Source organism: Sphingobium sp. TomTYG72 (genome assembly GCF_055394715.1).
The window spans coordinates 1397545-1453079 of sequence record NZ_AP027336.1 but is presented as its reverse complement, the minus strand read 5'-3'; the positions used below and the strand labels follow the sequence as shown (position 1 = coordinate 1453079).

Sequence of the window (55535 nt, the reverse complement as noted above, 5' to 3'; positions counted from 1 at the left end):
TCTGGGGGCGCAGGCTCTTGCCGCCACGGCCAACGCGAACATCACCATGTTCCTGATGTTTTCCATCGTGTTCGGATTTGGCATGGCATCGACCGTGGTGATCGCCCAGGCGGCGGGGCGGGGCGATATGGATGCCGCTCGCCGGTCCTTCGGGTCAGCGACGGGCTTTTGCACGATATTGGGCACCGTCGTCGCTGCGGCCGGATGGGCGGCTTCGCCCGCAATGTTGCACCTGCTGGGAACGCCTGCCGAAGCATTTGACATGGCGCTGATCTATCTGCGCGTGATTTTCATTGCGATGCCCGCAACGTTGATCAGCGTCATGATGATGATGGGATTGCGGGGAGCCGGGGATGCGCGCACTCCGTTGATCTTCATGTTCGTCAGCGTCGCGATCGATCTGGTGCTGAACCCGGTATTCATCCTGGGGCTCGGGCCGATTCCCGCGATGGGCATCGGCGGATCAGCTGCGGCTACGGCAGTCGCCGGTATTGCCAGCCTGCTCGGCCTGATTCTCTATATGTATGCTAAGGATCTGCCGCTGCGGTTGCGGGGGCGGGAACTGCGCTATCTGATCCCGGCTCCGGACCAGCTTCGCATCCTTCTGGGTAAGGGGTTGGCCATGGGTCTTCAGATGATCGTTATGTCAGCCGTCGGTCTGATGATCATCGGTCTGGTCAACCGCGAAGGCGTTATTGTCACGGCGGCTTATGGAGCGGCCCAGCAAATCTGGACCTATTTGCAGATGCCTGCGATGGCCATGGGGGCGGCGGTCAGCGCTATGGCCGCCCAAAATATCGGCGCGGGCCGATGGGACAGGATTGGCCGGATTACTGCCTATGGGTTGGGCTATCTGCTGCTGATCACGGGCGCGATGATTGGCGTGATCCTGTTGTTTCACGCGCCGCTGCTCTCGCTCTTCCTTGGCGACAACAGGGCTGCGATCGATGCCGCCTGGAAAATGCAATTGCTCGCGACATGGAGCTATATGCTGTTCGGCGCAACGATGATCCTGTTCGGCGTGATGCGGGCGAATGGCGTCGTGGTAAGGCCGCTGTTGATCCTGACCGTCACGTTGTTCGGCGTTCGCCTCGCCTTTTATTATTTCGGCTATCCGTATCTGGGTGCCGATGCCTTGTGGTTGAGCTTCCCTGTTAGTTCGGGATCAGCCCTTCTGGTTGCTGGACTCGCTTATTTGCAGGGCGGCTGGCGCAAAGCGACGCTACTCGTCCCGGTCCATGAGGAAGAGTGCCGGGAAAGCATCAGCGCGGAGAGTGAGCCCGCAGGCCGTTTCGCGCCTGTGGGCTGAAGGTCACCGCCCCTGGCTGCGCCAACGGGTGATGGTGCGGTCGAGAATGTCTGCTTCCCCGCCGGACTGGCGCCAAAGGTCCGTGAAGCTTGGATCGCCGGACGCGGGCCGACGATGCGCCTCCAGATTGTCCAGTGCGACGCGGATGGGCACTGCGACACCTTCACCGCAGATGATCGCCTCGCGATTGCGGAGCGCCGGAATGGAATCGAGGAAGCCGCGCGCGCCTTCCGGCATGGCCGCCTTCACGAATGCCTGGTCGCGATCATTGTTGAGGCGCATGGAAATGATGGTGCCGCATTGCGACAGCACGCCTTCGGCAAGGTCTGACGGCCGCTGCGTTATGAGGCCGAGCGATACGCCATATTTGCGGCCTTCCTTGGCGATGCGCTCCAGGATGCGGCGGACTGCCTGGCCGGTGCCGGTGGTCGTGCTGGGGATATAGCGGTGCGCCTCTTCGCAGACGAGCAGGATCGGGCGCTGAGCCTCGTCCCGCGCCCAGATCGCATAGTCGAAGACCAGGCGGGACAGTACCGATACCACGACGGAGGTGATGTCCGACGGCATGGCCGACACGTCGATGATCGAAATCGGCTTCCCGCCCGATGGCAGGCGGAAGATCTTCGCCAGAAATTCCTGCATCGTGTCCGCGACGAGCATGCCTGAGAACATGAAGCTGTAACGCGGGTCCGCCTTGATCTCATCGATCTTGGTCTTGAGCCGCATATAGGGGAGCGCGCCCGTGCCCTTGTCGAGCTTCCCCATTTCATTTTGCAGGATGTTGGTGAGATCCGACAGCAGGTAGGGGATCGGCGAATCGACGGTCAGCCTGCCGATGCTTTCCGCCAGCCGGTTCTTCTGCCGCGCGGCGAGCAGGCATTTTGCCAGAATGTCGCAGTCGACCGTGCGATCTGAGCCTTCGGAGGTGACGAATACCTCGCAATGCTCCTCGAAATTCATCAGCCAATAGGGCAGGGCGAGGTTGCCTACGTCGAAGACCGCGCCATTCTGGGCAAAGGCCGCACCATATTCGCCATGGGGATCGACCATCACGATATGGCCTTCGGGCGACAGGTCGCAAATGCGGTGAAGAATGAGAGCGGCGCTGGTGGATTTGCCCGTACCGGTCGAACCCAGCAGGGCGAAATGTTTGCCCAGCATCGAATCGACATAGAGCGCGGCACGTGTGTCTGTCGTGGGATAGACGGTGCCGATCTGCACATGGGGGCGGTCATCGGCGGCGTAAATCTGTTGCATATCCGCGCTGGATACGGGGAAAATTTCCGTGCCCGGCGCAGGATAGCGCGTGACGCCGCGGCGGAAGTGATGAATGCGGCCGGTAAGCGGTTCTTCGTCACCTTCGCCCAGAAAATCCACGTCAGCGATGATTAGGCCGCTGTCCTGCCGATCCATCGCCATGGATCGCACGCTGGCGATGAGCCATGCACTGCCGACACGCATTTTCACCTGGCTGCCGACCTGGCCCGCCATTGCCGTGCAGGGGTCGCCGTGATGTGCCAGCGTCGCGATGGAGGCCGCGTCGATCAGCACCTTGGAACTGGAACCGGCTATCTGAAAAACCGCGCCCATGGCGTTGGCTGCGGCAGGCTTTGTTTGGCCGTGCGTGAATTCGGCAGCTCCCGGCATGTGGCTCATACACCCCCCTTGAATCTGATTTCCGGCGCGCGCTGCCGGAATTCGGCCTGCCTGTGTAGCCGTACATAGGTAAAGAAATGGCTTATCGCCGACGTTTTGCGCCTGCGATCGCGCGACCCTGTTAACCCCGCTATCGCCACATTCCGCCGCGCGTTCGGGCACCTGCTCTGGCGCGAATCGTTCGCTATGCGTATCGGCCGCTGACTGCCGTAAGATCAGGATATGCATTTGACCCAGTTGATGACGGCCGATGCGGCGCGCCGATCCGATGCGATTTCGATAGCTCGCGTGATCTGCATATTGGGTGTGGTTTATGTGCATGCCTGGACCGGGTTGAACGGTCATGACCTGGAAATCGCGCGCGGCACACCGCAGGAAAATCTGCGCTGGCTGCTCATGGAAATATTCGGACGCAGCGCGGTGCCGCTGCTGGGTGTCATTTCAGGATGGCTGGTGGCGGGATCGTCCCGCGCGCAGAACTGGTTCCGTCATGTGCTGCAAAAGGCGCGGACGATCCTGTTGCCGATGATCCTGTGGAATGGGCTTGGCATCCTGCTGGTATCCGGCGCGGCGTGGTCCCTTGGGTTGTCTGCGCCCGTTCCAGTGTCGTTTGACTGGTTGTTTCAGGAACTGTTCGTTGTCAGCCGGAACCCGGACATCAACGTGCAGATGCCGTTTCTGCGCGACTTGTTCCTGTGCATGGTCATTGCGCCGCTGCTGCTTCGCCTGCCCAATCGCGTGCTGATTGGTGTTGCTGCTGTCGCAGCGGTCGCCCAACTGGCGGGCTGGGGGCCGCCGGTGTTGATGCGGCCGGCAATCCTGTTCTTCTTTGTCATAGGGATGATGGCCCGGCGGGCCGGGCTGGCGGAGCGAGTCGCTGCACTGGGTTGGACGGCCGCAGCAGCGCCCTTCCTGTTGCTCATGTCCGTGCAACTTCATTTTTCCCTGCAGGCGGTGCAGGGAGCGGGGATCGGCGTCGGTTTGCTTGACCTTGCAGTGCGTGTTGCGGCGGCCACCTGCTTCTGGCGGCTATCCTGGGCGCTGGCGGAAAGCCCCGTGCGGGGATTGTTGTTGAGGATTGAGCCCTTCGCCTTTCTGCTATTCTGCTCGCATCTCATTCTGATCTGGCTGGGCGGGCCGTTGCTGGGCGTGTTGTTCGGAAAGCTCGGTTCGCCTTTCTATCCCGCTTATCTGCTGATCCAGCCGTTGCTGGTCCTGATCGCGGTCCTGCTGCTGGGATCGCTTCTCAGCCGTGCCTGGCCGGATTTGGCCAAGGTGCTGAGTGGCGGACGCTTGCAGGGAGCTTCGGCGCTCAGCTAATTGTCTTGGCGGCGGCCATGGCGATTTCCAGGCTGCGCTTGCGGGCACTGAAATTATGGATTTGCCCGCCGATGATCAACTCGTCGACACCAGTCCGCTCTATGAAAGCGGCAAGATCCTCCTCGACCTTATCCTGTGTACCGATCGACGTGGCACTCAGGACATCCGCAAGCATCGCCTGCGCGCCCGGAGGTAAGCTTTCGAAATAGCCGGGAATGGGTGGCTGCAACTTGCCCGGCTGCCCCGTGCGCAGACGAACGAAGGCCTGTTGCATGGAGGTGGCGAGCAGTCTCGCTTCTTCCATGCTGTCGGCCGCGAATATATTATAGCCTGCCATCACATAGGGGCGATCAAGCTGGGCCGATGGTTTGAAGTCGCGACGGTACACCGCGATCGCGTCCTCCAGCGCGCCAGGGGCGAAATGGGAGGCGAAGGCATAGGGCAGGCCCAGCGCGGCGGCGAGTTGGGCGCCATAGAGGCTGGACCCGAGGATCCAGAGCGGCACATTTTCACCCGCGCCGGGCGTCGCCTGAAAGCCGAGCCTTCCATCACCCGCAAAATAGGCCTGCAATTCCAGCACGTCGCGCGGAAATTCATCCGGCCCACCGGAAAGCGTGCGGCGCATGGCCTGAGCCACCCGCTGGTCCGATCCGGGCGCGCGGCCTAGCCCAAGGTCTACTCGACCGGGGAAAAGCGCTGCGAGCGTACCGAACTGTTCGGCTATCAGCAGGGGGGCATGGTTGGGGAGCATGATGCCGCCCGAACCTATGCGGATGGTCGATGTCGCATGTCCGATATGCGCCAGCACCACCGAAGTTGCGGCCGATGCGATGCCCGGCATGCCGTGATGTTCGGCAACCCAATAGCGATGGAAGCCGAGTTGTTCGGCATGAACGGCGAAGGCGGCGGCGTTGACGAGGGCCTCGCCAACGGTGCTTCCTTCGATGACGGGGACAAGGTCCAGAACGGAAAAACGGATCATCGCCCGGATATGGGGCGATGATCCGTTTTATTTCAATACCTAGATATCGTCTCAGATCAGCCTACGCGTCCGAACCCCTGCGACGGTGGTTCGGATCGGCGGCCGAATGTGGCGGGACGACGCGCGACCAACGGATTGGAGTCGCGATCGAGGAGGGACATTGTTTCGGTAAAGCAGGGCCGCAGGCTGACGACAACCTCGATCAATTCGTCAGGACCCTCGCGTGTTTCGACGCAGCGGCGTGCGACCATCTCAATGCGTTCGGCCATGCTGCTCAGGCGGTGGGCACCAAATTGAGCCGATTCGCCCTTCAATGTGTGAGCGGGCGTGACCAGCGCGATGGCGTCGCGTTCGCGGATCGCCTGCTCGATCGCGCTTATGGCCTTGTCGCCATCCTCACGAAAATAGCTGAGAATCCGGAGAAATGCGCTGCCCAGTTCCGACCGGGACTTTGCCAGATCGGCCTGATTGACCAGTTCTGCCTCTCGATACGACACCCTGTCACACTCCCTGTTGCAGCTTCAGAATAGAAGCCGTGCGTAAACAGCAGGTTAAGCGGTGGTGTCAGAAGAAGGGTGGCGTCAGGATTTACGCGACAATTCAAAGCGATCGCCAGCAGCGGCGGAGAAATTCCAGCCATGCTGCCGGGTAAGCGCCTCCAATTCGCGGGCGGCGTTGGGATCGTCTGCTTCAACCGTTACCGCGTCGGCCGACCTCATCGCCCGAGCAGCGCGCAGGGCGGGCCAAGGGCATTTCATTCCCCTGGCATTCACATAGGCGGTATCATTTGCTGGCATAGGGATTGCGCGCGCTGCGTAACGTAAGGCGCACGGGCACGGCGCCGAAGCCCAGTTCCTTGCGGATGCCATTGACGAGATAGCGCCGGTAGCTTTCCGGCAGTTCGTCCAGACGCGTGCCGAACAGTACGAAGGTAGGCGGACGGGTCTTGTTCTGAGTGATATAGCGCAGCTTGATCCGCTTGCCGCCGGGGGCGGGGGGCGGATTGGCCTCCAGCGCGCGTTCGAACCAGCGGTTGAGTATGCCGGTGGAAACGCGCTGCGACCAGGCGGTGCGCGTTTCGAAGGCGACACGGATGAGGTCGTCCAGCCCCTTCCCGGTCGCGCCTGACACGGTCATGATCGGAACGCCGCGTATCTGCGCGAGGCCGTCGGAAAGCGCCTGCTTGATGCCCTGATACAGGGCAGAGCCATGTTCCACCGTGTCCCATTTGTTGAGCGCGACGACGAGGGCGCGGCCTTCCTCCAGCACCTTGTCGGCGATGCGAAGGTCCTGCGCCTCAAGGCCGCGCGTGGAATCGAGCAGAAGCACGACGACTTCGGCGAAGTTCACAGCGTTCAGGCCGTCCGAAACGGCGAGCTTTTCGAGCTTGTCCTGCACTTTGGCGCGCTTGCGCATGCCGGCCGTGTCGATCAGGCGGACGGGGCGGGGGTCGGCTTCCTCATCGCGCGGGTCGGTCCATTCCCAGTCGACCGCGATCGAGTCACGGGTGATGCCCGCTTCCGGGCCGGTCAGCAGGCGGTTTTCGCCCAGCAGCCGGTTGATGAGTGTCGATTTGCCCGCATTGGGACGGCCGACGATGGCGAGCTTAAGCGGAGCGGCCTCTAGATCGGCCTCGCTCGGTTCGGCTTCCTCTTCTTCCTCATCCTCCCGGTCGATATAGGGGAGGAGTGCCTGGAACAGGTCGGCAAGTCCCTGACCATGTTCGGCGGAAAAGGGGATGGGGTCGCCCAGGCCCAGGCTGAATGCCTCCATCACGCCGTCGTCACCGGCTTTGCCCTCGGCCTTGTTGGCCATCAGCACGACGGGCGCGTCGCCTTCGCGCAGCCAGCGGGCGATTTCCTCGTCCAACGGGGTGATGCCAGCGCGTGCATCGACGACGAACAGGGCGACATCGGCATTTTCGACCGCCGCCTGTGTTTGCATCCGCATGCGGCCGGGCAGGGTCTGGGGGTCTTCGTCCTCATAACCAGCGGTGTCGATGATGGTGAATTCGACGCCAAGCAGGTTCGCTTGCCCTTCCCGCCGATCGCGCGTGACGCCGGGCTGGTCATCGACCAGCGCCAGCTTCTTGCCGACGAGCCGGTTGAAGAGGGTGGACTTGCCCACATTGGGCCGCCCTACAATGGCAACTGTGGGCAGCATGATAGCCCGTTTCCTTTAAAACACTGGTGCTCCTGCAATGGCAGGAACCCAGTCCAAGACGTGGAACTGGGCTCCTGCCCTTGCAGGAGCACGATTATCTAACATTATCGTGGGCGTTAACGAAGCGCCGTCAGCTTGCCGTTGTCAGCAAGGATATAAAGCATGTTGTTGGCGACAACGGGGGAAAGCGACATGGACTTGTCCATATCAACAGCCGATTGAACGGCGCCCGTTGCCGGATCGACATAGTTGAGATCGCCATGGGTGGATACCAGGATCAGGCGACCGCCTGCCAGAACGGGACCCGTCCAACGGATGGCGTTCGCCTTCTTCTTTTCCTTTTCCCAGCGGCGAAGCTGGCTGATCCAGCGAATCTTGCCGGTCGCGCGGGCGACGCAAAGCAGCTTCGCGTCGCTGGTCACGACGAATACCCATTCGCCCGCAACCCACGGCGTCGAGATGCCCGCGATGTTGATTTCCCACAGGCGCTGGCCGCTCACCAGCTCATAGGAGGCCATGCGGCCACCCTGACCGATGGCGAAGACGCGGCCACGGTCGATAACCGGATTGGCGTCGATGTCGGTAAGCGATGCCACCGCCGTCGAAATGCTGGTGCGCGAAAGGGCGTCGCCCCATAGCGTGCGGCCATTTTCATAGCGGTACGCGGTGAGTTCGCCCGAGCTATAGCCCGCGATCACCGTGCCCTGCGCAGCGGCGGGGGCGGCGACGCCGAACACGCCGGTCACCTGCAACGTGCCGCTGTCGGTCCATTGGACTTCGCCATCGCTCTGGTTGAGCGCGAAAATCTGGTTGTCCTGCCCCATGACATAGACATGGCCATTGGCGAGCGTCGGTGCGCCACGCAGAGGGCCGCCGGGGCGCTTCTTCCACAGGATGGAGCCGTTCGCGGCGCTGAGCGCGGCTACGTCGCCCACGCCGGTGCTCGCATATACCTTGTCATCGACGATGCTGACGCCGCCGCCGAACAAGGCGCGACCGCTGCCTTCGGCGGGCAGGGCAGTTTGCCAGAGTTTCGCGCCAGTCCCCGCATCGAAGGCGATGACATGGGCGCCCGCGTCGATGACGTAGAGCTTGCCGTTGGCGATGACCGGGGAGGAGGCGAGGCGGGCGCGCGGCGTGCTCCCCTCGATCGAACTGGTCCAGGCGGTGGCGGGGGAAGCGCTTAGCGCTAGATGGCCCATCGCCTTGGAGGGGCCGCCGCCCGGCTGAGACCATTGATCATTGGCATAGGCTTCCGGAAGCGTGACCGAAACATCGGCCAGCGTCGGATCGACCTCCACCCCTTGCTCGTTGGTCAGGATCGATACGCGGTTGCCGACCACGGGGGTCTTGGGTCCACCCTTCTTGCCCCCGACGATACCGCAGCCCGCCAATAGCGCGACCATCGCGGCGACGGTCAGGACCCGGCGCGTGCCCGCAAATTTCGTCATGCTGTGCATCCCCATGCGCTTATCTTCATCCCTGTCCCGGTACGGTCGGCGTTTCGACTGCATCTATGCCCAATAAGCCCGCCATCTGTCGCGCGCGTGAACGGATCGACTGAGGCACGGTGGCATCCTTTGCCATCGCCGCGAACAGCGGGCCAGCAAGATCGGGCTTGCGCATCTTCATATAGGATATGGCGACCAGTTCGCCTGCGCTGCCGAACCATGGCGCGCCCTCAACGGCGAGGGGCTTAAGGCGATCGACCACCTGTTGCGGCTGAAGCGTCTCGAACTCCAGCGTGGTCTGACGGATCAAGGCGAGGTCGCGATAGGGCTGATCAAGCGAGCTGTCCGCTGCCATAGCCTTGTAAGCGGCGATCGCACCCTTGCTGTCGCCCTTGCGAGCGGCGACGCCAGCCTTCACGAGCAGGGCTGACGCGCGGAAGCCGGGCTGGCTGGCGTCGGTCAGTGCGTCGAGCTGCTTGGCATCAGGCGTCCCGCCGCCCGCAGCGGCCGAGATGACCTTGTCCATTTCCTCGGACACGGCTTGCGATTGAGTGGCGCTGTAATGCTGCCAATAGAGCCATGCCGCAAAGGCGACGAGGCCGATGACGACGGCCGCGACGATCCAACGGCCAAAGCGCTGCCAGAAGGTCAGCAATTGGTCCTGACGCACGGCCTCATCGACCTCGCGCATGAATGCTTCGCTATTTTGCGGCGTCAGGGCCACGTGGGTCTCCAGATATGCGTCAGAAAAAGCTCGCGGAAGGCGCGATCAATAGCGGCGGTGGCGCTTAGCGCAAATCACTTTTTGGGGCGATAGACCTGATCGGCCGTTGGGAAGCTGCGATTGCGCACTTCGGCGGCATAGCGTTCGGCCGCGCCACTGATGGTGTCGGCTATATTTTCGTATCGTTTCACGAAGCGCGGCACGCGTTCGAACATGCCGAGCATGTCCTCCGCGACCAGCACCTGGCCGTCGCAATGGGCCGACGCGCCGATGCCGATGACGGGGATGTCGAGGCTGTCGGTGATGGCGACGGCGAGGTCCTCCATGACGCCTTCGAGAACGACGGCGAAGGCTCCGGCGGCAGCGACGGCGCGGGCGTCGTCCATGATTTTGGCATGTTCTTCCTGGCTTTTGCCGCGCGCGCCATAGCCGCCGAGGGCGTTCACCGCCTGAGGCGTGAGGCCGACATGCGCCATCACGGGGATGCCGCGCTGGGTAAGGAAGGCGATGGTTTCCGCCATTGCTTGACCGCCTTCCAGCTTGACGGCGGCGCAACCGGTTTCGGCCATGACGCGGCTGGCGCTGGCGAAGGCATGGGCGGGGGAGGCTTCGTAGCTGCCGAAGGGCATATCGACGAGCACGAGGCTGTGATAGCTGCCCCGGACGACGGCGGCCCCGTGGGCGATCATCATGTCGAGCGTGACGGCAAGGGTCGAGGGCAGGCCGTAGATCACCTGACCGAGCGAATCGCCGACGAGCAGCATGTCGCAATGGGGATCAAGAAGCTGTGCCTGTCGGGCGGTGTAGGCGGTCAGCATCACCAGCGGCTCGTCCGTTTTGCCTTCGGCCTTGCGGCGTTGGATCGCTGGGACGGTCAGGCGCTTCATCGGCGCCGGGGTGGGATTGGCGCGGCTGGTGGAGGTGTCGAGCGTGAAGGTGGTGGACATGGGAGCGATGTACCCCAGTGGGGTTGCGGGCGCAAATCCGGCTAATTCGTCATCCCAGCGAAAGCTGGATCTCCTTGAGCCAGACTGTACCCCCTTCGCCTGAGATCCCCTGAGTTCACGGAACAAGTGCAACACCTGCTAGGGTGTTGTTGCGATGGGACAGAGATATGGCCAGCTCAGCCTTGAGGAGCGGATCGAGATTTACCGCCTGCATGCAGGCGGTAAATCGCAAAGAGCCATAGCGGCGCATCTCGGGCGGGCACCGGCTACGATCAGCCGCGAACTGCGGCGCAACAGCGTGCGAACCAAGGTCTGGCCCGGTGGCTATGAGCCTGTCCGCGCCCAGCAGCTTGCCGAACGCAGGCGCCGATGGGATTGCCGCTTCAAGCTGGAACGCCAACCGGACCTGCGCGGCCTTGTGAGGGACGGCCTTGCGATGGGATGGTCCCCCGAGCAGATCGCAGGCCGATTGACGCGCGAACATGGTCGCACCCTCATCAGCCCTGAGTCAATCTACCGCTTCATCTACCACCGTTCGGCACAGAAGGATTATTGGCATCGCATGCTGCCACGCGCCCGCCACAGGCGCGGCCGCTATCCCCGTCAAGGGGGCAGCATGCTCGATATCATCCAGCAGCGCCGCCCGTTGACCGAGCGCCCGCCCGACGCCGACGACCGGCAAAGCCCGGGCCATTGGGAAGCCGATTTCATGCTGTTTGCCCGCTATGGCCAGGCCATCCTGGTCGCCCATGAACGCGCCTCCCGGTTCACGATCATCCACCGGCCACAGGATCGAAAGGCCCGCAGAACCGCAGGCCATCTGGCGGACATGCTGGCCGACCTGCCCAAAACCCTCCGGCGCTCCATCGCTTTCGACAATGGACCCGAGTTCGCCCGGCATCACCAGCTCGCAAGCCAGATCGGCATCCAGACCTTCTTCTGCGATGTCCGATCACCCTGGCAGAAAGGCGGCGTCGAAAATGCCATCGGACGCCTCCGCCGCAGCCTGCCGCGCAAAACCAACCTCGATGCCATCACCCCCGATGATATCCTCGCTGCCATACAGCGATACAATCATACGCCAAGAAAATGTCTCGACTTCCTTACCCCCGCAGAGGCATTCTCTCGCTTCAATCCAAATGTTGCACTTCAAACGTGAATCTACATCCCAGCTTTCGCTGGGATGACGAATTTCTGTCTTCAAAAAGAACGAGAGCGGCAGGCCTGTGCCGCTCCCGCAGGGGTGAACATCGTTACGGTATCAGAACGAGAATTTGATCGTTCCGCCCCAGGTCCGGGGATCGCCGGGCTGGCCAGCGATGAGGCCGGTGTTGCCGGGGGCGATCTGAAGATTTTCGATATAGTTCACGTCGAAGGCGTTGCGGACCCAGCCGAACACATCGAAGCCTTCGCCACGGAAGCCTGCCCGGAAGTTGGTGAGAGCATAGCCCTTTACCCCGGTATAGCGTGAGGGCGAGGCGTTGGAGTTCCAGCGCGAGCGGTAATTGCCGTCCACGCCCAGATAGACCTGACCTTCCTTCGCCAGCAGCGTGACCGGAATGTTATATTCCGCGCCGTAGGAGAAAGCCCATTTCGACACGCCGGGCAGATCCTGACCGGAGATGTCGCACTGGCGGGGGCTCGCCGCGCCCGGAACGCCCGGTTGCGAATAATCGGGCGTGGCTCCGGAAGGCTGCGACGGTCCACCGGACAGTTCGGGCGGGCAGGGTGCGTTGGTGAACTTCTTGTACTTGGCGTCGGTGTAGGCGGCGTTGGCATAGGCGGTGAAGCGGTCGCTGGCGACCACCTTAAAGTCCGCCTCGATACCCTGCGACCGGACCTTTTCCGCATTGGCGAGATAGCCGCGCACGGTGCCGAACTGGCCGCCGTTCACGGTCGCCTGGAAATCCTTGATCGTGGTGCGGAAGGCGGAGATGTTGAAGGTCGCGCGGCGATTCCATAGCTGGGTCTTGAGGCCGACTTCAAAATGCTGGACCGATTCCGGCTTCACCGTTGCGGCGTCATAATTGACCGTATTGTCGAGGTTAAGCGGCAAGCCGTTCTGATTGATGCCCAGCGTCTTGAAGCTCTTGGCATAGGTCGCATAGGCGAGGATGTCCCGCGCGATCTTGTAGTTGACGTTGAAGTCATAGGTGAAGTTCCACGCGCTGTCCGAAGGCGCGCTGACCTGCGGCTGATAGACACCGCACTGTTGCGACGTACCCGCAATGGTACCGGGCGCAGCGGGTGTGGTGCAGCTGATCGCCTGTCCCTGCGCGTTCGTCACGACACGCTGGTAGAAGCCCGACTTCTTGTCATAATTGAGCCGCAGGCCGGGCTGAAGCGTCAGAGCGTCGGTGACTTTCCAACTGAGCTGACCGAACAGCGCGGCGCTTTCGCTCTTGAGCCACTGGGTGTTGCTGGCGGTGAGGCCTGCAAGCGTCGCGGGGTTGTTGGCCGGGTTCAGGGGGTCGGGCGAGGGCGCGAGGCTCCACTGGGCCGCGGCGCTGCCCTGCTGTTCGGTGCCCTGCGTGTCGATCCGCTGCTTGAAGCCGAAGAGGCCGACCACGAAGTCGATCTTCTGGCTTTCGTAATTGTAGCGGAATTCCTGGCTATATTGGTCCTGCTGCGAGGGATTCTGCGACTTGGAGACGATGGGCAGACCGGTGAAGTCGCGGTCATTTTCCGGCTTCCAGTCCCAGAAGCGCCAGGCAGTGACCGAGGTCAGGGTGCCGGGGCCGACATCCCACTTTACCCGTGCCGACACGCCGCCAATCTTGTTGCCAGCGTTGAGGTTGCTGTCGAGATCGGTCAGGCGATCGTAGGGATTGCGGCTGGGCACGACATAGCCCTGCGCGGCGGCGAGTGCGTCATATTGACGGGTGAGCGGGCGCTGCGTCCGGCCGACGCGGACGAAGGTCGTGCCGCAGCATTCCGGGTCCTGCTTGCTGTAATCGCCTGACAGGGTGATGCTGAAATCATCATTGGGCTTGAACAGCAACTGGCCGCGCAGGCCCAGATTGTCCTGTTCATTGATCCAGCGCTGCGACGTGACGTTATAGAGGGTGCCACGGCGGCTGGTCGCCGCAACCGCCAGGCGCGCGGCGATCGTGTCGGACAGCGGGCCGGAGATGGCGGCCTTCGCCTGCCGGTAGTTGAGGTTGCCAACGCTCAGTTCAGCACGGCCTTCGAAATCGAAGGTCGGCTGGTTGGTCGTGATGTTGATGGCGCCTGCCGTGGTGTTCTTGCCGTACAGCGTGCCCTGCGGGCCGCGCAGCACTTCCACCTGGCTGACGTCGAGGAAATCGAAGGTCGCAGCGGCGACGCGCGAGTTATAGACGTCATCGACATAGATGCCGACGCCCTGCTCAAAGCCGTCGCTGGTGAGGCCGAACGGCACGCCGAGGCCACGGATGTTGACCGACGTGTTGCGGGGATTGGTGGTATAGACCTGCAAGGTGGGCGCAAGCTGTTGAAGCTTCACCACGTTGAAGTTGCCGGTGGCTTCGATGCTGTCGCCCTTGATCACGGAGATCGCCAGCGGCACTTCCTGCGCCGTTTCCTGGCGGCGACGGGCGGTGACGATGATCACCTCACCGCGAGGGCTGGAGGCCTGCTCGGCCGGGTCTGCGGCCGGGACAGCTGCATCGGCGGCTGGCGCAGGTGCTTCCTCGGCATGGACGCTGGACGCAAAGATGGATGCGCTCGCCACACCGGCGAGCAACAGAGAACGCGCAATCATAATAATTCCCCTTCCGGAGGTCCGGTGAATGTTGATCGCGGCGTTTCCGGTTGGCCGGTCAACACCGATGGTCTGGGAATGGTACTGGACAGTTAGCGGCCCACCCCCTGCCGCCTGTTATTTACCGCATGTCCGGCGGCCTGCATTTGCGACCCTTAAAGGCCCCCGCATTTTTCAGGCGGTTAGGCGAGTCTTTTCCGTCACATCGATCTGGACGACGCGGGCATCATGCACGGTCAATGTGATCGACCCGAAACGCAGTGCTTCAAGAACGCCGCGAACCTTTTCGATGCTGACGGAAATGTCCGCCCGCTGACCATCTGCGCGGCCGTTGCGGGCAAATTCTGTTGATCGGCTATCACTCATAAGCACCTCATGGCCTGCTTTTATCTCAACTAATTTAATAGACAAAAAAGCAAATATATAGGGCGCCCAAGTTTGCCTTGTCGCGCCCTTTAAAATTCAGCCGATCAACCGCATCGCCGCCAGTTTGCGGTCATGTTGATGATGGGCGAGGGGAATGGCTGGCCGCATCTGCCGCATGAGCGAAGCCTGTTCATGTGCGTTGTCGACCAGCCGTTCCAGCAGGGATTGGCCGAAATCCCATGTGCCAAGATTGGCTTCAGCATTGATATGTCCGCTAAAGCCCGCATCGACAAAGCTGCTGCCCCAGTTTTTGGCGATACTGTGGGCGCGTTCGAAGAAGATATAAGGGTCATTGCGGCTGGCGACGACGATCGACGGGAAGGGTAGCTGTGCTCGTGGCGTCGGCCCAAAGCCGCCGATAGTCTCGGGCGTTTCCATCCTGTCGCAATCAGGCGGCGCGACCAGCAATGCGCCCGTCACCGGCCAGCCATAAGCCTGGCTTTGTAACGCGCCCCACCAAGCGACGGCGAGGCAGCCCAGGCTGTGCGCGGCCAGGATGATCGGTCCTTCAACTTCCCGGATCGCCGCATCAAGGCGAGTGACCCATGCATTGCGGTTTGGGCTGGCCCAACTGCCCAGATCGACACGCTCGCAATCGCCGCGCATGCCCTCCCAAAGGGTCTGCCAATGATCGGGGCCGCTGTTGTTGAGACCCGGTATGGTCAGCACGACAGGATTGCGCGCGTCGCCCAGATGTCCGAATCGGTCCATGGTTTGATCCTCGTCCAATTACAGCCCGGACGTATATTCTATTCATTAGGTAGACAATGCTTCAGCGATCAATTGTGTCCAAATTTGGGCGATTGGATTCATCTGGCGTTCAGCTTAGGAAAGCCGCCGTCACGCCTGTCACCAAGGATATATGAGGCCGTAATAGGAGAAGACGTTGCGGCCATAAGCCTCGTCATAATCCGGTCGGCTGTCCGCCATGTAACGAGGGGCGTTATCCAACACCTCTTTGCTCAGATCAACGACATAGCCGCCTTTTTCCGTGTCATAGTTCAGCATCGACCATGGGATGGGGTAATGATCATGGCCAAGGCCGAGGAAGCCGCCAAAGGACAGAACGGCGTAACGCACCTGACCGCTGCCCTTTGCCACCATGAAGTTGGAGATATGGCCCAATCTTTCTCCTTCGCGGTTGTAGACCACTGTTCCTTCCACACGGTCGGACGCGATCAGGTCGCTGGGATTTTCCATTGCAGGGTCAGTCATTGTCACCCTCCTTTATGCGAATCAGGCTATGATGATGAAACCGGGCAGGATCATCGGGGTTCCCACTCTTCACGTAGGAGGATGACATGAAGATCAATCGCAGTGGTTCGGCGGTATGGAGCGGCGGCCTGAAGGACGGAAAGGGCGCGATTTCGACGCAGAGCGGCGCGCTGGACGCGCACCCCTATGGCTATGCGATGCGCTTTGAAGGCGTGCCCGGGTCCAATCCGGAAGAGTTGATCGCCGCTGCCCATGCGTCCTGTTTCACTATGGCGCTGTCGCTGATCCTGGGCGAAGCTGGACTGACGGCGGACAAGATGGAGACTAATGCTGTCGTCACTCTGGAGCAGCAGGAGGGAGGCTTTGCCATCACGTCAAGCAAGCTGACGCTGAAGGCCACTATTCCGGGTGCTGACGACGCGCAGTTTCAGGAATTGGCGGCGAAGGCGAAGGAAAATTGCCCTGTGTCGAAGCTGCTTAATGCGGACATCAGCCTGGACGCGGAACTGCTAGGCTGAAGCGGGACGGCGGGAGCGTATATGTTCCCGCCACGCGATGTAGAGGCCGCTCATGATGATGAGCGCAGCCCCGATCCATGTCGTGAACATGGGCCATTCGCCCCAGATCAGCAGGCCAAGCATGGTCGACCAGATGATCGTGCTATAGTCCATCGGCAGCACGACCGACACGGGCGCATGACGCAGCGCCCCAGTCATGCACAGCTGCGCAATGCCGCCAGTGACGCCGACGCCCATCAGCATGGCCCAGGTCATGGGATCATGCGCCTTTCCAACGAAGAGCATGAGGATGCCGAGTGGCGGGATGGAGAGCGTCGTGAACCAGAAGACGATGGCGCCGGTCCTTTCCGTACGACCCAGGTCACGGAGCAGCAGGCCAATGCAGGCGGTGATGACAGCGGCGGAAAGCGCGACGGCAAGGCCCAGCGGCGGGAAGTGGGCGCCGTCTGGGCGGACCATGATGATGATCCCCACGAAGCCCAGCAGAATGGCGGCCCAGCGATGCGGGCCTGTCGCTTCCCGCAGCAGAAGCGCGGAGAGCAGGGTGGCGAATATCGGCATGGTGAAGCCGATTGCCGTGGCCTCAGTCAAGGGCAGCAGCAGGTATGAGCCGAAGTTGAGGACCATGCCGGTAAGGCCGAGCACGGTGCGGCTGACATGGGCGCCAAGACGGTTGCTGCGGACCGATGGAAGGCCGTCAGTCATTGCGACCCAGGTGACGATCAGCGGCAGAGCCAGCGCCTGGCGGTAGAAGATAAGTTCGATCAGGCTGACGCCGCGTGTGCCGACGACTTTGCCCAGCGCGAACATGACCGCCATGAACATCATCGCCAGCAGACGCAGACCGATGCCCTTGAGCGGATGCTCCTCTCGCGCGGGGGGTGGGGGCGGAAGCTCCTCCGGCGGGCTGATGGGGGCGGGGGGTTGCACGCAGGTCGCTTTAACCGGCGGACAGGATGACGCAACCACCCCCGTGATAATGATCGCTCGCCTTTGGAAAATATAGCGGTGGAACGACCGCTATCCTGCCGACAAGATCAGAGGCAGGCTTCCAGGAAAGGCTGGTCGAAACCGAACTGGCGCGCCTTGTCGAGCGTGTAGGGGCGCAGGCCCATGGAGCGGTATTCGCCAACGATTTTACCGCTGTCATCTTCGTCATGATATTCGAACTTGAACAGTTCCTGGGTGACGATGACGTCGCCTTCCATGCCGATCACCTCGGTGATGTTGGTGACGCGGCGCGAACCGTCGCGTAGGCGCTTTACCTGCACGATCAGGTCGACGGAGTCGGCGATCTGCTTGGAAATGGCTTCCTTTGGGATCTTGATGTCGCCCATCAGGATCATGTTTTCCATACGGCCAAGGCACTCACGCGGGCTATTGCTATGCAGCGTGCACATGGAGCCGTCATGGCCGGTGTTCATCGCGGCGAGCAGGTCGAAACACTCCGCACCACGAATTTCGCCCAGGATGATGCGGTCAGGACGCATACGCAGGGCGTTCTTGACGAGGTCACCAATGGTGATGGCGCCTTGCCCTTCCAGGTTCGGGGGGCGGGTTTCCAGTGGCAGCCAGTGGGGTTGTTGCAGGCGAAGTTCGGCCGCATCCTCGATCGTGAGGACGCGCTCGCCCGGGTCGATCATCTTCGACAGGGCGTTGAGCATCGTGGTCTTGCCCGAGCCGGTGCCGCCCGAAATCACGATGTTCATGCGCGATGCGCCCGCGATCTTGAGCGCGGTCGCCATCTTCGGGCTCATCGCGCCCCATTGGGCGAGCATGTCGATGGTGATCGGCTTGGCGGAAAACTTACGGATCGAGATGGCGGTGCCCCGCAGCGAGAGCGGCGGCACGATGACGTTGACGCGGCTGCCGTCGGGCAGGCGGGCGTCGGCCAGCGGCGTGGTTTGATCGACGCGGCGGCCGACCTTGTTCACGATGCGCTGGGCGATCTGGAACAGATGCTCCTCGTCGCGAAACTTGATCGGCGCGATGATCAGCTTGCCCTTCTTTTCGATATAGGTCTGCTCCGGGCCGTTGACCATGATGTCGGTGACCTCGGGGTCGGCCAGCAGCTCCTCTAGCGGGCCGAGGCCGAGCAGTTCATCGACCAGCACCTTTTCCAGCGCGAACTGTTCGCGCCGGTTGAGGGTGAGCTTGAGCTCGGCCAGCACTTCCATGATGATCGGGCGGAATTCTTCGGCCAGTTCATCCTTGCTGAGCGTCGCGGCCGCTTCCGGGTCGACGCGTTCGAGCAGGCGAGGGAGGACCTGTTCCTTGATCTTGTGGACGGAGGCTTCAAAGCCTTGAGGGCCTGTGTCGGCTACATGTTCGGCGTTGGCGCGATCCGACAAGCGCTGCAACGCGTCGGCGTTGCGCTGCATCTGGCTGGTGGGCGCGGACAGCGGATCGATTGGGCTGTTGGCGGCGGGCAAGGGAGCCATGTCTAGCGGGGGGAACTGGTCGCCGCCTCGTGCTTCCTCACGCGGGGCGCCGCCCTGCATTGGCCGGGCTACACCGAATCCCGGTTTGATGCCGGCAGGTCCATTTTTCCGTCCAAACGCGCTCATAATTCTCCGCCGCGATATTCTGTAGGATTCGCCTGCCCGAACAGGCTGATCCGATTTGGCTGCAATGGTGAATAAGGCGGAAACTTTGACAAATGGCTAATGGCGCCGACGACGGCGCCCGGTGACCAGTGGGGGGTAAGATTGCCCCCTGATAGGAAAAGGCCGCGCTCCTGTCTGAAGGCGGCCTTTTTCAATCCATCAGCGGGGTCAGCTTGGGTCTGTTAGCCCGCATGCTCTGCTAGGACGGTCAGGCCCTTTTCGTTGACTTCAGCGAAGCCGCCCTGAACGGGGATGATTTCGGGCGCGGCGCCCGCGTTGGCGAAAATCTGGATTGCGCCGTCGCGAACGGTGGACATGAACGGCGCGTGGCCTTCCAGCACGCCGAAGTCGCCATCGGTGCCGGGGACGACCACCTGATAGACCTCTTCCGAGCGGACGAGCTTTTCGGGGGTCACGAGTTCGAAATGCAGTGCCATCTGTAACTCTCCCCCCTCCCTTTCAAGGGAGGGGCAGGGGGTGGGTGCGATTGCGCAAGCAATCGCCTGCAACATGGCGGGATAGGTTGAAGCTCGCTGGCGCTCGCGGCCCACCCCTTAATCCCCTCCCGCCTGCGGGAGGGGAAATTTGGTAGCTTACGCCGCTTCGGCAGCCAGCTTCTTCGCCTTTTCGATGGCTTCGTCGATGCCGCCGACCATGTAGAAGGCGTTTTCGGGCAGATGGTCATATTCGCCTTCGACCACGGCCTTGAACGACTTCACCGTGTCCTCGATCTGGACGAACTTGCCCGAGATGCCGGTGAAGACTTCGGCGACGTGGAAGGGCTGCGACAGGAACTTCTGGATCTTGCGGGCGCGGGCGACAGTGAGCTTATCTTCTTCCGACAGCTCGTCCATGCCCAGGATCGCGATGATATCCTGAAGCGACTTGTACTTTTGCAGGATCGACTGGACAGCGCGAGCCGTGTCGTAATGTTCCTGGCCCACGGTGCGGGGTTCGAGAACGCGGCTGGTCGAGTCCAGCGGATCGACCGCCGGATAGATGCCCAGTTCCGAAATGGCGCGGTTGAGAACGGTGGTGGCGTCCAAGTGTGCGAAGGAGGTCGCAGGCGCCGGGTCGGTCAAGTCGTCCGCGGGGACGTACACGGCCTGCACCGAGGTGATCGAACCCTTGTTGGTCGAGGTGATCCGCTCCTGAAGGGCGCCCATGTCGGTCGACAGGGTCGGCTGATAGCCCACGGCCGAAGGAATACGGCCGAGCAGAGCCGACACTTCCGCGCCCGCCTGGGTGAAGCGGAAGATGTTGTCGACGAAGAACAGCACGTCCTGGCCTTCCTGGTCGCGGAAATATTCCGCGATGGTGAGGCCCGACAGGGCGACGCGTGCACGGGCGCCCGGGGGCTCGTTCATCTGGCCGTAAACCAGCGCCACCTTCGAACCTTCGCTGATCGCGTTGCCGTCGGCGTCCTTGGCGATAACGCCCGCGTCGAGGAACTCGTGATAAAGGTCGTTACCTTCGCGGGTACGCTCACCGACGCCCGCGAACACGGAAGTGCCGCCATGGCCCTTCGCGATGTTGTTGATCAGTTCCTGAATGAGCACGGTCTTGCCGACGCCCGCGCCGCCGAACAGGCCGATCTTGCCGCCCTTGGCGTAGGGGGCGAGAAGGTCGATGACCTTGATGCCGGTGACGAGGATCGAGCTTTCAGTCGACTGATCGACGAACTCGGGAGCCTTGGCGTGGATCGGTGCGGTCAGCGTGGTGGCGACCGGGCCGCGTTCGTCGATCGGCTCGCCGACGACGTTCAGGATGCGGCCGAGGGTGGCCGGGCCGACGGGAACGCTGATCTGCGCGCCGGTGTCGGTCACTTCCTGACCGCGAGTCAGACCGTCGGTCGAGTCCATCGCGATGGTGCGGACGGTGTTTTCACCCAGATGCTGGGCGACTTCCAGAACAAGGCGGTTGCCGTTGTTGCTGGTTTCCAGCGCCGAGAGAATTGCGGGGAGCGCATCGGGGAAGGTCACGTCGACGACAGCGCCGATGACCTGCGAAATGCGGCCTACATTGTTGGTGGTTGCCATGACTGCTTCCTTGCGTGCGTGATCTTAGAGGGCTTCTGCGCCCGAGATGATTTCGACCAGTTCGGTGGTGATCGCGGCCTGGCGGCTGCGGTTATACTGAATGGTCAGCTTATTGATGAGGTCGCCAGCGTTGCGGGTCGCATTGTCCATGGCGGTCATCGATGCGCCCTGTTCGGACGCGTTGTTTTCCAGCAGCGCCTTGAAAATCTGCACCGTGATGTTGCGCGGCAGCAGGTCGTCGAGGATCGCTTCTTCGCTCGGTTCATATTCGACCGTTGCGGGGATGGCGTTGCGATCCGCGTCTTCGGGGAGCTTCACCGGGATGATCTGCTGCTCCGTCGGAATCTGGGCGAGGGCCGACTTGAAGCGCGAGAAGAAGAGATGCGCTACGTCGAACTTGCCGTTCAGATACATGTCGGTCAGCTCATGCGCGATCGCTTCGGCCTGAGCATAGCCCGGTTCCTTCGCGCCGGTGGTCTCGAACTGTGCGACGATCATGCCGGGGAAGGTGCGGTTGATGACCGGACGGCCCTTGCGGCCGATCAGGTAGAAGCGCACGGTCTTGCCCTGCTCGATCAGCTCGTCTGCCTTGGCGCGAGCCGCCTTGACGATGTTCGCGTTGAACGCGCCCGCAAGGCCACGGTCGGAGTTGGCGACGACCAGCAGATGGACGTCATCCTTACCGGTGCCAGCGAGCAATGGCGAGGCGCCTTCGCCGGAACCGCCCGCGATTTTCGACGCCAGCGAAGCGACGACGGCTTCCAGACGGCTGGAATAGGGGCGCGCGGCTTCGGCGGCAGCCTGCGCCTTGCGCAGCTTCGCGGCGGCGACCATCTGCTTCGCCTTGGTGATCTTCTGGGTCGATTTAACCGACCCGATGCGGATCTTCAGTTCCTTGAGGCTGGCCATGACGAACCTTCTGTTCGTCATCCTGACGAAAGTCAGGATCTCGTGCCTCCGGGCTGAACCCTTGGGCCTGAGATCCCAGCTTTCGCTGGGATGACGGATTATCCTTTACGCAAACGTCTTGCCGAACGAGTCCAGCGCAGCCTTCAGCTTGGCCTTGGGCTCGTCGCCCAGGTCCTTGCTGTCGCGGATCGCGGCGAGGACGTCGGCATGGTCGTGACGCAGATAGGCGAGCATCAGCTCTTCATAACGCGTCACGTCCTTGACGGGCACGCTGTCGAGATAGCCGTTGGTGCCGGCGAAGATCGACGCGGTCTGCTCTTCGAAGGGCAGCGGCGAGAACTGGGCCTGCTTCAGCAGTTCAGTGAGGCGCGCACCACGGTTCAGCAGCTTCTGGGTCGAAGCATCGAGGTCCGAACCGAACTGGGCGAAGGCCGCCATTTCGCGATACTGGGCCAGCTCCAGCTTGATCGAGCCCGAAACCTTCTTCATCGCCTTGGTCTGCGCGGCGGAACCGACGCGCGACACCGACAGGCCCACGTTAATGGCCGGACGGATGCCCTGGTAGAAGAGGTTGGTTTCGAGGAAGATCTGGCCGTCGGTGATCGAGATCACGTTGGTGGGGATGTAGGCCGACACGTCGCCCGCCTGCGTTTCGATGATCGGCAGCGCGGTCAGCGAACCGTTGCCGTTGGCATCGTTCATCTTGGCCGCACGCTCCAGGAGGCGGCTGTGCAGGTAGAAAACGTCGCCCGGATAGGCTTCGCGGCCCGGAGGACGACGCAGCAACAGCGACATCTGACGATAGGCGACTGCCTGCTTGGAAAGGTCGTCATAGACGATCACGGCGTGCATGCCGTTGTCGCGGAAGAATTCGCCCATGGTGACGCCGGTGTAGGGCGCCAGATACTGGAGCGGAGCGGGTTCCGAAGCGGTCGCGGCGACGACGATGGAATATTCCATCGCGCCATTTTCTTCGAGCTGCTTGACGATCTGCGCGACGGTCGAGCGCTTCTGGCCGATCGCGACGTAGATGCAGTAGAGCTTCTTGCCCTCGTCAGTGCCTGCGTTGATGTCCTTCTGGTTGATGAAGGTATCGATGGCGACGGCGGTCTTGCCGGTCTGACGGTCGCCGATGATCAGCTCGCGCTGGCCACGGCCTACGGGGACGAGAGCGTCGATCGCCTTAAGGCCGGTCTGCACGGGTTCGTGCACCGACTTACGGGGAATGATGCCCGGAGCCTTCACTTCAACGCGCTTGCGCTCGGTGTACTGGATCGGGCCTTTGCCATCGATCGGGTTGCCGAGGCCATCGACCACGCGGCCGAGCAGGCCCTTGCCGACGGGGACGTCGACGATGGTGCCGGTGCGCTTGACGGTGTCGCCTTCCTTGATCTCGGCATCCGAGCCGAAGATCACGACGCCGACATTGTCGGCTTCGAGGTTGAGCGCCATGCCCTGCACGCCGTTGGCGAACTCGACCATTTCGCCCGCCTGGACGTTGTCGAGGCCATGGACGCGGGCGATGCCGTCACCCACGGTCAGCACGGAACCGACTTCGCTCACCTGCGCTTCGGTGCCGAAATTGGCGATCTGGTCCTTGATGACCTTCGAAATTTCTGCGGCGTTGATATCCATGTTCAGCCTTTCATCGCCTGGGCGAGACTATTCAAACGGGTGCGGATGGAGGAATCGATCATCTGGCTGCCGATCTTGACGACCAGCCCGCCCAGGATCGCGGGATCGACCTTGGCTTCGAGCGCGACGTCGCGGCCGACGCGGGTGCGGAGGTTTTGCGCGAGCGCAGCGATCTGGTTCGAATCGAGCGGATGCGCGCTGGTCACTTCCGCGCGGACTTCGCCCTTGTGATTCGACAACAGCGTTTCATAGGCGCGGATGACGGCGGGCAGCTGCGACAGGCGGCGGTTCGCGGCGAGGACGCCAAGGAACTTCGTCGTCAGCGCGTCGATGCCGATGGATGCTGCGACCGCTGCGATCGTCTTTCCAGACGCGTCGCGGCTCAGCACGGGGTTGTTGATGAGGCTCTTGAAATCAGCCGATTCGGCGATCGCCGCCTTGATCGCACCGAGGCTGGCCGCCACGGTGTCGAGGGCGTTGCCGTCGCGAGCCAGATCGAACAGCGCAAGCGCGTAGCGTCCGCTGAGGCTAGCCTGAATGCCGCCGGTAGTCTCCACGCGCTTACCGTCCTCCATTGAGTTCACTGGCACTTGATTTGCCGGTCATGCAAAAAGAGGGGCGCGGTCTTATCCGTCCCGATCCCCTGTCGCCCGGCCGGTTAGCAGCGGCTTTATGACTATGCAAGTCATGGAACGCGATTCCGTCACAAGGATGGAACGGAGACGATTGGACAGCGCTTTCCGCCGCGCGATTTTGATCAGTTTACGGGGTCGGGGGGAGCGAGGCGGCCCTTGCGGCAATGATAGACCAAGCGTTCATTGGGCTGCGCGGGCAGCAGGGACGCAAGATCGCTTCGCAGGGCGGCGATCCGGGCGAGCAGATCGGGATCGGTCCCGCACGCCTTGATCGGGCCGTCCTTCAGCAAGGCGCGAGCCTTGTCCATCGCGTCGCCATCCGGCAGCCAGCGCTGGACGCGCAAGGTGCCGGTCGCCGGGTCAAAACGGCTGACGGTGATGAAGTTGCCCGAATCCGGGACGGCGGCGCGTTCCCATTCATTGCCGACGCTGACATATTGGCTGTTGCCGTTGGCGCAGCCGGTGCCGGTCCAGTTGAAGGGGACGTCGTTGGCCTCCGACACGGTGAGGCGGCTGCGGTTGAGATCGACGGCACAGACATTGTCGCCTTCCCATGCATAGGCATGGTTGCCCGTCACCCTGCCGTCGTCGGGCAGTTTCACACGCTCATCCACGCTGGAGAAGCTCGGCCGCAGCAGGAACAGTGCGACGGCGCCCAACAGCAAGAGGCCGCCGCCCGCCAGCGACCATGTTGCGCGGCGTTCGCGGCCCTGGCTGTAGAAGAGGCCGCCCGCGCCGAGCCCGAGCACCGCCAGCGCCAGAAGCACGGCCGCGCCCGCCATCGCATTTTCGCGGGCAGAGATGACTTCGCGTTCGGCGGCGTCGCGCGCCTTGTCCAGCGCGGCTTCGCGAGCGTCTGCACGAGCGCGTTCCGACTGTTCGCTCTGTTGCGCTTCACGCTGGGTGAGGGCGGCTTCGGCGGCGTCGGCTTCGGCCATGGATCGGCAGGGAACGACGGTGCGCAGGGACGAAACGCCCGCCTGCCGGAGGAAGGACGCGACCTCGCGCCAGGATACGGCGAACCCGAACTCGGCGTCATTGCCGTCCGAGACGGACCCGAAGCTGTTGACGCCCAGCACCCGGCCGCAATCGTCGACGAGCGGGCCGCCACTGTTCCCGGCGGCGAGGGGGGCGGTGTGGAGGACGGTGTCGAAACTGTGACTTGACCTGCCCGACGACAGGTTGCCGCTGGTCTTTACCGTGCCGAGCGGCTCCACCATTTCCTTGAGACCAAGGCCCTGGGCGCGGTCGACCGTGCCGGGATAGCCGATCGCGGTCACATGCTGCCCATCGCTGAGGGCGCCTGCGTAGAAGGTGCTGACGGGCAGGCGGCCTTCCTCAAGCTGGATGAGCGCGAGGTCGTTGCCGGGGGAGTAGGCGATGACGCGGCCGCCATAGCTTTTGCGGCCTTCGGAAGGGACGACGCCGATGACGAGGTTTTTTTCCTCGCGGGTCAGTTCGACGACATGGGCGTTGGTCAGCACCTTGTCTGGCGCGACCGCAAAGCCGCTGCCATGGCCGACGAAATAGGCCTCACTGCCGTCCGTCGCCACGATGGCGATGCGGACAACACCGCGCGCGGCGGCGGCGATGTCCTGCTGTTCGGCGCGCGCTGTCGCGGGCAGGGCGAGGGCGAGCAAGATGCAGAGGCGGCGGAAGAATTCGACCATGATGCGGCGCATTCATATGGTAAAGTCTGGCTGAGGCAATCGGGAAATGCTTTGGGCGCAAGAGGCGGGAAGGCTGGCCCGATCGCGCCTGTTATCCCATATGCATGAACCAGATGACCGAAGTTTCCGCCTCGACGCCGCTGCCGATGGATGACGATGCCTGCTGGAACGCGTTCCTGCGGCGTGATCGGGACGTGGATGGGCGGTTTGTGGGCGCGGTGCTGACCACCGGCATATATTGCAAGCCAAGCTGCGCGGCGCGGCATCCCCGGCGGGAGAATATGATCTTCTTGCCCGATCCTGCTTCGGCGAGGGCGGCGGGCTTTCGCGCCTGTCTGCGTTGTCGGCCGGATGAGGTCGGGCGGGATCGGTTGGCGGTTGAAGCGGCCAAGGCTTTCATTGCGGGGTGCGAGACGGTGCCCTCGTTGGAGGAGGTCGCAGCGCATGCGGGCTATGCGCCGCATCATTTCCATCGGCTGTTCAAGCGGGATACGGGCCTGACGCCTGCTGCTTATGCGCGGTCCTTGCGGGCCGAGCGGTTGAAGGCGGCTTTGGAGGGAGCAGGGAGCGTGACCAGCGCGATCTATGATGCGGGCTATAATGCGCCGAGCCGGGCCTATGCCGATGCGGATCGGCATTTGGGCATGACGCCGAGTGCGTGGAAGGATGGCGGGCGGGGCGTTGCGATCCGATTTGTGTTGGTGGGGAGCAACCTTGGGCCGGTGCTGGTCGCGGCGACCGATAGAGGATTGTGCCGGATCAGCTTTGATGAGGATGAGGGTGATCTGCGGCGGCGCTTTCCCAAGGCGGAAATCGTGCCGGGAGATGCGGCGCTGGACGCGCTGGCGGCGCAGGTGGTGCGGCTGATCGAGAATCCGGCTGAGCCTTTGGATTTGCCGATGGATGTGAATGGCACGGCTTTCCAGCAAGCGGTCTGGGCTGCGTTGAGGGCGATTCCGGCTGGAGAGACGCGGAGCTATGGCGAGATCGCTGCGGCGATTGGGAGGCCGGGGGCGGTTCGGGCTGCGGGGACGGCTTGTGGGGATAATGGGTTGGCCGTGGTTATTCCCTGCCATCGGGTGTTGCGGAGTGATGGTAGCCTTGGCGGCTATGCCTATGGTTTGGAGCGGAAAAAGGCTTTGTTGGAGCGGGAACGTGGGGGGCAGAAGGTAGGCTTGGATTATCGTGGATAATCATCCTCGCCATCGGCAGATGGGGAGGGGGACCGTTCGCGAAGCGAATGCTGGAGGGGGAAATCTCACAGGTCGTGCCACTTTCCCCTCCACCAGCCTGCGGCTGGTCCCCCTCCCCACGCTTCGCGCAGGGAGGATTTAAAGAGGTCGTTGCGTTGCGATCCCTTCAGCCGCTCCATGATCGCGCGCCGCTCGGCTTTGCTCATGTCGCGCCATCGGGCGATCTCCTGAACCGTCCGGCCACAGCCGGTGCAGATGCGGCCTGTCTTGTCCAGTTTGCAGATGTTGACGCAGGGGCTCTCCATAAGCGTTCAGGCCATCACATGAAGCTGTAGGGGTCGACATCCACCGCGACCCGCGTCCCTGATTTCCACGTGATGTTGTCCAGCCATTCGCGGATCGCCGCTTGCACGTCGATCTGGCGGCTGGCGTGGATCAGCAGGCGATGACGGTGGCGGCCGCGTAAGACTGATAACGGCGCGGGTGCGGGGCCATAGACGCGCATGCCGTCGATCGGCGGGGCGGACTTGCCGATCAGGCGGGCGACCTGGGCGGCTTCATCGGCGTCCTCGCTGGAGATGATGATCGCGGCGAAGCGGCCGAAGGGCGGGGCGTTGGCGCGGCGGCGGTTTTCGGTCTCGACCTCGTAAAAGCGTTCCGAATCGCCTGCGATCAGCGCCTTGATGACTTCGGCTTCGGGCATGCGGGTCTGGATGAAGACGCGGCCGGGTTTCTGTCCACGGCCTGCGCGGCCCGCTACCTGCACGATTTGCTGGAAGGTGCGTTCGGACGCGCGCAGGTCGCCGCCTTCAAGGCCGAGATCGGCGTCGATCACGCCGACCAGCGTCAGGTTGGGGAAGTGATAGCCCTTCGTCACCAGCTGGGTGCCGATGATGATGTCCACCGCGCCTGTTTCTACCGACTTCACGAACTCGGCGACCTTGGCGGGGGACCAGAGCGTGTCGGACGTGACGATGGCGGTGCGCGCTTGAGGCCAGAGCGCCTTTACCTCGTCTGCGATCCGCTCGACGCCGGGGCCGCAGGCGACGAGACTGTCCTCTTCCTTGCACTCCGGGCAGAAGCGGGGAGAGGGGATGACATGGCCGCAATGGTGGCAGGCGAGGCGCTTGGTCAGACGATGTTCGACCATCCAGGCGGTGCAGTTGGGGCATTGAAAGCGATAGCCGCAATGGCGGCACAGCGTCAGCGGCGCATAGCCCCGGCGATTCAGGAAGAGCAGGCTTTGTTCGCCCTTCTCCATCGTTTCATCTATCGCGCGGATGAGGGGCGGCGCGATCCAGCGGCCGCGTTCGGGCGGATCGGTGAGGAGATTGATGCCCTCGATTCCCGGCATTTCCGCGCCGCCGAAGCGGGCAGGCAGCTTGATTTCGCGATAGCGGCCAAGCTCTACCTGATGCCGGGTCTCGATGGCCGGGGTGGCGGATGCGAGGATGACGGGGAATTTCTCTATGAGGCCGCGCATCACCGCGACGTCGCGGGCGTGGTAATGGACGCCATCTTCCTGCTTGAAGCTGGCCTCATGCGCTTCATCGACAACGATCAGGCCGAGATTGGGATAGGGCAGGAACAGGGCGGATCGGGCACCGACGACGACCGCTGCGTCGCCCGAAGCGATAGCGCGCCACGCCCGGCGGCGTTCGGATTGGCGCAGGCCACTGTGCCAGCTGATCGGCACGGTGCCGAAGCGTTTTTCGAAGCGTTCGAGGAACGGTTCGGTCAGGGCGATTTCGGGCAGGAGGACCAGCACTTGCCGCCCTTCGCGGATGGCAGCGGCGATGGCTTCGAAATAGACCTCTGTCTTGCCGGAGCCGGTGACACCGTCGAGCAGAAAGGGGGCGAAGTCGCGTTGGTGTACTGCATCCACGAACTCGGTCGCAGCGTTGGCCTGTCCGTCGGAAAGCTGGGGCGGGGCGTGGTCGGGGTCGGGCCGGGGGAAGGGCGTGTCGATGCTGACTTCCACTGCTTCTAGCGCGCCCGCCTTTGCCAGTCCGCGTATCACGGCGTCGCTCACACCGCCGATCAGCGCCAGCTCGCGGATCAGTCCCTGCCGATCGCCGATGCGCTCCATCGCTTGCGTGCGTTGGTCGGTCATGCGCCCCTCAAGCTGATTGCCCGGCAGGTCGCCCGTCGCACGATATTCGATGACGGTGCGAGCCCCCTCCAGCGCCGACATCGACGCCAGCGTCATGCGCAGCACCGATGCGATGGGGGCGAGATAATAGTCCGCCGTCCATTCGATCAGGCGGCGGAGGCTTTCAGGGATCGGCGGCGCGTCCACGGGTCCGACGATGTTGCGCAGGCGATTGTCGCCGACGCTTTCAACATCGGGGAAGCTATCCTCTTCCCACACCACACCGATGATTTGCCGTGGGCCGAGCGGGGCGACGATAATGCTGCCCGGCTCAACGTTCATGCCGTGGGGCACGCGATAGTCGAGCGGCCCGAGGGCAGCGTTCAGAAGGATGACACGGGCGCGCGAACTCATCCGCCTCTCCCTATCGCCTGGGGGGCGGGAGGCAAGGCGGCGCGTTCAGATTTTCCAGCTGAGCGTCAGCCAGGGGACATGGACGACGGCATCGGGGGCCTGATCGCGGAAGCTCTGCTGGCGCATATAGAGCAGTTGGGCGTCGAGCGACTTGCTGAGCGGTTGGCGTAGGCCGATCTGGTGACGCATCACGGCGAGGCCGGTCTTGTCGCTGGGCTTGGCGCGGTTGAGGTGAAAGAAGAATTCGGTTGCGGCGATCAGGACCGGGGCTTTCGATGAGCCGAGCGGGATGGACGCCTGCACCCGCTGGCGAAGGCGCCAGCTTGCCCGGTCGGCGGTGTCGAAGAAGCGCTGCTCCATACGGGTGCGGGCCAGGAAAATGCCGCGAGTGAAGGTGGCCTGCTGGAACAGGCGTAGCTCTTGTTCTGGGCCAGAGTGGAAGAAGGCGATGCCGCCGCCGATCTGGAGGCCTTTGGCGACACGGTGGTCGAGCAGGATGCGGGCCGTCTGCTGCTCTCCATTGGAGCTGTCGCGGCGGAAACGCTGGCTGAGATCGAGTGTGATCGTGTCCGCCGGGCTGGCGGTGACGACAAGCGATTCGGTGAGCCAGGCTTGCGATTCCTCCGTTGCGGCGGTGGCGGACGGAGCGGCGAACGCCGCCAATAGGGTGAGTGCGCCCGATATGTGGCGTGGGCGCAGATAGCGGTGCATCGGTCAGTCCTTTGGAAAGTTGGGTCGTCATAATGTTACGGAGCTGTTTCCGTAAAGCCTGCCGCTGGCAATAATGGCTAAACCGGGGATCAGCCGCTAAAGGGGAGCCGATTCGCACATCCCGCCCGGAGCAGACCCATGAAGTTCTTCGTCGATACCGCCGACACCAACGAAATCCGCGACCTCGCCGCGACCGGCCTGCTGGACGGCGTGACCACCAACCCATCGCTGATCCACAAGTCGGGTCGCAAGTTCATGGAAGTGGTCGAGGAAATCTGCGGCATCGTCGATGGCCCGGTTTCCGCCGAAGTCGTCGCGCTCGACCATGAGACGATGATGAAGGAAGCCGAGGTGCTGCGGAAGATCGCGGACAATGTCTGCATCAAGGTGCCGCTGACCATCGATGGCCTCAAGACCTGCAAGGCGCTGACCAGCGAAGGCACGATGGTCAATGTGACGCTCTGCTTCTCGGCCAATCAGGCGCTGCTGGCGGCGAAGGCGGGCGCGAGCTTCATTTCGCCTTTCGTCGGGCGTCATGATGACAATGGCTTCGATGGCATGAAGCTGATCGAGGATATCCGTCTGATCTACGACAATTATGCGTTCGACACGGAAATCCTGGTCGCGAGCGTGCGCCACCCGATCCATGTGCTGGAAAGCGCGAAGATCGGTGCGGACGTGATGACGGCGCCGCCTTCGGTCATCAAGGCGCTGTTCAACCATGTGCTGACCGAGAAGGGAATCGCGGGCTTCCTGGCGGACTGGGAGAAGACCGGGCAGTCGGTTCTTTAAGGTTCATGACATCTCCAACCGTTCGCCCTGAGCCTGTCGAAGGGCTTTCCTTTTCTTAAAAATGCGAAGGAAAGGGCTTCGACAAGCTCAGCCCGAACGGAGGGGGGCGTGCTTTCTCCGCTTGGTTCGCAACCTCTTGCCCGATGCATCATTCTCTCCTGTGAAGGAGAGGTGCGATGTTCGTCGCAGTCTATTGGTGGCGGGTGCATCCGGGGAAGGAAGATCAGTTTCGCGCGGCGTGGCGGCGCGGGACTGACCTGATCCGGGAGAAATATGGCAGTTTCGGTTCGCGGCTCCATCGGGACGCGGACGGGCGCTTTGTCGGCTATGCGGAGTGGCCGGACGAAGAGACATGGCGCGCGGCTTTCGACCAGAAGATGGTCTATGATGAGCCGGAAACGCGTGCCGCCTTTGTCGATGCGATCGCGGAAGTGCCAGCCGATGCCGACCCGATCTTCACCATGAGGGTGACGGACGACCTGCTCATGCGGGCGCGGCCGGATGACAATCCGCTCGATGGCGAATAGAAACGGCCTCGACTTTGGCTGGGGATTCCTCGCCGCTGCGATACTCATCGGCGGGTTGCTGATGCTGCTGTTCGGTTGGCGCTTGTAGCCAAGATGGCGACCCCGACAGGATTCGAACCTGTGACCATTCGCTTAGAAGGCGAATGCTCTATCCAGCTGAGCTACGGGGCCGCACCGGCGCTTCGATAGCGGGGCTTGTGTCCGCGCGCAATCATGCCTGCCATTGCATTTGTGCGGCGGGCCGATATGCAAGGGCGCATGACCGATTTGGGGGTTCGGAAAATCGATGCGGAGGCGCTTGGCCAGCGGCCGATGCGCTATTTCGATTTCTCCATCGTGGCGTTCGTCGCCATATTGCTGCTGTCGAACCTGATCGGCGCGGCGAAGCTGTCGACCGTTGGCGGCTTTACATTCGGTGCTGGCATCCTCTTCTTTCCGCTCGGCTATGTGCTGGGGGACGTGCTGACGGAGGTCTATGGCTATGCCCGCGCGCGGCGATGCGTTTGGGCGGGCTTTGGCGCGATGCTGTTCATGGCGCTGATGAGTTGGGTGGTGGTGAAGCTGCCTCCGGCGGAGGGCTGGCCGGACCAGAAGGCCTATGAAGCGGTGTTCGGCAATACATGGCGCATCGTCTTTGCGTCGCTCGCCGCATTTTGGGCGGGGGAGTTCGCCAACAGTTTCGTGCTGGCGAAGATGAAGCTGCTGACGCAGGGCAAGCATCTGTGGATGCGGACGATCGGATCGACGATCGTGGGGCAGGGGGTGGACAGCCTGCTTTTCTATCCGCTGGCCTTTTATGGTGAGTGGAGCAATGCCCAGGTGCTGACGGTGATGGTCACCAACTGGATGTTGAAGGTGACGTGGGAAGCGGTGCTGACGCCGGTGACCTATCTGGTGGTGAATAGCCTGAAGCGCGCCGAGGGGCTGGACGTCTATGATGAGGGAACGGATTTCACGCCGTTCCGGACGCGGATTTAGCGGCCGCCTCTTCAGTCCGGATAGTTTGCTCGCACGAAATAAAGCCCGTCTGGCGGAGCGTTGAGGCCGAGCGCGGCTCGGTCCTTCGCATCCCGGGCGGCGCGCATGTCGGCTATCGACCAGCGTCCCATGCCGACCAACGCCAGGCAACCGACCATCGAGCGCACTTGATGATGCAGGAAGGAGCGTGCTCCGGCGTGGATGGCGATGCGGTCGCCTTCGCGCTCTACGTCGAGGCGGTCGAGTGACTTCAATGGGCTTTCCGCCTGGCAATGGGCCGAGCGGAAGGTGGTGAAGTCGTGGCGGCCGACGAGCAGCTGCGCGGCCTCCTGCATGGCGTCGGTGTCGAGCGGCTGGATGACGCGCCAGACGAGGCCGTTCTCAAAGGTCAGTGGCGCGCGTCGGTTGGCGATGCGGTAGACATAGGCGCGGCCGGTACAGGAGAAGCGGGCGTGCCAGTCATCGGCTACGGTTTCGCAGGCGAGGATGGCGACGGGGTCGGGACGCAGGAGCGCGTTCATCGCTTCCATCAGGCGGAAGGGCGCGATCGGCTTTTCTATGTCGGCATGGGCGCGCATGGCGAGGCCGTGGACTCCGGCATCGGTTCGGCCAGCTGCGTGAATCACGGAGCGCTCGCCGGTGATGGCGTGGATGGCGTCTTCCAGTGCCTGCTGGACGCTGGGGCCGTGCGCCTGCCGTTGCCAGCCCATGAAGGGGCGGCCGTCAAATTCTACGGTGAAGGCGAAGCGGGTCATTGGGGGTTATGTCAGCGAAAATATTGGCGCCGTCATCCCAGCGGAAGCTGGGATGTTGGGCCATGTGGCATGCCGTCCCCTGAGATCCCAGCTTTCGCTGGGATGACGGTTGGGAGGTGAAGTGGGATTAACCATCGACGCGCGACCCTGCGGGCATGTCGTAGCCGCGGAGCAGTTCGCCCGGAGACATCGCGCCCTTGCCCGCGCGCTGGATCAGGGTGGGGCGGATCGCGCCGTGGCCGCAGCCGATGAGCAGGCTGTTGTCGAGCAGTTCGCCTGGCTGACCGGCATGTTCCTCGACCTGGGCGGCGAGGATGCGGAAGCGTTCTCCGCGATATTCCAGGAATGCGCCGGGGAAGGGGTTGAAGGCGCGAATCTGTCGTTCGACCTGATGCGCGTCGCGGGTGAAGTCGAGACGGGCTTCGCTTTTGTCGATCTTGGCGGCGTAGGTGACGCCCTCTTCGGGCTGAGACACGGGCGGGTGCGCAGGGAGGTCGTCCAAGACCTCGACCATCAATTCAGCGCCTGCCTGCGCCAGCTCTGCGGTGAGCGTGCCAGCCGTCTTGTCCTCAATTGGGGTCACATGCTTGGCGCGCATCGGGCCGGTGTCGAGGCCCGCTTCCATGTTCATGATCGTGACGCCGGTTACATTGTCCCCGGACAATATCGCACGCTGGATCGGGGCCGCGCCACGCCAGCGGGGGAGCAGGGACGCATGGATGTTGAGGCAGCCGGAACGGGGCGCTTCCAGTATGGCGCGCGGCAGGATGAGGCCGTAGGCGGCTACCACCGCGACATCGGCATTGAGAGCGGCAAAGGTGGATTGCACCGCCGCGTCCTTGAGTGAGATCGGCGTGCGCACCTCTATGCCCATCTCCTCCGCCTGAGCCTGAACGGGGGAGGGACGCAACGCCTTTCCACGCCCGGCGGGGCGGGGTGGTTGGCTGTACACCGCCACGATCTCGTGCCCGGCCTTGGCCAGCGTCACGAGGGCGGGGACGGCGAAATCCGGGGTTCCCATGTAGATGATGCGCATAGTCGCCTCTCAACTCTTTTGACCCCGGACTTGCAAGCCCCTATCTCGGTTCCATGGCTTCTCCCGAAATCGATGCGCTGACGCAGGCGCTGTCCCGTCTGCCGGGCCTTGGCCCGCGTTCGGCGCGGCGCGCTGTGCTGCACCTGCTGAAGAAGCGGGAAAGCGCGCTGGAACCGCTGCTGCGTGCGCTTGATGCGGTGAATGATCGGCTGGTTACGTGCGGTTTATGCGGGAATGTCGATACGGTGGATCCCTGCGGCATCTGTGCCGACCCGCGCCGCGACGCTCGCGCGCTGTGCGTGGTGGAGGATGTGGCGGACCTGTGGGCGCTCGACAAGTCGAGGCTTTTTCCGGGGCGTTTCCATGTATTAGGTGGGCGATTGTCGGCGCTGGAAGGGGTGCGGCCGGAAGACCTTTCCATCGATGCGCTGGTGACGCGAGTCGAAGCGGGCGGCATTGATGAAGTGGTGCTGGCGATGAACGCGACGCTGGAGGGGCAGACCACCGCGCATTATCTGGCGGAACGGCTGGAGCGCTTTCCGGTGCGGCTGACGCAGTTGGCCCATGGCGTGCCTGTGGGCGGTGAACTCGACTATCTGGATGAGGGCACATTGGCGCAGGCTTTGCGGGCGCGGCGGCCTCTTGGGTGAATTTGGCGGTCGCTTGAAAAAGCCCGTCATTGCGGCTATTTTAACCACATGGCCATTCTTCCAATCCTTGAGGCGCCTGACCCGCGCCTGCGTAACATTTCGTCTCCGGTGGAGGCGATCGATGACGATCTGCAACGCCTGATCGATGATATGTTTGAAACTATGTACGACGCTCCGGGCATAGGCCTTGCGGCGATACAGGTTGGCGTGCCGAAGCGTGTGCTGGTGATGGATTTGCAGGAGCCCGAATCGGATGAAGAGGGTGCGCCTTCGGTGAAAAAGCCGATGGTGTTCATCAATCCTGAGATTTTGGAGGGTTCGGCGGACCTGTCAGTCTATAATGAGGGCTGCCTGTCGGTACCGGACCAATATGCCGAGGTGGAGCGGCCCGCGACGATCCGGGCGAGTTGGATGGATCGCGAAGGGCGCATCCATGAGGAGCAGCTGGAAGGCTTGCTGGCGACCTGCTTGCAGCACGAGATGGATCATTTGCAGGGCGTGCTGTTCATCGATCATCTCTCGCGGTTGAAGCGGGACATGTTGATGAAGAAGCTGGTGAAGGCGCGCAAGGCGGCCTAAGCGCTTTCTAATCGGTCATGCCAGCGCAAGCTGGCATCTCGTTAGGTTAAGCGGGAGCAATCCGGCCCGAGATCCCAGCTTTCGCTGGGATGACGGGAAAGATCAGGCAGCCCCATCCGTGTCGAGCGCGTAACCTGCCGAACGTACCGTGCGGATGATGTCGCGATATTGGCCGTCGGCGTTGATTGCCTTGCGCAGGCGGCGGATGTGGACGTCGACCGTGCGCAGTTCGATGTCGCTGTCCTGACCCCAGACGCTGTCCAGCAGCCGCTCGCGCGAGAAGACCCAGCCGGGATGCTCCAGGAAATGCTTGAGCAGGCGGAATTCTGTGGGGCCGAGGGGGATCACCTGGCCGCCGCGCCGCACCTTGTGACCGACGGTGTCCATTTCCACGTCTGCAAAAGTGAGCGTTTCGCCAGCGAGGGCGGGGCGCACGCGGCGGAGGACTGCGCCGACGCGCGCCACCAGTTCGCGGGGGGAGAAAGGCTTGGTGACATAATCGTCGGCGCCGGTTTCCAGGCCGCGAACCCGATCTTCCTCCTCACCGCGCGCTGTCAGCATGATGATCGGCACATTGGCCGTGCCGTTCATGCGGCGCAGACGGCGGCAGACTTCGATGCCGGACAGGCTTTCCACCATCCAGTCGAGCAGGACGATGTCGGGCACATTTTCCTGCGCCAGCAGCAAGGCCTCCTCACCATCGACGGTGTGGGCGACCTCGAAATCCTCGCGCTTGAAATGCCAGATGAGAAGTTCTGCGAGTGCCGCGTCGTCTTCAACCAGAAGCATCTTGGCTCTCGCCATGCTCAATCCTCCAGGGGTTGGGTGCCGCCGCGTTCGCGTTCCGGGGCCATCTGGCCGGTCGCGGCGTAATAGACCATCTCCGCGACATTCGTGGCGTGGTCGCCGATCCGTTCGATATTCTTCGCGATGAAGAGCAGGTGCGCGCACTCGCTGATGGTCTTGGGATTTTCGACCATATAGGTGACGAGGCTGCGGAAGACGCTGTTGTAGAAATCATCGACCACCGTGTCGCGCTCGATCACGGCTGTGGCGAGATCGGCGTCGCGGGCCGCGAAGGCGTTGAGCGCGTCGTGCACCATTTCGGCCGCTACCTGACCCATGGAGGGGAGGAGGGAGACCGGCTCCAGCGTGCGCTGGTTGGTGGCGATCAGGGGAACGCGCTTGGCGATATTCTTGGCATAGTCGCCGATGCGTTCGACCACGCCGACGATCTTCAGCGCAGCGATGACGTCGCGCAGGTCGTTGGCCATGGGCGCGCGCAGGGCGATGACCTGGATTACCAGCTTTTCAACTTCCGCCTCTATGGCGTCGATGCGCTTGTCGTCGGCGACCACCTGCGCGGCGAGCGTCTTGTCCTGCCGCTGGAGGGCAACCATCGCATTCTCGATGGCCGCTTCGGCGCGGCCGCCCATTTCGGCGATGAGGCCGCGCAGCTTGTCGATTTCCTCGTCAAACGCCTTGATCGTATGTTCTGCCATTATCTCTCTCCCCGGATCAGCCGTAGCGGCCGGTGATGTAATCCTTGGTCCGCTCTTGGCGGGGGTTGGTGAAGATGTCGCTCGTCACGCCATATTCGACCAGTTCGCCCAGATGGAAGAAGGCGGTGCGCTGCGACACGCGGGCGGCCTGCTGCATATTGTGGGTGACGATGACGATCGCGTAGCGGCCGCGCAGTTCGTGGATCAGCTCCTCGATCTTTGCGGTCGCGATCGGGTCGAGCGCCGAGCAGGGCTCGTCCATCAGGATGACTTCGGGTTCGACCGCAATGGCGCGGCCGATGCAGAGGCGCTGTTGCTGGCCACCTGACAAGGCGGTGCCGCTGTCGTGCAGGCGGTCCTTCACTTCTTCCCACAGGCCAGCGCGGCGTAGCGATTTTTCGACGATGACGTCGAGGTCCGCTTTGGCATGGGCCAAGCCGTGGATGCGCGGGCCGTAAGCGATATTCTCGTAAATCGACTTGGGGAAGGGGTTGGGCTTCTGGAACACCATGCCGACGCGGGCGCGCAGTTGCACGACGTCCATCGAGGGGGCGTAGATGTCCTCCCCGTCGAGGGTGATCGTGCCTTCGACGCGGGCGGAAGCGACGGTGTCGTTCATGCGGTTCAGCGTCCGCAGGAATGTCGACTTGCCGCAGCCCGACGGGCCGATGAAGGCCGTCACATTGTCCATATCGACGTCGATCGAGACGCCCTTGATCGCCTGCTTTTCGCCGTAGAAGACCTTCACGTCGCGCGCGGTCATCTTGGTTTCGGTGGCGGGCACCAGTGTCTGTGGTTCGTGCATCATGTTTACCACCGTTTTTCGAACTTGTTGCGCAGGTAGATGGCGAGGCCGTTCATCGCGAGCAGGAAGACCAGCAGGACGATGATGGCGGCGGAGGTCTTTTCGACGAAACCCTTGGAGACTTCGTCGGACCAGAGGAAGATCTGCACCGGCAGGACGGTCGCGGGATCGGTAATCCCGCCCGGCGGCGTGGCGATGAAGGCGCGCATGCCGATCATCAGCAGCGGCGCGGTTTCGCCGAGCGCGCGCGCCATGCCGATGATCGTACCGGTGAGGATGCCGGGCAGGGCGAGCGGCAGGACGTGGTGGAAGACCACTTGGACCGGCGAAGCGCCGATGCCGAGCGCTGCGTCGCGGATGCTGGGCGGGACCGACTTGATCGCGTTGCGCCCGGCGATGACGATGACCGGCATGGTCATGAGCGCCAGCGTCATGCCGCCGACCAGCGCGGCGGAGCGCGGCAGGTGCAGGAAGTTCAAGAAGATCGACAGGCCCAGCAGACCGAAGATGATCGAAGGAACGGCGGCGAGATTGTTGATCGACACTTCGATGATGTCGGTCAGCCAGTTCTTGCGCGCATATTCCTCCAGATAGACGGCGGTGGCGACGCCGATCGGGAAGCTGAGCACCAGCGTCACCAGCATCGTCAGCAGCGATCCCTTGAACGCGCCCCAGATGCCGACCTGTGTCGGATCGGTGCCGTCGCTGGCGGACAGGAAGCTCATATTGAAGCCGGTCGTGAGCAGGCCTGCCTTGTTCAGGCGCTCCACAGCCGCTTCGGCCTCGGGCGAACCCTCGCTTTTTGCCGCCAGATCGATGGTGGTCGCTGCGGGCAGTTTGAGTGTCTCGGTGCGGCTCAGGATGTTGGGATCGGCCTTGATAGCGTCGCGCAGAACAATCCAGGCCGTGGGCGACACCCATTCCTCGGCATCCGCGCCCAGCGCCTTTTTCACGACATCGCCCGTCACCATCGGCAGGTTCGCGTTGGCGAGCGCCTGATCGGTAATTGCGTTCGGATCGAGCAAGATCGGTGACGCGGGGAAGTCGATTTTCACCGCTATTTCCGTTCGCGTGAAACCGCGCAGGCCGTTGCCCAGCATGTTGAACAGCAGGAAGGCAAGAAAGGCGGCCGAAAGCGCGACGGCCAAAAGACCGGCAGCCTTGAAGCGGCGTTCGGAGGCATAGCGCCGGGCGATCCGCTTGCGCATTGCATCCGACTTCCAATCGGTCGGGAGGCGGTTGGTGGCCATTATTCGTAAGCCTCGCGATATTTCTTCACGACCCGGAGGGCCACGATGTTGAGCAGGAGGGTCACGACGAAGAGCACGAGGCCAAGGGCGAAGGCGGCCAGCGTCTTTGCGCTGTCAAATTCCTGGTCGCCGGTCAGCAGTTGAACGATCTGCGTCGTGACAGTCGTGACGCTGGCGAAGGGGTTCAAGGTGAGGTTTGCCGCCAGACCGGCTGCCATCACCACGATCATCGTCTCACCGATGGCGCGGCTGACGGCCAGCAGCACGCCGCCGACGACGCCGGGAAGGGCGGCGGGGATCAGTACCCGGCGGATCGTCTCGCTGGTGGTCGCGCCCATGGCGAGGCTGCCGTCGCGCATGGATTGCGGCACGGCGGCGATGCTGTCGTCCGCCATGGAAGAGACGAACGGTATGATCATCACGCCCATGACCAGACCAGCGGCCAAGGCGCTTTCCGAAGATGCGCCCTGTATGCCGATCGCCACGGCGAGATCGCGTAGCGCGGGGGCCACTGTCAACGCGGCGAAATAGCCGTAGACGACGGTGGGCACGCCCGCGAGCACCTCAAGGATGGGCTTCATCCACTTGCGCACTGTGGGGCTGGCATATTGGGTCAGATAAATTGCGCTCATCAGGCCGAGCGGGATGGCGACGACCATGGCGATGATCGCGCCGATGAAGATCGTGCCCCAGAAGAGCGGGACAGCACCGAACGCGTCATCATTACCGTAGCCCAACGCCGCCGATTGCGGGCTCCATTTGGTGCCGAAGAGAAAATCGAACGGGTTCACCATCGAGAAGAAGCGAAGGCTCTGCCACAGCAGCGACGCGACGATGCCCAATGTGGTGACGATCGCGAGGAGTGATGCCACAAGCAACACCGCCATCACGAGCCGTTCGACCCGCGTGCGCGCCCGGAAATCAGGCCGCACCCGAGTGAAGGCATAGGCGCCCCCGGCAAAGGCCAGCACCAGTGCGAGCGCCGCGCCCGCGATGCCATATTTGCCGATGGCGTCCTTATAGGGTTGGACAAGGCCCTGCGAGAGCGGGTTGAACGCTCCCGATTGCGAACCGCTGGCAATCGCGCGCGCTTCGCCCAATATGGCCGAGCGCGAGAAATCATCTGCCGGCAGGCTGTGCGCAGCCGGGCTGCTGAGCACCTCCTGAGTGACGAGCCCAGGGGCGACGTTCGCCCAGACGGCGAGAAAGATCGCCGCCGGGATGAGCGTCCAGAGCGCGACATACCAGCCATGATAGCCAGGAAGGCTATGCACTGCATCGCGGCGGCCCGAGGCGCGCGCGGCGGTTTGCAGCCGCAGCGCGCGCGTCCGGGCACTGACCCAGGCGATGGCGCCCAGGCCTGCCAGCAGCAGGAAGATTGCAGGACCTGTCATATTTTCCGCTTACTTGAGCTGCGAACCGTCGAGAATGGTAAGCGACTTCACCGCTTCCGCGCTCGCCTTGCGTACATCATCGGGTGCTGCGACCATGCCACGCTTCGTCAACGCTCCGTCAGGGCTCCAGTTGGCGGCGAACGCATCGAGGAAGGCCTGAAGCCCCGGAATCGCGGTCATGTGCGCTTTCTTCACATAGATGTAGAGGGGGCGCGCACCGGGATATTTGCCCGTGGATACGGTTTCGTAGGTGGCTTCAACGCCGTTAAGGGACACGTCCTTCAGCTTATCCTTGTTTTCCTCAAGATAGCTGAAGCCGAACACGCCGAGCGCATTGGGATTGGCGGCGAGTTTCTGGACGATCAGATTGTCATTTTCGCCCGAATCGACATATTTGCCATCTTCGCGGACGCGGGTGCAGGTAGCCTTGAACTCGTCCTCGCTCTTTTCCTTGAGCGTCTTCATGGCCGGATCGGTTTCGCAGCCCTTCGTCAGGATCAGTTCAGCGAGCGAATCGCGGGTGCCGCTGGTGGACGGCGGGCCAAAGACGCTGATAGTGGTTGCGGGCAGGCTTGGGTCCACATCCTTCCAGGTTTCCGCCTTGTTCGGACCCTTGCCATAAGGGTTGGCGGCGAGCGCTTCATAGACGATCTTGGGCGTCAGCTTGAAACCGGGGCCTTCCTTTGACTCCGCGAAGGCGAGGCCATCGACGCCGATCTGGACCTCGATGATGTCCTTGACGCCATTTTTCTGACAGTCCTCGAACTCGGCCTTCTTCATGCGGCGCGAGGCGTTTGCGATGTCGGGATGCTGTGCGCCGACGCCAGCACAGAACAGCTTTATGCCGCCGCCGGTGCCGGTCGATTCGATGATCGGCGATTTCATGCCCGAATTGCCCTGAACGAACATTTCGGCAACCGCCGTTGCAAAGGGATAGACGGTGGAGGAGCCAACCGCGCGGATCTGATCACGCGTGCCACCGGCGCCGCCGCCGGATTGGTCGCCGCAACCGGCCAGAGTAAGAGCGGCCGCTGCGGTAGCGGCCATCAGAGCGAAATGCTTCACGGATAGTCTCCTTTGTCAAAGGCCGCGATTCGCAATCGCTGCCCCCCTTGGCGCGCAGTAGCCGCGGTAGGTCGCGCCTTTGTGACAGTCCAATTGCACTTTTATGACATTGGGGGCGGAAGCTCAAAAGATGAGCAGAATTTATTCAATGTTTGGACACTGACAGCCTCTCTTCAGCGGGCATCGGCGGCAGCAGGACCGTGATCGTGGTCCCTTTTCCCGGCGCGCTCACAATGTCGAGCCGGCCACGGTGCCGCTCCACAATATGCTTCACGATGGCGAGGCCAAGGCCGGTGCCGCCCACAGCCCGGCTGCGCCCGGAATCGACGCGGTAGAAGCGTTCGGTCAGCCGGGGCAGATGATCCGGGCCGATGCCTTCGCCTTCGTCGGCGACGGTGAGGCGGGTCATTCCGCCCGGACCTTCGGTCAGGCTCACGCGAATCGGTGTTCCGGCCTTTCCATATTTCACCGAGTTGCCGATCAGGTTGTGAAGCAGCTGTGACAATTGCGGCCTGTCTCCCGCGACTTCCGGCAGGCCGGGTGTGACGTCCAACTCCACTTCCCGGCCCCGGTCGCCATGGCTCGTCCGGAAAACGCCCACCACCTCGGCAGCCAAGGCGCCAAGATCGACGGGGCTGTCAGGGACGCGGTATTTTTCCGCCTCTATACGGGAAAGGGAAATGAGATCATCGATCAGCCGCTGCATTCGGCGCGCCTCACCGTCCATGATCTTGAGGAAGCGTTGCCGCGTATCATTGTCGCGGCCCAGGTCCGGATCACCCAGCGTTTCGATGAAGCCCAAAATCCCCGCAAGCGGCGTGCGAAGCTCATGACTGGCGTTGGCAACGAAATCGACGCGCATCTTTTCGGCGGCATAGGCGCCGCTATGGTCGGCAAGATGCACCAGCCGACGCACTGCGGCATCATCGCCGACCGGTGCAATGCGCATCTGCCAGCGTTGATCGCGTGTGCCGAGGCCCACCAGTTCCAACATCACCGCCTCGCTCATCGGCGCAAGGCTGGCGAGCCGTTCGGCGGCGGCGGGGTGGCGGATGGCGATGCGGGCATCCTCACCCTCGATATGGGCGCCGAGCAAGCGTTGCGCCGCCCGGTTGGTCCGGATGATCCGTCCGCGCTCGATCAGCATCAGAGGGTCTGCAATCGCCTCCATCATGTCCGCGAAGTCGGGATGTTCGACTATATCGGTGACAGGTTCGATTGAGGCAGGCTCGGCAGGGCGGGACGTGGGCGCTTGCGCGGCGATGATCAGGACGGCAATGCCCGCAAGCACAGGAAGAGCGATCGCCCAAAACGCCGCGCCCATCAGCAATGCGGTTCCGGTAGCCAGAAACAGTATGGCGAGCGACGCCGTGATCTGGGAAATGCTCAGTCGATTCATGGTTACCGCGCTGGATTATTGGCTGCTTTGCTGCAATGGCTGGCGCAATAGCGTGGATTCTTTACGCTTTGGCAAGCGCGATAGCGGATCAGGACGGTATGAAAGAGCAATCGCCCGGACAGCATGCTTCCGATTCCGTGTCTTCAGAGGCCACGGAGCGGGACGCCGACTCGATCGCGCCTTCGCGCCGCCAGCTGCTGATGGGTGGCGCCGTTGCCGCATCAGCGATCGTGTCCATCCGTCCGGCTTTGGCCAATACCGCCGCGTCCGTGCTGAACTGCACCATTCCGGTTCCCGATCAGGCGCGTGCAGGCAAATATATCGCGCCCAATGGCCAGCTTGTACCGGCAGGGACAGCGGGCGCCGTCCCTGCGCAAGGGCGCGGCTATAGCGGTGAGCAGGTCCGGCAGGCTCTGCGCGGCGGCAGGCTGCCGGGCACAAGCTATGAGCAGAATCAGGCGTATCTGAACTATATCCGGCGCCTTCAGTCCGGAACCAGCGGCTTCACCTGCTACGCATCATTGCAAATGCCGCGTTAGGCACCTGCTTACTCCTGTGCGCTACAGCTGAGCGCCGCCAGTGAGTTTGAGAGCAGTTTGTGACCGCAGAACGTCGTTATCGTAGAGACAGTGACATAGCCGCGTGCGTGTTGGAGGACATCATTGTCCTTTATCATCGCGCGTCGGGTCAGACGCATATGATGGTCAGTCCCGCTCCAGAGATATTGGAGGCGCTGGATGACGAAGCTGACTCCACAGCGGCGCACTTGCATGCGCGGCTGGAACGCCACTATGACCTGGGCGAGCGGGCGCAGGCGATTGCGGAAATCGAGACTCATCTGGAAGGGCTGACGGCGCTGGGTCTGGTGCGCTGTTCATGAGGCACCAGCTTTCCTTGTCCATCGGCCCCGCGTCATTTCGGATCGGTTCAGCATGGCGGGAACCGATCGACCTGCTGGCGCAGCTGTACGACGGCTATCCTCAGCCAAAGGACAATGTGGCTGACTTCACCGTGCGGCTGGAACCGACGAGCATGGTCCGGCGATGGGTCAGGCCGTCGATCTTCATCACCGGCGACCATGGCCTAGCCGATGCGGCGCCGATGAGTTTGACGCATGGGCTGTTGGCGGCGGAAATGGGCATGAACCTGCAAATGGCGCTGGGTTGGCGGCGGCACCTGCTGCTCCATGCGTCGAGCGTGGAGAAGGATGGTCGCGCCCTTGTGATGACCGGGGAGTCCGGGTCGGGCAAGTCGACGCTCGCGGCACAGCTTGGCGAACGTGGCTGGCGGCTCATGGGTGATGAATTTGCTCTGCTGGACTTGGCCACCGGGGAATTACTGCCTTTCCCTCGGCTCGTTTCGCTCAAGAACGGCGCCATAGATGTGATCACGGGGGAGGTTTCGGCCGAGCGGATGGGGCCGTTAATGGCTGGCACGGCGAAGGGGGACATTCGACACCTCATGCCTCGCCCCGATGCGGTCGCGCGGATGACGGAAGCGGCAAAGCCCGCCCTGCTGCTTTTCCCGCGTTTCGGACATGCCGCCGACGTTCGCCCAGTGGGGCAGGGCGAGGTTTTCATGCGCCTGACTCAGGCGTCCACCAACTATGTCGCGTTGGGAGAGGCGGGGTTCGGCGCGCTAACCCGGTTCGTCCAGCATGTACCCGCGCGGGCGATCGACTTTCCCTCAGGCGATGAGGCCATCGCGATGGTCGAGCAGTTGTGGGAAGAACTCACATGAGCGCCGCGCTTTTGGTCAGGTCGCTCCGCGATCCGGGGTCGGTCAGGCGTCTGGACAGTGCCGGGTGGAATGCTTTGATCGCGGCGGCTCGGGCTGAGCGACTGATCGGGACGCTGGCCATGCTCGTCGATGAAGGATTGGTGCCCGAGAAGGTGCGGCCGATTCTGGCAGATGCCCGGCTGGATGCGGAGCGGGAAGCCCGGCAGGCGCTATGGGAAGCCGATCGGGCTGCCGAAGCGCTGGGGGAGCCGGTGCTGCTGTTGAAGGGGACTGTCTATGCGGCCGCTCGCCTGAGGGCAGGCGCGGGGCGGTTTATCGGCGATCTCGACATTATGGTTCCGCGCGGCCGTTTGAAGCAGGTCGAGGACAGGTTGATCGCGGCGGGGTGGGAGTGGGTCAAGGAGGACGCCTATGACGACGCCTATTACCGGCAATGGATGCATGAACTGCCGCCGATGATCCATCGCGATCGGGACAGGATGATCGATGTGCATCATACGATCCTGCCGCTGACCGCGCGGCCGAGGCCGAACGCGGAGGCGATGCTGGCGGACGCGGTGCCGGTGACTGATCGGCTATCGGTCTTGTCGCCGGAGGATATGATCTGCCATTCCGCCGCGCACTTGTTTGCGGATGGTGATCTGGCGGGCGGTTTGCGCAACCTGTGGGATATTCACTGCCTGTGCCGCGAATTTGGGGAGGGTCAGCAGGATTTTGATCTTAGCTTGCTTGAAAGGGCGGCGGAGCATCAATTATATGCGGTGGTGTTGCGCGCGCTGAGACTGGCGCACTTCCTGTTTGGCACGCCTGTCCGGCCCCTTCGCTCGCCCATTAAAGTGGACTATCACCCGAGCTGGAGCGACCGCCTTTTCATAGCGCGTCTGCTGGCTCGGGACGGTTGGGGGCGTGAAAGGCGTAAGCTGCTGCGCTTTGCATTTTATGTCCGGTCACACTGGCTGCGCATGCCCCCGATGATGCTGGTCCGGCATTTGCTGACGAAGTGGCGCAAAGGGCACCGACCCGCCTAGCGCCCGGCCGGGACATGCAGATCGGGAACAATATTCTGAAGATTGCCGAGTAAGGGGAAAGGCGTCGGCTTTCCAGAAGGTTCGGTAGAGGGAGAAATCGCCATCCCCATCCACATCACGTCATGCCATTGACCGAATTTGAAGCCGACTTCCCTGTAGATGCCTACTTCTTTCATGCCCAACGCGGTGTGAATCGCAACGCTGGCGCTGTTCGGAAGAGTTATGCCCGCGAAGAGGCTGTGATAGCCCTGATGCCGCAATATCTGGACGAGTATGTCGTAGAGACGCCTCCCGATCCCGCGACGATGATGATCAGCCGCCAGATAGACGGAGATATTCGCCGACCAATCATAAGCCGCCCGGCCACTATGGGGTCCGGCATAGGCATATCCGACTATCCGACCATCCACCTCGGCGATCAGCCATGGGTAATATTTTAAGCAATCGGCCATCCGAAAGCTGAATTCCTCAGCGTCTGGCGGCACGCTTTCGAACGAGATTACGGTATTCAGAACATAAGGGGCGTAGATCGCTGAGATGTAAGGCGCATCGTCCTCAACAGCCGTTCTTATGATTGCCGTCATGTCATGAATCCTGTTGAAACAGGGGGAACCGTGGGATCGCTGCGGCTTACCGCTTCAATATGTTCAACGCGAGTACCGTCATGGCCTCGCTTGCCGTGGCGATGACCTTATCGGCCTCCGGCGCCCAGAAGGGGCTGTGAAGGGAGGGAAGGGTTAGCTGGCCCGCGGCGGCTTTTGCCATTTGATCAGCGGGGACCCCTCCAACCCAGAAGATGAAGCTTTTGATGCTTTTGTCAGCCCGGTAATAGCGGCCGAAATCCTCGCCGCCCATAGATGGCTTCGTTTCGATGACGCGTCCTTCGGGGAAATGCGCTTTGAGCAGTCCGGCCATGTCGTTGGCAAAGGCGGGCGGATTGTAGGCGGCGGGCGTGAATTCATCCTTTACCGAGACAATCGGCATTCGATCTTCGGGAATGCCCGCAGCGATTGCCTCCCCACGGGTGATGCGCTCGATGCCATGGATCAGGCGTTCGCGGCTCTCATCGGAATAGGTGCGGACGGTGAGAAGCAGCTTCGCCTCGTCGGGGATGATATTATGCTTGGCGCCGCCGACGAAGCTGCCGACCGTGACGACTGCGGGGTCCAGCGGGTCCTGTTCACGGCTGATGAGCGTCTGAAGAGCGCCGACGATGCGGGCGCCCAGCACTATGGGGTCTTTTGTCGTTTGAGGATAGGCGCCATGACCGCCCGTGCCTCGAACGACTATATCCACGCTGTCTACATTGGCGAGGGCATAGCCGGGGGTATAGCCGATCGTGCCCGCCGGAAGATTGGCGGCGTCATGGAAGGCGATGGCATGCGTGGGACGGGGGAAGCGGGTGTAGAGACCATCGTCCAGCATCATGCGCGCGCCTCGACCGACTTCCTCGGCTGGCTGGAGGATCATGACCAGCGTGCCGCGCCAGCTGTCCTTCCTCGATGACAGGAGTTGGGCTGTTTCGATGAAGGCGGTCATGTGCGTGTCGTGGCCGCAGGCGTGCATGACGCCCGTTTCGATGCCGTCCGGCGTCTTGGTGCGAACTTTGGAGGCGAAGGGGAGGCCGGTCTGCTCCGTAACCGGCAGACCATCCATATCCGCGCGCATCAGGAGGACAGGTCCTGCGCCATTCTTCATGACCGCGACGACGCCGGTGCCGCCCACCTTTTCGGTCACGTCGAACGTCATCGCCTTGAGGCGGCGCGCGAGCTTTGCGGCGGTCGCCGTTTCCTGCTCCGACAGTTCGGGATGGGCATGGAGTTCGCGGTAAAGCGTCATGAGGTCGCTCATGTCGCGATCGATCTGGGCGGCTATCCCCTGAGCCTGTGGAACTGGGGATGCAGGAGCAGGCGCGGCACCGGTCTGTGCCGTGGCGGCAGACGAAAGAGTGGCGGCGGCCATGATGAGCTTGAACGCGTGACGCATCGGCTATTCTCCCTGTTGGAGGGAGCATAGGAAGATTTGGCGGCGCAAGGAAAGTGGCAGATATGAAAAGGCGCCCGTCCATTGAAGGACGAGCGCCTGTCATGGTCTGTCGCGACGGGATCAGAAGTGGAAGATCACACCCGCGGTCGGACGGAAGCTGTCGAAATCATAGGTTTCGGTCTGGAAGCGGAGGCGAATGCCGCTGTTGCCGGTGATCCCACCAAGGCCGATGTCCTTCGGGCCGACTTCGACACCGACGCCGTACATCCAGTCCTTGCGGTTCGGCCAGCCCTGCTTGCCGTTGACCCACTGGTAACCGGCCGATGCGAAGATCATGCCGCTTTCACCAGCGCGCGCGCCGAAGCGGCCCTTCACGCCATATTCCCAGTCGATGTCAGCCCAGCCTTTGGTCGCGTTGCCTTCGACGCCGACGAAGACGGGGCCGAGGGGAACGTTGACACCGGCGACGCCGCTAACGATCGCGCCGCTCATGATGGTTTCGCCGGGAACGCTGCCGAACTCCGAACGGCGGTCAAAGCTGTGCCAGCCGCCGAGGATGCCGACATAGGGTTCAACGCCGAATGCTTCAGTGCCGTCAGGTGCGGTTTCTTCCTGAGCGTGGGCGAGCGAAGGCAGCGCCGCGAGCATCGCGGCTGCGAAAAGATACTTCTTCATATTTGGCTACTCCCTTGAGCCTTGTTCATCAGATGCCTGGGAGTAACGGGAGCAGCCGCCTATGGTTTCCCCACGGAAAACAATTGGTTCAACAGCGTGGCAAAATTGCAACGGCTCTTATTGGGCAGTCCAGCCGCCGTCGATATTCATGTTGGCCCCCGTAATATTGGCCGCCGCATCACTGCACAGGAAGAGCGCCATCGCCGCAACCTGATCCACGGTCACGAATTGCTTGGTCGGCTGTCCAGCGAGCAGCACATCATTCATCACCTGCTCGCGCGTCATGTTGCGCGCTTTCATCGTGTCGGGAATCTGGTTCTCGACCAGGGGAGTCCAGACATAGCCAGGTGAGATACAGTTGGCGGTGATACCGAACGTGGCGAGTTCCAGCGCGAGCGTCTTGGTGAAGCCGGCAAGGCCGTGCTTGGCGGTGACATAGGCGCTTTTGAAGGGGGATGCCGTCAGCGAATGAGCGCTGGCCGTCTGGATGATACGGCCCCACTTTTTCGACTTCATGTAAGGAATGGCGAGGCGGGACGTGTGGAAGGCGCTGGTCAAATTCAGCGCGATGATGAGGTCCCATTTGTCGACCGGGAAATCCTCGACCGGGGCGACATGCTGCATGCCCGCATTGTTGATGAGGATATCGACGCCGCCGAAGATGCTGGCCGCTTCCTGCATCATCGCTTCGATCTCGGCGGCTTTGGTCAGGTCGTGCCCGCTGTAGAGCGCCTTGGCGCCGCTCGCCTGTTCTAGCGCCTGCCGTTCCTGTTCGATCGCTGCGCTGTCGCCAAAGCCGTTGATGATGATGTTCGCGCCCTCGGCCGCAAGCGTCTTTGCATAAGCAAGGCCGATGCCGGAGGTGGAGCCCGTGATCAGCGCTGTCTTTCCGGCGAGGGTCTTGGTCATGCGTTCTTCTCCTTGAGAGTATCGGGGGCCTGGAGGTCGAAGGTGGCGCTTTTGCCGTTCGTGATGTTGCGGGCGATAAGGTCGCCCTTGTGCATCACCTCTTCCACGGCGTCGCGGCCTTGGCTCCAATGGTCCAGCATGGTGGAACGGGAAAATTCAAAGTCGCGGGCGCCACTTTCCCAAGCGCGACTGCGGTAGATGAGGTGGACGATGTTGACCGAGCCACGGTCGAGATATTCCCTGAGGCGCAGGGCGTCGGCATCGTCCTTGAGGTCTGGCGGCAGTTTGTCGAGCAGCGCCTTGATCGCCTTATGCTCGCGGCGCAGGCGTAGATATTGATCGGTGACCTGACGCGTCCGGCTGGAATATTGAATGTCCTTGGCGCGGGAATAAACGTCCGTCATCTGGCGCGGCATCGGACCTTCGGCCGGGAAAAGATCGACCTGAAAGACGAGCATGTCGTCATTTTGATGTTCCAGCACGTGAGCCAGGGGCGTGTTGGAAACGAGGCCGCCGTCCCAATAATGCCGCCCGTCTATTTCCACCGGGGGCAAGCCGGGGGGAAGCGCACCCGAAGCCATGATGTGGCGCGCGTCGATGCGGGTCCGCCCGTCGGGGCCTCGCGTGTCCCAATAGGCGAAGTTGCCGCTTTCTACATCCACCGCTCCGACCGAAAGGCGGACAGGGCCGTCATTCAGCAGGTCCCAATCCACACAGGCGTCGAGCGTTTCCTTAAGAGGCGCGCTGTCATAGAAACTGATGGCTCCCGGCGTGCCTTCGGGCATCATCACGGAAGGCCAGAGGCGCGGGCGGAACATGCCGGGCACGCCGAAGGTGGCAACGGCTCCCGCTGCCATGAGATGTGCGGCCTCCCGAATATGATCGATTTCGGGCAGGACGATATTGGGAAGGCCGCCGGAAACTGTCAGCCAGAATTTCTTCATCCTGCTGATGCGGCGGTGCGGCGGATTGCCTGCTATGATCGCAGCATTGACAGCGCCGATCGAAATGCCCGCGACCCAGCTGACGTCGATGCCAAGTTCATCAAGACGCTGATAAACCCCGGCCTGGAAAGACCCAAGGGCGCCGCCGCCCTGAAGCAACAGCGCAACATCGTGGGGCAAGGGGAGCGGCGTGCTCGCCCGGCGCGGAATGGAAGGATCGATATCGGCCATGTCGCAGTGCAATATAACGACTAGCTCGCGGGTGCCAACTTAATGTGCTGCAACAATCCGATAAGCTGAAAGCAACCAACTCCATATCGCAGCCGTTCCAACCTTCACGCTGATCGGATAGGCATGGGATGAAAGAGAGGGCGTCATGCGGCTGGACGACGAACGGGAAAGCTCCAATTTCGAGGTGCAAAGCGGCCGTGGCGGCTTTGGCGGCGGGCTGGGCGGTGGCCTTGGCATGCTGTTGCCATTCATCGGCAGCCGTTTTGGTTGCGGCGGGATCGTCGTCGCGCTCATCATCCTGATGGTGATGGGGGTTAATCCACTGAGCTTGGTTGGTGGCGGGGGCGGCGTGCAGCAGGATGTGTCCGTCAGTCGTGATCCGCAGAAATTGTCGGAAATTCAGCATTGGTCTTTGAAGGTCCTGGGATCGACGGAGAAGGTGTGGGGCCAGATTTTCCAGCAATCGGGGCAGCAATATCAGCCGACAGTCCTGTCCTTTTACTCGCAGGCTGGCGCGTCGGGCTGCGGCGCCGCGCAAAGTGCAATGGGTCCCTTTTACTGCCCCAATGACAAAAAGGTGTATCTGGATACCGATTTTTTCAATGAACTACGCCAGCGCTTCGGCGCGCCGGGTGACTTTGCCCAGGCCTATGTGATCGCCCATGAGGTTGGGCATCATGTGCAGGATCTGGAAGGCACTTTGGGGCAGGTGCAACAGCGTCAGCGCAGTGTGGGCGAAGAGCAAGGCAATGCCCTGCAAGTGCGCGTCGAGTTGCAGGCGGATTGCTATGCAGGCGTGTGGGCGAAACGCACGGGGCTGATGGAAGCAGGCGACTTGGAAGAAGGCATGACCGCCGCGCAATCCATTGGCGATGACACATTGCAAAAGGCGGCGGGACGGCGTCCCGTGCCGGAAAGCTTTACCCATGGGTCAAGCGAGCAGCGGATGACCTGGCTGCGCAAGGGGCTGGACAGCGGGGACCCGGCGCAATGCGATACTTTTGCCGGAGTGGCGCGCTAAAAAGCGCTTTCAACTGTCAGAGGGGGTGGGCTTCCGAACTTGTTGCGGCATCGCTGTTGCCGGCTTCGCCTGCCCCGCCCGACGGTTCACCGGGGAGGCCGTTGCCTGGCGCGAGGAAGGGCTTGCCCGCTTCCGGCATGGGCTGGCCAAAGGATATGGCAGGAGGTGTCGGCTCCATCGTCATTGGCGCTACGGCGGGTTGCTGCGCGGGCAATGGCGGTTGGAACGCAGGCTGTTGGACCAGGGGCTGAGCCACCGGGGATGAAGGCGTCGCCGACGGGTGGGGCGTGATGCCTTGAACCAACAGAACGATTATTGGGGCGCTGACCAACGTGATGGCGGCGAAAGCCTTGTAGAGCATGCAGGCACATCCTGAACCAAAGACGCGCTGATTCTAGGGGCTTTCGGTAAATAAAATCCTGCGCAGCCGGTTTAATGACGGTCCAGTTTTTTCAGCAGGTCCATCATATCCGATGGCAAGCTATCGCGCTTGGCGCGGAAGGTAGACTGCAACGCATTGCCGATGCCTTCATAGGGCTGAGGCGCGCCAACCGTCAGGAATTTGCGATCAGTGGTCTTCCGCCCGTTGCCAGATCGGCTCACTGATTTACGCTGCATTTCCATGTTTCTACAACGGGCGGCAACGGGAAAAGTTTCTGGCATTCATTTGAGGCTCGGGCGATAGCGGCGGTATGACAGGAGAGATTGCGGTGGTGGACTGGACGGCGGCGTTGGCGCGGATGCGTGGGCATTCGCCTTTCCTCGCCAGACAGATGGACAGGTTTCCGGAAGTGGTCGACCTGTTGACGGCCGGAGATGTTGAGGCTGCGCTCAAGGCCGCACACGACGTGTCCGGAGCGGATGAGGGAATCGCCAGATCGCTGCGGCGGCGGAAGGGCGCATTGTCGCTGGTTACGGCGGCGGCGGATCTGTCGGGCGCCTGGGACCTGGATCGGGTGACGCGTACCTTGTCGGATTTTGCTGACCAGGCTTTGGAAGAAGCACTGCGCGCCACCTTTGCCGAGCGGTATCCGGGCGTGGAGCCGAGGGGATTTGTCGTGCTGGCATTGGGCAAGCATGGCAGCCGCGAGCTGAATTACTCATCCGATATCGACCCCATCCTTCTCTATGACCCGGCGACCCTGCCGCATGGGGAGCGGGAGGACACGGCTGATGCGGCGGTACGGATCGGCAGGCGGGTGAGCGAGCTTTTGAATGCGCGGGACGGCGATGGTTACGTCTTTCGCGTCGATTTACGGCTGCGTCCCTCTCCCGAAGCCACGCCCATTGCGCTGCCTGTCGAGGCGGCGATCGGCTATTATGAATCGACGGCGATGGGGTGGGAGCAGGCCGCTTTTGTCCGCGCACGCCCTGCGGCAGGCGACCTTGGCCTGGGCGATTATTTCATGCAGCAGATTCGTCCGTTCGTCTGGAGGCGCAGCCTGGATTTCGGTGCGATCGACGCGATCACTGACATATCGCGACGAATCCGCGACCATTATGCGCAGGGTCAGGCTTTCGGGCCGGGCTATGACCTGAAACGGGGACGTGGCGGCATTCGGGAAGTCGAATTTTTCGCGCAGACTCACCAATTGATCCATGGTGGGCGGGACCCGGCGCTGCGCTCAGGCAATACGCGGGAGGCGCTGAAAGCCTTGGCGGCGGCAGGGGTTTTCGATCCGGAAGTGTCGCGCAAGCTGGACGAAGCCTATGTGCTGTTCCGCACGATCGAGCATCGATTGCAGATGGTCGAGGATCGGCAAACGCATGAGCTGCCCAAGACCGCCGAAGCGATGGACAATGTCGCGCGGCTTCATGGTTTGGAGAATGGCAGGGACTTGATCGAACTGCTGCGCCCGAAGGTGGAATGGGTGGGGGGCAATTACGATCAGCTGACACCTGCTGAAAAATCAGAGTCGCTATCGCATGACGAAGACCGGCTGGCGGCGCAGCTGGCGGAAATGGGCTTTGTCGATCCGCAGGCTCCGGTTGCACGGATCGCTCGCTGGCGCACGGGCAGCATCAGGGCGTTGCGCAGCACGGCTTCGCGGGAGGCGCTGGAAGATTTGCTGCCGGGATTGATGCGTACGTTAGCGGCGGCGCCCGATCCGGTACGGGCGCTGAACCGCCTTGACGACCTGATCGGCAGGTTGCCGAGCGCTATCAACTTCTTCAAGCTGCTTGCCGCGCGGCCGGGGCTTGCAGAGCTGATGGCGGAGTTGCTCAGTCATGCGCCGACGCTGGCGGATGCATTGGGAAGGCGCGCCGAACTGCTCGACGGGCTTATCGATACGTCCGCTTTTGATCCGCCGCCTGCCGTGGAGCAATTGGCCGCACAGTTCGCGCAGCTGGAAGCGGGTGAGGATTATCAGGCGCTGCTCGACCGGGTGCGGCAGCGCGTCAATGATCGGCGCTTTGCGCTGGGTGCGCAGATCATTCGCGGCGGTGACCCGCTGGAGGCGGGGCGAGGCTATTCGCGGGTAGTGGAGGCGGCGATCGAGGCGTTGGCGAGCGCGACCGTCCGGGAATTTGAGGCGGTGCATGGGCGGGTGCAGGGTGGCGAGATGCTTATCCTTGCGCTTGGCCGACTGGGCGGCGGCGTTTTGACGCATGCTTCGGATCTGGATCTGGTTTTTCTTTTTTCCGGCGATTTCATGAAGGAATCCGATGGAAGAAAGCCGTTGGGGGCTACGCAGTATTTCAACCGGTTGGGGCAACGCATAACCAATGCGTTATCGGTGCAGACAGCGGCGGGGCCGCTGTATGAGGTGGATACGCGGTTGCGGCCTTCGGGCGCGCAGGGGTTGCTGGCGGTCAGTCTGGACAGCTTTGCCAAATATCAGCGCGAGGAAGCGTGGACCTGGGAACATCTGGCGCTGACGCGCGCGCGGCCCATTTTCGGGTCGGACAGCGGCCGGGCGGCGTTGAGCGCGATATTGGCCGAGACTTTGGAACGGCCGCGCGATTTCCCGGAACTGGCGCATCAGGCGGTGAAGATGCGCCGGGATATCGCCGCGCACAAACCGCCCGCCAGCGAGTTGGACGTGAAGCTGGTGCCGGGAGGCTTGGTCGATCTGGAGTTCCTGATCCATGTGTCGCAGTTCAAGCATGAAATGGCGTTCAGTCCTGACTTGCGCGCCGCTTTGGATGAGCTGGTCGAGGCGGGGCATCTTCCAGCCGATCTGATCGATGCGCATGATCTGATCACGCGCTTTCTGATCGTGTCGCGGCTGGTTTCGCCCAAATCGACCGAGCCGCCAGAGGCCACCCGGCCCGTCGTTGCGCGGGCGTGCGGCGTGGAAAGCTGGGACGCGCTGCTTGAAAGCTATGCGCAGGCTCGGCAAAGGGTGAGCGATGCCTGGGCAGCGCTGTCCGCGCCCTATTCGGAGGAAGAAGATGCTGGAAGCCGGTGATGCCCTGCCGAGCGTGACGTTGAAGGATGCCGACGGCGCCGACTTCACATTGGATCGGTTCAAGGGGAAGCCGGTCGTCGTCTATTTCTACCCTAAGGCTGATACGCCCGGCTGCACCAATGAGGCCAAGGACTTCACCGAAATGGCTGGCGAATATGCGGCATTGGGCGTGCCGGTGGTCGGCATTTCCAAGGACAAGCCCGCAAAGCTCAAGAAATTCGCGGACAAATACGGCCTGAACGTGACGCTCGCGTCCGACGAGCCGGGCGAGGCGTGCGAGGCGTTCGGCACTTGGGTCGAAAAGTCGCTCTATGGCCGGAAATATATGGGGATTGAGCGGGCGACCTTCCTTGCCGACGGAACGGGCAAGATTATGCGCGTCTGGCCCAAGGTGAAGGTGAAGGGCCATGCTGCCGAAGTGCTGGAGGCCGTGAAGGCGCTTTGAATTTGCCGGTCGAGATTGAGAGCGTGGGACGGGCCTGCGCTCATGTGCTGATGA

General features: G+C 62.4%; 57 protein-coding genes and 1 tRNA gene (2 of these 58 only partly in view). 18 read left to right on the top strand and 40 right to left on the bottom strand.

Annotation, left to right across the window (positions count from 1 at the left end; all coding sequences use genetic code 11):
• Positions 1–1309: the 3' portion of an MATE family efflux transporter gene (locus ACZ5U1_RS07310; protein ID WP_464777829.1), read on the top strand. It extends 143 nt beyond the left edge of the window; 1309 of the gene's 1452 nt are visible here — the last part of the coding sequence; its start codon lies beyond the left edge, outside the window; the stop codon is at positions 1307–1309.
• A 3-nt stretch (positions 1310–1312) separates the two neighbouring features.
• Here the strand turns inward: ACZ5U1_RS07310 and ACZ5U1_RS07305 are convergent, their stop codons facing one another.
• On the bottom strand, positions 1313–2965 hold the full coding sequence (locus ACZ5U1_RS07305) for an ATP-binding protein (protein ID WP_464777828.1): 1653 nt from the start codon (positions 2963–2965) through the stop codon (positions 1313–1315).
• Positions 2966–3187: 222 nt separating this feature from the next.
• Between ACZ5U1_RS07305 and ACZ5U1_RS07300 the strand changes: the two genes are divergently transcribed.
• Positions 3188–4285, top strand: a complete 1098-nt coding sequence (locus tag ACZ5U1_RS07300) for an acyltransferase family protein (RefSeq protein WP_464777827.1) — start codon at positions 3188–3190, stop codon at positions 4283–4285.
• Here the strand turns inward: ACZ5U1_RS07300 and ACZ5U1_RS07295 are convergent.
• From ACZ5U1_RS07295 to panB, 7 genes are all read right to left on the bottom strand, one after another.
• Positions 4278–5267: an LLM class flavin-dependent oxidoreductase gene (locus tag ACZ5U1_RS07295; RefSeq protein WP_464777826.1), complete on the bottom strand. Its 990-nt coding sequence runs from the start codon at positions 5265–5267 to the stop codon at positions 4278–4280. The two genes, ACZ5U1_RS07300 and ACZ5U1_RS07295, sit on opposite strands and share 8 nt — an antisense overlap.
• A 56-nt stretch (positions 5268–5323) precedes the next feature.
• On the bottom strand, positions 5324–5764 hold the full coding sequence (locus ACZ5U1_RS07290; RefSeq protein WP_464777825.1) for an Hpt domain-containing protein: 441 nt from the start codon (positions 5762–5764) through the stop codon (positions 5324–5326).
• Positions 5765–5848: 84 nt separating this feature from the next.
• Complete coding sequence (locus ACZ5U1_RS07285; RefSeq protein ID WP_464777824.1) at positions 5849–6064, bottom strand: sulfurtransferase TusA family protein; 216 nt, start codon at positions 6062–6064, stop codon at positions 5849–5851.
• Positions 6051–7430 carry a ribosome biogenesis GTPase Der gene (gene der, locus ACZ5U1_RS07280; RefSeq protein ID WP_464777823.1) on the bottom strand — a complete coding sequence of 460 codons (1380 nt, stop codon included), beginning with the start codon at positions 7428–7430 and terminating at the stop codon, positions 6051–6053. The genes ACZ5U1_RS07285 and der overlap by 14 nt, the downstream gene beginning before the upstream one ends.
• 116 nt (positions 7431–7546) lie before the next feature.
• On the bottom strand, positions 7547–8896 hold the full coding sequence (locus ACZ5U1_RS07275) for a PQQ-binding-like beta-propeller repeat protein (RefSeq protein WP_464777822.1): 1350 nt from the start codon (positions 8894–8896) through the stop codon (positions 7547–7549).
• Between the two features lie 10 nt (positions 8897–8906).
• Positions 8907–9605, bottom strand: coding sequence for a tetratricopeptide repeat protein (locus tag ACZ5U1_RS07270; RefSeq protein WP_464777821.1), 699 nt, complete (start codon positions 9603–9605; stop codon positions 8907–8909).
• Between the two features lie 74 nt (positions 9606–9679).
• Positions 9680–10552: a 3-methyl-2-oxobutanoate hydroxymethyltransferase gene (gene panB / locus ACZ5U1_RS07265; RefSeq protein WP_464777820.1), complete on the bottom strand. Its 873-nt coding sequence runs from the start codon at positions 10550–10552 to the stop codon at positions 9680–9682.
• Positions 10553–10706: 154 nt separating this feature from the next.
• Between panB and ACZ5U1_RS07260 the strand changes: the two genes are divergently transcribed.
• The gene (locus tag ACZ5U1_RS07260; RefSeq protein WP_464777819.1) at positions 10707–11711 is read left to right on the top strand and encodes an IS30 family transposase; all 1005 of its coding nucleotides are present in this window, start codon (positions 10707–10709) and stop codon (positions 11709–11711) included.
• Positions 11712–11813: 102 nt separating this feature from the next.
• On the opposite strand, the gene ACZ5U1_RS07255 is transcribed toward ACZ5U1_RS07260, so the two are convergent.
• The 4 genes from ACZ5U1_RS07255 to ACZ5U1_RS07240 all read right to left on the bottom strand — a co-directional run bounded on the left by ACZ5U1_RS07255 (position 11814) and on the right by ACZ5U1_RS07240 (position 15935).
• Positions 11814–14294, bottom strand: coding sequence for a TonB-dependent receptor (locus ACZ5U1_RS07255; RefSeq protein WP_464777818.1), 2481 nt, complete (start codon positions 14292–14294; stop codon positions 11814–11816).
• Positions 14295–14468: 174 nt separating this feature from the next.
• Positions 14469–14660 carry a YezD family protein gene (locus tag ACZ5U1_RS07250; protein ID WP_464777817.1) on the bottom strand — a complete coding sequence of 64 codons (192 nt, stop codon included), beginning with the start codon at positions 14658–14660 and terminating at the stop codon, positions 14469–14471.
• Positions 14661–14756: 96 nt separating this feature from the next.
• Entirely contained in the window at positions 14757–15431 is a 675-nt protein-coding gene (locus tag ACZ5U1_RS07245) for an RBBP9/YdeN family alpha/beta hydrolase (protein WP_464777816.1), read from the bottom strand.
• Between the two features lie 138 nt (positions 15432–15569).
• The gene (locus ACZ5U1_RS07240; protein WP_464777815.1) at positions 15570–15935 is read right to left on the bottom strand and encodes a PRC-barrel domain-containing protein; all 366 of its coding nucleotides are present in this window, start codon (positions 15933–15935) and stop codon (positions 15570–15572) included.
• An 86-nt stretch (positions 15936–16021) separates the two neighbouring features.
• Between ACZ5U1_RS07240 and ACZ5U1_RS07235 the strand changes: the two genes are divergently transcribed.
• Positions 16022–16453, top strand: a complete 432-nt coding sequence (locus tag ACZ5U1_RS07235) for an OsmC family protein (RefSeq protein ID WP_464777814.1) — start codon at positions 16022–16024, stop codon at positions 16451–16453.
• Here the strand turns inward: ACZ5U1_RS07235 and ACZ5U1_RS07230 are convergent.
• The 8 genes from ACZ5U1_RS07230 to ACZ5U1_RS07195 all read right to left on the bottom strand — a co-directional run bounded on the left by ACZ5U1_RS07230 (position 16445) and on the right by ACZ5U1_RS07195 (position 25947).
• On the bottom strand, positions 16445–17281 hold the full coding sequence (locus ACZ5U1_RS07230) for a DMT family transporter (RefSeq protein WP_464779988.1): 837 nt from the start codon (positions 17279–17281) through the stop codon (positions 16445–16447). The genes ACZ5U1_RS07235 and ACZ5U1_RS07230 overlap by 9 nt on opposite strands.
• A 209-nt stretch (positions 17282–17490) precedes the next feature.
• A complete protein-coding gene (locus ACZ5U1_RS07225) occupies positions 17491–19020 on the bottom strand; it encodes a CpaF family protein (protein ID WP_464777813.1) in 1530 nt (509 codons plus the stop codon).
• Between the two features lie 221 nt (positions 19021–19241).
• Entirely contained in the window at positions 19242–19496 is a 255-nt protein-coding gene (locus ACZ5U1_RS07220; protein ID WP_464777812.1) for an ATP synthase F1 subunit epsilon, read from the bottom strand.
• Positions 19497–19652: 156 nt separating this feature from the next.
• Positions 19653–21098 carry a F0F1 ATP synthase subunit beta gene (atpD, locus tag ACZ5U1_RS07215; protein ID WP_464777811.1) on the bottom strand — a complete coding sequence of 482 codons (1446 nt, stop codon included), beginning with the start codon at positions 21096–21098 and terminating at the stop codon, positions 19653–19655.
• Between the two features lie 24 nt (positions 21099–21122).
• A complete protein-coding gene (locus ACZ5U1_RS07210; RefSeq protein ID WP_464777810.1) occupies positions 21123–22007 on the bottom strand; it encodes a F0F1 ATP synthase subunit gamma in 885 nt (294 codons plus the stop codon).
• A gap of 105 nt (positions 22008–22112) precedes the next feature.
• Positions 22113–23642, bottom strand: coding sequence for a F0F1 ATP synthase subunit alpha (atpA, locus tag ACZ5U1_RS07205; protein WP_464777809.1), 1530 nt, complete (start codon positions 23640–23642; stop codon positions 22113–22115).
• A 2-nt stretch (positions 23643–23644) separates the two neighbouring features.
• On the bottom strand, positions 23645–24199 hold the full coding sequence (locus tag ACZ5U1_RS07200) for a F0F1 ATP synthase subunit delta (protein ID WP_464777808.1): 555 nt from the start codon (positions 24197–24199) through the stop codon (positions 23645–23647).
• Positions 24200–24399: 200 nt separating this feature from the next.
• Entirely contained in the window at positions 24400–25947 is a 1548-nt protein-coding gene (locus ACZ5U1_RS07195; protein ID WP_464777807.1) for a S1C family serine protease, read from the bottom strand.
• Positions 25948–26051: 104 nt separating this feature from the next.
• On the opposite strand from ACZ5U1_RS07195, the gene ada reads away from it, so the two are divergent.
• Positions 26052–27140 carry a bifunctional DNA-binding transcriptional regulator/O6-methylguanine-DNA methyltransferase Ada gene (ada, locus tag ACZ5U1_RS07190; protein WP_464777806.1) on the top strand — a complete coding sequence of 363 codons (1089 nt, stop codon included), beginning with the start codon at positions 26052–26054 and terminating at the stop codon, positions 27138–27140.
• A 65-nt stretch (positions 27141–27205) separates the two neighbouring features.
• On the opposite strand, the gene ACZ5U1_RS07185 is transcribed toward ada, so the two are convergent.
• From ACZ5U1_RS07185 to ACZ5U1_RS07175, 3 genes are read right to left on the bottom strand one after another with little or no spacing between them, the layout of a single operon-like run.
• On the bottom strand, positions 27206–27445 hold the full coding sequence (locus ACZ5U1_RS07185) for a DUF1289 domain-containing protein (RefSeq protein WP_464777805.1): 240 nt from the start codon (positions 27443–27445) through the stop codon (positions 27206–27208).
• Between the two features lie 14 nt (positions 27446–27459).
• Entirely contained in the window at positions 27460–29646 is a 2187-nt protein-coding gene (locus tag ACZ5U1_RS07180) for a primosomal protein N' (protein WP_464777804.1), read from the bottom strand.
• Between the two features lie 45 nt (positions 29647–29691).
• A complete protein-coding gene (locus tag ACZ5U1_RS07175) occupies positions 29692–30357 on the bottom strand; it encodes a DUF2490 domain-containing protein (RefSeq protein WP_464777803.1) in 666 nt (221 codons plus the stop codon).
• A gap of 138 nt (positions 30358–30495) precedes the next feature.
• Here ACZ5U1_RS07175 and fsa point away from each other — a divergent pair, with 138 nt between their 5' ends.
• Together fsa and ACZ5U1_RS07165 are read left to right on the top strand one after the other, a co-directional pair.
• Complete coding sequence (gene fsa / locus ACZ5U1_RS07170; protein WP_464777802.1) at positions 30496–31149, top strand: fructose-6-phosphate aldolase; 654 nt, start codon at positions 30496–30498, stop codon at positions 31147–31149.
• 176 nt (positions 31150–31325) lie between these two features.
• A complete protein-coding gene (locus tag ACZ5U1_RS07165; protein ID WP_464777801.1) occupies positions 31326–31676 on the top strand; it encodes an antibiotic biosynthesis monooxygenase family protein in 351 nt (116 codons plus the stop codon).
• A gap of 94 nt (positions 31677–31770) precedes the next feature.
• Here the strand turns inward: ACZ5U1_RS07165 and ACZ5U1_RS07160 are convergent.
• Positions 31771–31847 (bottom strand) — tRNA-Arg (locus ACZ5U1_RS07160).
• A gap of 87 nt (positions 31848–31934) precedes the next feature.
• Here ACZ5U1_RS07160 and ACZ5U1_RS07155 point away from each other — a divergent pair.
• Positions 31935–32654 carry a queuosine precursor transporter gene (locus ACZ5U1_RS07155; RefSeq protein ID WP_464777800.1) on the top strand — a complete coding sequence of 240 codons (720 nt, stop codon included), beginning with the start codon at positions 31935–31937 and terminating at the stop codon, positions 32652–32654.
• Positions 32655–32665: 11 nt separating this feature from the next.
• On the opposite strand, the gene truA is transcribed toward ACZ5U1_RS07155, so the two are convergent.
• Together truA and fmt are read right to left on the bottom strand one after the other, a co-directional pair.
• A complete protein-coding gene (truA, locus tag ACZ5U1_RS07150; protein WP_464777799.1) occupies positions 32666–33409 on the bottom strand; it encodes a tRNA pseudouridine(38-40) synthase TruA in 744 nt (247 codons plus the stop codon).
• A 127-nt stretch (positions 33410–33536) separates the two neighbouring features.
• Positions 33537–34445, bottom strand: a complete 909-nt coding sequence (gene fmt, locus ACZ5U1_RS07145; RefSeq protein ID WP_464777798.1) for a methionyl-tRNA formyltransferase — start codon at positions 34443–34445, stop codon at positions 33537–33539.
• A 53-nt stretch (positions 34446–34498) separates the two neighbouring features.
• Here fmt and recR point away from each other — a divergent pair, with 53 nt between their 5' ends.
• Positions 34499–35095, top strand: coding sequence for a recombination mediator RecR (gene recR / locus ACZ5U1_RS07140; protein WP_464777797.1), 597 nt, complete (start codon positions 34499–34501; stop codon positions 35093–35095).
• 48 nt (positions 35096–35143) lie between these two features.
• Positions 35144–35674 carry a peptide deformylase gene (gene def / locus ACZ5U1_RS07135; RefSeq protein WP_464777796.1) on the top strand — a complete coding sequence of 177 codons (531 nt, stop codon included), beginning with the start codon at positions 35144–35146 and terminating at the stop codon, positions 35672–35674.
• 102 nt (positions 35675–35776) lie between these two features.
• On the opposite strand, the gene phoB is transcribed toward def, so the two are convergent.
• The 7 genes from phoB to ACZ5U1_RS07100 all read right to left on the bottom strand — a co-directional run bounded on the left by phoB (position 35777) and on the right by ACZ5U1_RS07100 (position 43089).
• A complete protein-coding gene (phoB, locus tag ACZ5U1_RS07130) occupies positions 35777–36478 on the bottom strand; it encodes a phosphate regulon transcriptional regulator PhoB (protein ID WP_464777795.1) in 702 nt (233 codons plus the stop codon).
• 2 nt (positions 36479–36480) lie between these two features.
• Complete coding sequence (phoU, locus tag ACZ5U1_RS07125; protein ID WP_464777794.1) at positions 36481–37176, bottom strand: phosphate signaling complex protein PhoU; 696 nt, start codon at positions 37174–37176, stop codon at positions 36481–36483.
• A 16-nt stretch (positions 37177–37192) separates the two neighbouring features.
• Positions 37193–37981: a phosphate ABC transporter ATP-binding protein PstB gene (gene pstB, locus ACZ5U1_RS07120; RefSeq protein WP_464779987.1), complete on the bottom strand. Its 789-nt coding sequence runs from the start codon at positions 37979–37981 to the stop codon at positions 37193–37195.
• Between the two features lie 5 nt (positions 37982–37986).
• Positions 37987–39231, bottom strand: coding sequence for a phosphate ABC transporter permease PstA (gene pstA, locus ACZ5U1_RS07115; RefSeq protein WP_464777793.1), 1245 nt, complete (start codon positions 39229–39231; stop codon positions 37987–37989).
• Positions 39231–40625: a phosphate ABC transporter permease subunit PstC gene (pstC, locus tag ACZ5U1_RS07110; RefSeq protein ID WP_464777792.1), complete on the bottom strand. Its 1395-nt coding sequence runs from the start codon at positions 40623–40625 to the stop codon at positions 39231–39233. Before pstC ends, pstA begins: the two co-directional genes overlap by 1 nt.
• Before the next feature lie 9 nt (positions 40626–40634).
• A complete protein-coding gene (locus ACZ5U1_RS07105) occupies positions 40635–41690 on the bottom strand; it encodes a substrate-binding domain-containing protein (RefSeq protein ID WP_464777791.1) in 1056 nt (351 codons plus the stop codon).
• A gap of 145 nt (positions 41691–41835) precedes the next feature.
• On the bottom strand, positions 41836–43089 hold the full coding sequence (locus ACZ5U1_RS07100) for an ATP-binding protein (RefSeq protein WP_464777790.1): 1254 nt from the start codon (positions 43087–43089) through the stop codon (positions 41836–41838).
• A gap of 200 nt (positions 43090–43289) precedes the next feature.
• Here ACZ5U1_RS07100 and ACZ5U1_RS07095 point away from each other — a divergent pair, with 200 nt between their 5' ends.
• Genes ACZ5U1_RS07095 through ACZ5U1_RS07080 form a run of 4 tightly spaced genes read left to right on the top strand, consistent with a single transcriptional unit; the run spans position 43290 to position 45857 of the window.
• A complete protein-coding gene (locus ACZ5U1_RS07095) occupies positions 43290–43628 on the top strand; it encodes a hypothetical protein (RefSeq protein WP_464779986.1) in 339 nt (112 codons plus the stop codon).
• Between the two features lie 59 nt (positions 43629–43687).
• Positions 43688–43969, top strand: a complete 282-nt coding sequence (locus ACZ5U1_RS07090) for an HPr-rel-A system PqqD family peptide chaperone (RefSeq protein WP_464777789.1) — start codon at positions 43688–43690, stop codon at positions 43967–43969.
• Complete coding sequence (locus ACZ5U1_RS07085; RefSeq protein WP_464777788.1) at positions 43966–44829, top strand: HprK-related kinase A; 864 nt, start codon at positions 43966–43968, stop codon at positions 44827–44829. Before ACZ5U1_RS07090 ends, ACZ5U1_RS07085 begins: the two co-directional genes overlap by 4 nt.
• Positions 44826–45857 (top strand): nucleotidyltransferase domain-containing protein, encoded by a 1032-nt coding sequence (locus ACZ5U1_RS07080; protein ID WP_464777787.1) that lies wholly within the window; start codon positions 44826–44828, stop codon positions 45855–45857. Before ACZ5U1_RS07085 ends, ACZ5U1_RS07080 begins: the two co-directional genes overlap by 4 nt.
• On the opposite strand, the gene ACZ5U1_RS07075 is transcribed toward ACZ5U1_RS07080, so the two are convergent.
• The 5 genes from ACZ5U1_RS07075 to ACZ5U1_RS07055 form a co-directional block, all read right to left on the bottom strand.
• Positions 45854–46441, bottom strand: coding sequence for an arsinothricin resistance N-acetyltransferase ArsN1 family B (locus ACZ5U1_RS07075; RefSeq protein WP_464777786.1), 588 nt, complete (start codon positions 46439–46441; stop codon positions 45854–45856). The genes ACZ5U1_RS07080 and ACZ5U1_RS07075 overlap by 4 nt on opposite strands.
• Before the next feature lie 46 nt (positions 46442–46487).
• Entirely contained in the window at positions 46488–47843 is a 1356-nt protein-coding gene (locus ACZ5U1_RS07070) for an amidohydrolase (protein WP_464777785.1), read from the bottom strand.
• A 120-nt stretch (positions 47844–47963) separates the two neighbouring features.
• Complete coding sequence (locus ACZ5U1_RS07065) at positions 47964–48518, bottom strand: opacity protein (protein WP_196224135.1); 555 nt, start codon at positions 48516–48518, stop codon at positions 47964–47966.
• Positions 48519–48635: 117 nt separating this feature from the next.
• Positions 48636–49427 (bottom strand): 3-hydroxybutyrate dehydrogenase, encoded by a 792-nt coding sequence (locus ACZ5U1_RS07060; RefSeq protein ID WP_464777784.1) that lies wholly within the window; start codon positions 49425–49427, stop codon positions 48636–48638.
• A complete protein-coding gene (locus ACZ5U1_RS07055) occupies positions 49424–50602 on the bottom strand; it encodes a patatin-like phospholipase family protein (protein ID WP_196224133.1) in 1179 nt (392 codons plus the stop codon). Before ACZ5U1_RS07055 ends, ACZ5U1_RS07060 begins: the two co-directional genes overlap by 4 nt.
• Before the next feature lie 145 nt (positions 50603–50747).
• Here ACZ5U1_RS07055 and ypfJ point away from each other — a divergent pair, with 145 nt between their 5' ends.
• On the top strand, positions 50748–51623 hold the full coding sequence (ypfJ, locus tag ACZ5U1_RS07050) for a KPN_02809 family neutral zinc metallopeptidase (protein WP_464777783.1): 876 nt from the start codon (positions 50748–50750) through the stop codon (positions 51621–51623).
• A 16-nt stretch (positions 51624–51639) separates the two neighbouring features.
• Here the strand turns inward: ypfJ and ACZ5U1_RS07045 are convergent, their stop codons facing one another.
• Both ACZ5U1_RS07045 and ACZ5U1_RS07040 read right to left on the bottom strand, forming a co-directional pair.
• On the bottom strand, positions 51640–51984 hold the full coding sequence (locus tag ACZ5U1_RS07045; RefSeq protein ID WP_464777782.1) for a hypothetical protein: 345 nt from the start codon (positions 51982–51984) through the stop codon (positions 51640–51642).
• A gap of 71 nt (positions 51985–52055) precedes the next feature.
• A complete protein-coding gene (locus tag ACZ5U1_RS07040) occupies positions 52056–52241 on the bottom strand; it encodes a hypothetical protein (RefSeq protein ID WP_464777781.1) in 186 nt (61 codons plus the stop codon).
• Between the two features lie 74 nt (positions 52242–52315).
• Here ACZ5U1_RS07040 and ACZ5U1_RS07035 point away from each other — a divergent pair, with 74 nt between their 5' ends.
• The 3 genes in view from ACZ5U1_RS07035 to ACZ5U1_RS07025 are tightly spaced (each overlapping or abutting the next) and all read left to right on the top strand, a layout consistent with a single transcriptional unit that may run on beyond the window.
• Positions 52316–55036: a bifunctional [glutamine synthetase] adenylyltransferase/[glutamine synthetase]-adenylyl-L-tyrosine phosphorylase gene (locus ACZ5U1_RS07035; protein WP_464777780.1), complete on the top strand. Its 2721-nt coding sequence runs from the start codon at positions 52316–52318 to the stop codon at positions 55034–55036.
• Complete coding sequence (gene bcp / locus ACZ5U1_RS07030) at positions 55020–55481, top strand: thioredoxin-dependent thiol peroxidase (protein WP_464777779.1); 462 nt, start codon at positions 55020–55022, stop codon at positions 55479–55481. Before ACZ5U1_RS07035 ends, bcp begins: the two co-directional genes overlap by 17 nt.
• A protein-coding gene (locus ACZ5U1_RS07025; protein WP_464777778.1) for a ferritin-like domain-containing protein crosses the window boundary here: on the top strand, positions 55478–55535 show its 5' end (the start). 752 nt of this gene lie beyond the right edge of the window; the window shows 58 of its 810 coding nt (coding positions 1–58); its start codon is at positions 55478–55480; its stop codon lies off the right edge, out of view. Before bcp ends, ACZ5U1_RS07025 begins: the two co-directional genes overlap by 4 nt.

Coding starts and splice junctions, on each gene's coding strand:
- ACZ5U1_RS07245 (WP_464777816.1), bottom strand. CDS start 15,431: ATGGACCGATTCGGACATCTGGGCGACGCGCGCAATCCTGTCGTGCTG.
- ACZ5U1_RS07210 (WP_464777810.1), bottom strand. CDS start 22,007: ATGGCCAGCCTCAAGGAACTGAAGATCCGCATCGGGTCGGTTAAATCG.
- def (WP_464777796.1), top strand. CDS start 35,144: ATGGCCATTCTTCCAATCCTTGAGGCGCCTGACCCGCGCCTGCGTAAC.
- ACZ5U1_RS07295 (WP_464777826.1), bottom strand. CDS start 5,267: ATGATCCGTTTTTCCGTTCTGGACCTTGTCCCCGTCATCGAAGGAAGC.
- ACZ5U1_RS07225 (WP_464777813.1), bottom strand. CDS start 19,020: ATGAGCGCGTTTGGACGGAAAAATGGACCTGCCGGCATCAAACCGGGA.
- ACZ5U1_RS07220 (WP_464777812.1), bottom strand. CDS start 19,496: ATGGCACTGCATTTCGAACTCGTGACCCCCGAAAAGCTCGTCCGCTCG.
- ACZ5U1_RS07235 (WP_464777814.1), top strand. CDS start 16,022: ATGAAGATCAATCGCAGTGGTTCGGCGGTATGGAGCGGCGGCCTGAAG.
- atpA (WP_464777809.1), bottom strand. CDS start 23,642: ATGGATATCAACGCCGCAGAAATTTCGAAGGTCATCAAGGACCAGATC.
- ada (WP_464777806.1), top strand. CDS start 26,052: ATGAACCAGATGACCGAAGTTTCCGCCTCGACGCCGCTGCCGATGGAT.
- ACZ5U1_RS07100 (WP_464777790.1), bottom strand. CDS start 43,089: ATGAATCGACTGAGCATTTCCCAGATCACGGCGTCGCTCGCCATACTG.
- ACZ5U1_RS07180 (WP_464777804.1), bottom strand. CDS start 29,646: ATGAGTTCGCGCGCCCGTGTCATCCTTCTGAACGCTGCCCTCGGGCCG.
- truA (WP_464777799.1), bottom strand. CDS start 33,409: ATGACCCGCTTCGCCTTCACCGTAGAATTTGACGGCCGCCCCTTCATG.
- pstC (WP_464777792.1), bottom strand. CDS start 40,625: ATGACAGGTCCTGCAATCTTCCTGCTGCTGGCAGGCCTGGGCGCCATC.
- ACZ5U1_RS07155 (WP_464777800.1), top strand. CDS start 31,935: ATGACCGATTTGGGGGTTCGGAAAATCGATGCGGAGGCGCTTGGCCAG.
- atpD (WP_464777811.1), bottom strand. CDS start 21,098: ATGGCAACCACCAACAATGTAGGCCGCATTTCGCAGGTCATCGGCGCT.
- bcp (WP_464777779.1), top strand. CDS start 55,020: ATGCTGGAAGCCGGTGATGCCCTGCCGAGCGTGACGTTGAAGGATGCC.
- phoU (WP_464777794.1), bottom strand. CDS start 37,176: ATGGCAGAACATACGATCAAGGCGTTTGACGAGGAAATCGACAAGCTG.
- fmt (WP_464777798.1), bottom strand. CDS start 34,445: ATGCGCATCATCTACATGGGAACCCCGGATTTCGCCGTCCCCGCCCTC.
- recR (WP_464777797.1), top strand. CDS start 34,499: ATGGCTTCTCCCGAAATCGATGCGCTGACGCAGGCGCTGTCCCGTCTG.
- ACZ5U1_RS07250 (WP_464777817.1), bottom strand. CDS start 14,660: ATGAGTGATAGCCGATCAACAGAATTTGCCCGCAACGGCCGCGCAGAT.
- ACZ5U1_RS07070 (WP_464777785.1), bottom strand. CDS start 47,843: ATGCGTCACGCGTTCAAGCTCATCATGGCCGCCGCCACTCTTTCGTCT.
- ACZ5U1_RS07080 (WP_464777787.1), top strand. CDS start 44,826: ATGAGCGCCGCGCTTTTGGTCAGGTCGCTCCGCGATCCGGGGTCGGTC.
- ACZ5U1_RS07275 (WP_464777822.1), bottom strand. CDS start 8,896: ATGGGGATGCACAGCATGACGAAATTTGCGGGCACGCGCCGGGTCCTG.
- ACZ5U1_RS07255 (WP_464777818.1), bottom strand. CDS start 14,294: ATGATTGCGCGTTCTCTGTTGCTCGCCGGTGTGGCGAGCGCATCCATC.
- ACZ5U1_RS07075 (WP_464777786.1), bottom strand. CDS start 46,441: ATGACGGCAATCATAAGAACGGCTGTTGAGGACGATGCGCCTTACATC.
- pstA (WP_464777793.1), bottom strand. CDS start 39,231: ATGGCCACCAACCGCCTCCCGACCGATTGGAAGTCGGATGCAATGCGC.
- fsa (WP_464777802.1), top strand. CDS start 30,496: ATGAAGTTCTTCGTCGATACCGCCGACACCAACGAAATCCGCGACCTC.
- ACZ5U1_RS07060 (WP_464777784.1), bottom strand. CDS start 49,427: ATGACCAAGACCCTCGCCGGAAAGACAGCGCTGATCACGGGCTCCACC.
- panB (WP_464777820.1), bottom strand. CDS start 10,552: ATGTCCACCACCTTCACGCTCGACACCTCCACCAGCCGCGCCAATCCC.
- phoB (WP_464777795.1), bottom strand. CDS start 36,478: ATGGCGAGAGCCAAGATGCTTCTGGTTGAAGACGACGCGGCACTCGCA.
- ACZ5U1_RS07305 (WP_464777828.1), bottom strand. CDS start 2,965: ATGAGCCACATGCCGGGAGCTGCCGAATTCACGCACGGCCAAACAAAG.
- ACZ5U1_RS07230 (WP_464779988.1), bottom strand. CDS start 17,281: ATGATGTTCATGGCGGTCATGTTCGCGCTGGGCAAAGTCGTCGGCACA.
- ACZ5U1_RS07035 (WP_464777780.1), top strand. CDS start 52,316: ATGACAGGAGAGATTGCGGTGGTGGACTGGACGGCGGCGTTGGCGCGG.
- ACZ5U1_RS07065 (WP_196224135.1), bottom strand. CDS start 48,518: ATGAAGAAGTATCTTTTCGCAGCCGCGATGCTCGCGGCGCTGCCTTCG.
- ACZ5U1_RS07085 (WP_464777788.1), top strand. CDS start 43,966: ATGAGGCACCAGCTTTCCTTGTCCATCGGCCCCGCGTCATTTCGGATC.
- ACZ5U1_RS07300 (WP_464777827.1), top strand. CDS start 3,188: ATGCATTTGACCCAGTTGATGACGGCCGATGCGGCGCGCCGATCCGAT.
- ACZ5U1_RS07095 (WP_464779986.1), top strand. CDS start 43,290: ATGGGTGGCGCCGTTGCCGCATCAGCGATCGTGTCCATCCGTCCGGCT.
- ACZ5U1_RS07175 (WP_464777803.1), bottom strand. CDS start 30,357: ATGCACCGCTATCTGCGCCCACGCCACATATCGGGCGCACTCACCCTA.
- pstB (WP_464779987.1), bottom strand. CDS start 37,981: ATGCACGAACCACAGACACTGGTGCCCGCCACCGAAACCAAGATGACC.
- ACZ5U1_RS07195 (WP_464777807.1), bottom strand. CDS start 25,947: ATGGTCGAATTCTTCCGCCGCCTCTGCATCTTGCTCGCCCTCGCCCTG.
- ACZ5U1_RS07185 (WP_464777805.1), bottom strand. CDS start 27,445: ATGGAGAGCCCCTGCGTCAACATCTGCAAACTGGACAAGACAGGCCGC.
- ACZ5U1_RS07240 (WP_464777815.1), bottom strand. CDS start 15,935: ATGACTGACCCTGCAATGGAAAATCCCAGCGACCTGATCGCGTCCGAC.
- ACZ5U1_RS07165 (WP_464777801.1), top strand. CDS start 31,326: ATGTTCGTCGCAGTCTATTGGTGGCGGGTGCATCCGGGGAAGGAAGAT.
- ACZ5U1_RS07045 (WP_464777782.1), bottom strand. CDS start 51,984: ATGCTCTACAAGGCTTTCGCCGCCATCACGTTGGTCAGCGCCCCAATA.
- ypfJ (WP_464777783.1), top strand. CDS start 50,748: ATGCGGCTGGACGACGAACGGGAAAGCTCCAATTTCGAGGTGCAAAGC.
- ACZ5U1_RS07055 (WP_196224133.1), bottom strand. CDS start 50,602: ATGGCCGATATCGATCCTTCCATTCCGCGCCGGGCGAGCACGCCGCTC.
- ACZ5U1_RS07040 (WP_464777781.1), bottom strand. CDS start 52,241: ATGCAGCGTAAATCAGTGAGCCGATCTGGCAACGGGCGGAAGACCACT.
- der (WP_464777823.1), bottom strand. CDS start 7,430: ATGCTGCCCACAGTTGCCATTGTAGGGCGGCCCAATGTGGGCAAGTCC.
- ACZ5U1_RS07285 (WP_464777824.1), bottom strand. CDS start 6,064: ATGCCAGCAAATGATACCGCCTATGTGAATGCCAGGGGAATGAAATGC.
- ACZ5U1_RS07260 (WP_464777819.1), top strand. CDS start 10,707: ATGGGACAGAGATATGGCCAGCTCAGCCTTGAGGAGCGGATCGAGATT.